Source organism: Liquorilactobacillus cacaonum DSM 21116, assembly GCF_001436735.1.
Lineage (GTDB): Bacteria > Bacillota > Bacilli > Lactobacillales > Lactobacillaceae > Liquorilactobacillus > Liquorilactobacillus cacaonum.
This window is the reverse complement of sequence record NZ_AYZE01000017.1, coordinates 1-46,864: the sequence shown is the minus strand read 5'-3', so window position 1 is coordinate 46,864 and position 46,864 is coordinate 1. Positions and strand designations below refer to the sequence as shown.

The 46,864-nt window shown below is 33.9% G+C and carries 38 protein-coding genes and 1 other annotated feature; of the genes, 13 read left to right on the top strand and 25 right to left on the bottom strand.

All coding sequences use genetic code 11. The annotated features are described in order from the left end of the window. Positions 1-35 precede the first annotated feature (35 nt). The 8 genes from FC80_RS08875 to mscL form a co-directional block, all read right to left on the bottom strand. Positions 36-497: a hypothetical protein gene (locus FC80_RS08875; protein ID WP_057829786.1), complete on the bottom strand. Its 462-nt coding sequence runs from the start codon at positions 495-497 to the stop codon at positions 36-38. A 104-nt stretch (positions 498-601) separates the two neighbouring features. Continuing rightward, positions 602-1,240, bottom strand: coding sequence for an NAD(P)H-binding protein (locus FC80_RS08870; RefSeq protein ID WP_057829785.1), 639 nt, complete (start codon positions 1,238-1,240; stop codon positions 602-604). An 84-nt stretch (positions 1,241-1,324) separates the two neighbouring features. Beyond that, a complete protein-coding gene (locus FC80_RS08865) occupies positions 1,325-3,061 on the bottom strand; it encodes a pyruvate oxidase (RefSeq protein WP_057829784.1) in 1,737 nt (578 codons plus the stop codon). 198 nt (positions 3,062-3,259) lie between these two features. Further along, the gene (locus FC80_RS08860) at positions 3,260-3,898 is read right to left on the bottom strand and encodes a L,D-transpeptidase (protein ID WP_057829783.1); all 639 of its coding nucleotides are present in this window, start codon (positions 3,896-3,898) and stop codon (positions 3,260-3,262) included. Between the two features lie 12 nt (positions 3,899-3,910). After that, positions 3,911-5,458 (bottom strand): ribosomal protection-like ABC-F family protein, encoded by a 1,548-nt coding sequence (abc-f, locus tag FC80_RS08855; RefSeq protein ID WP_057829782.1) that lies wholly within the window; start codon positions 5,456-5,458, stop codon positions 3,911-3,913. 144 nt (positions 5,459-5,602) lie between these two features. Beyond that, a complete protein-coding gene (locus FC80_RS09605; protein WP_169790548.1) occupies positions 5,603-5,743 on the bottom strand; it encodes a hypothetical protein in 141 nt (46 codons plus the stop codon). A gap of 75 nt (positions 5,744-5,818) precedes the next feature. Continuing rightward, on the bottom strand, positions 5,819-6,721 hold the full coding sequence (locus FC80_RS08850) for a helix-turn-helix domain-containing protein (protein ID WP_057829781.1): 903 nt from the start codon (positions 6,719-6,721) through the stop codon (positions 5,819-5,821). Between the two features lie 536 nt (positions 6,722-7,257). Continuing rightward, on the bottom strand, positions 7,258-7,629 hold the full coding sequence (gene mscL / locus FC80_RS08845; RefSeq protein WP_057829780.1) for a large-conductance mechanosensitive channel protein MscL: 372 nt from the start codon (positions 7,627-7,629) through the stop codon (positions 7,258-7,260). A gap of 171 nt (positions 7,630-7,800) precedes the next feature. Between mscL and FC80_RS08840 the strand changes: the two genes are divergently transcribed. Continuing rightward, entirely contained in the window at positions 7,801-10,440 is a 2,640-nt protein-coding gene (locus FC80_RS08840; RefSeq protein ID WP_057829779.1) for a cation-translocating P-type ATPase, read from the top strand. Between the two features lie 105 nt (positions 10,441-10,545). Here the strand turns inward: FC80_RS08840 and FC80_RS08835 are convergent, their stop codons facing one another. Next, entirely contained in the window at positions 10,546-11,466 is a 921-nt protein-coding gene (locus tag FC80_RS08835; RefSeq protein WP_057829778.1) for an aldo/keto reductase, read from the bottom strand. A gap of 80 nt (positions 11,467-11,546) precedes the next feature. Beyond that, positions 11,547-12,422 (bottom strand): diacylglycerol/lipid kinase family protein, encoded by an 876-nt coding sequence (locus tag FC80_RS08830; RefSeq protein WP_057829777.1) that lies wholly within the window; start codon positions 12,420-12,422, stop codon positions 11,547-11,549. Between the two features lie 334 nt (positions 12,423-12,756). Between FC80_RS08830 and FC80_RS08825 the strand changes: the two genes are divergently transcribed. Continuing rightward, positions 12,757-14,748, top strand: a complete 1,992-nt coding sequence (locus FC80_RS08825; RefSeq protein ID WP_057829776.1) for an ABC transporter ATP-binding protein/permease — start codon at positions 12,757-12,759, stop codon at positions 14,746-14,748. A gap of 208 nt (positions 14,749-14,956) precedes the next feature. Here the strand turns inward: FC80_RS08825 and FC80_RS08820 are convergent, their stop codons facing one another. From FC80_RS08820 to FC80_RS08805, 4 genes are all read right to left on the bottom strand, one after another. After that, positions 14,957-15,892, bottom strand: coding sequence for an NADP-dependent oxidoreductase (locus FC80_RS08820; protein ID WP_057829775.1), 936 nt, complete (start codon positions 15,890-15,892; stop codon positions 14,957-14,959). A gap of 262 nt (positions 15,893-16,154) precedes the next feature. After that, the gene (locus FC80_RS08815; protein ID WP_057829774.1) at positions 16,155-16,397 is read right to left on the bottom strand and encodes a GlsB/YeaQ/YmgE family stress response membrane protein; all 243 of its coding nucleotides are present in this window, start codon (positions 16,395-16,397) and stop codon (positions 16,155-16,157) included. Positions 16,398-16,444: 47 nt separating this feature from the next. Further along, complete coding sequence (locus tag FC80_RS08810; RefSeq protein ID WP_057829773.1) at positions 16,445-16,651, bottom strand: CsbD family protein; 207 nt, start codon at positions 16,649-16,651, stop codon at positions 16,445-16,447. A gap of 281 nt (positions 16,652-16,932) precedes the next feature. Continuing rightward, on the bottom strand, positions 16,933-19,680 hold the full coding sequence (locus FC80_RS08805; protein WP_057829772.1) for an HAD-IC family P-type ATPase: 2,748 nt from the start codon (positions 19,678-19,680) through the stop codon (positions 16,933-16,935). Between the two features lie 206 nt (positions 19,681-19,886). On the opposite strand from FC80_RS08805, the gene FC80_RS08800 reads away from it, so the two are divergent. The 3 genes from FC80_RS08800 to scrK all read left to right on the top strand — a co-directional run bounded on the left by FC80_RS08800 (position 19,887) and on the right by scrK (position 23,592). Continuing rightward, a complete protein-coding gene (locus FC80_RS08800; RefSeq protein WP_057829771.1) occupies positions 19,887-21,326 on the top strand; it encodes an MFS transporter in 1,440 nt (479 codons plus the stop codon). Between the two features lie 110 nt (positions 21,327-21,436). Continuing rightward, complete coding sequence (locus FC80_RS08795) at positions 21,437-22,138, top strand: glycerophosphodiester phosphodiesterase (RefSeq protein ID WP_057829770.1); 702 nt, start codon at positions 21,437-21,439, stop codon at positions 22,136-22,138. Between the two features lie 575 nt (positions 22,139-22,713). After that, entirely contained in the window at positions 22,714-23,592 is an 879-nt protein-coding gene (gene scrK / locus FC80_RS08790) for a fructokinase ScrK (RefSeq protein WP_057829769.1), read from the top strand. A gap of 120 nt (positions 23,593-23,712) precedes the next feature. Here scrK and FC80_RS08785 read toward each other — a convergent pair whose 3' ends face one another. After that, the gene (locus tag FC80_RS08785; protein WP_057829768.1) at positions 23,713-25,140 is read right to left on the bottom strand and encodes an MFS transporter; all 1,428 of its coding nucleotides are present in this window, start codon (positions 25,138-25,140) and stop codon (positions 23,713-23,715) included. A 129-nt stretch (positions 25,141-25,269) separates the two neighbouring features. Further along, entirely contained in the window at positions 25,270-26,097 is an 828-nt protein-coding gene (yidA, locus tag FC80_RS08780) for a sugar-phosphatase (RefSeq protein ID WP_057829767.1), read from the bottom strand. Positions 26,098-26,336: 239 nt separating this feature from the next. Between yidA and FC80_RS08775 the strand changes: the two genes are divergently transcribed. The 4 genes from FC80_RS08775 to FC80_RS08760 all read left to right on the top strand — a co-directional run bounded on the left by FC80_RS08775 (position 26,337) and on the right by FC80_RS08760 (position 29,781). Beyond that, entirely contained in the window at positions 26,337-26,798 is a 462-nt protein-coding gene (locus FC80_RS08775; protein ID WP_057829766.1) for an Rrf2 family transcriptional regulator, read from the top strand. 307 nt (positions 26,799-27,105) lie between these two features. Continuing rightward, complete coding sequence (gene trpX / locus FC80_RS08770; RefSeq protein ID WP_057829765.1) at positions 27,106-28,113, top strand: tryptophan ABC transporter substrate-binding protein; 1,008 nt, start codon at positions 27,106-27,108, stop codon at positions 28,111-28,113. Next, positions 28,110-29,012 carry an ABC transporter permease gene (locus tag FC80_RS08765; RefSeq protein WP_057829764.1) on the top strand — a complete coding sequence of 301 codons (903 nt, stop codon included), beginning with the start codon at positions 28,110-28,112 and terminating at the stop codon, positions 29,010-29,012. The genes trpX and FC80_RS08765 overlap by 4 nt, the downstream gene beginning before the upstream one ends. Further along, positions 29,002-29,781: an ABC transporter ATP-binding protein gene (locus FC80_RS08760; protein ID WP_057829763.1), complete on the top strand. Its 780-nt coding sequence runs from the start codon at positions 29,002-29,004 to the stop codon at positions 29,779-29,781. Before FC80_RS08765 ends, FC80_RS08760 begins: the two co-directional genes overlap by 11 nt. A gap of 318 nt (positions 29,782-30,099) precedes the next feature. Here the strand turns inward: FC80_RS08760 and menC are convergent, their stop codons facing one another. The 3 genes from menC to FC80_RS08745 are packed head-to-tail and all read right to left on the bottom strand — an operon-like array spanning position 30,100 to position 33,826. After that, on the bottom strand, positions 30,100-31,206 hold the full coding sequence (menC, locus tag FC80_RS08755; protein ID WP_057829762.1) for an o-succinylbenzoate synthase: 1,107 nt from the start codon (positions 31,204-31,206) through the stop codon (positions 30,100-30,102). A 20-nt stretch (positions 31,207-31,226) separates the two neighbouring features. Then, positions 31,227-32,465, bottom strand: coding sequence for an MFS transporter (locus FC80_RS08750; protein WP_083486966.1), 1,239 nt, complete (start codon positions 32,463-32,465; stop codon positions 31,227-31,229). 17 nt (positions 32,466-32,482) lie between these two features. Beyond that, positions 32,483-33,826 carry a M20/M25/M40 family metallo-hydrolase gene (locus FC80_RS08745; RefSeq protein WP_057829761.1) on the bottom strand — a complete coding sequence of 448 codons (1,344 nt, stop codon included), beginning with the start codon at positions 33,824-33,826 and terminating at the stop codon, positions 32,483-32,485. Between the two features lie 125 nt (positions 33,827-33,951). Between FC80_RS08745 and FC80_RS08740 the strand changes: the two genes are divergently transcribed. Beyond that, a complete protein-coding gene (locus tag FC80_RS08740) occupies positions 33,952-34,821 on the top strand; it encodes a LysR family transcriptional regulator (protein WP_057829760.1) in 870 nt (289 codons plus the stop codon). Positions 34,822-34,892: 71 nt separating this feature from the next. On the opposite strand, the gene FC80_RS08735 is transcribed toward FC80_RS08740, so the two are convergent. Further along, on the bottom strand, positions 34,893-35,156 hold the full coding sequence (locus FC80_RS08735; protein ID WP_057829759.1) for a hypothetical protein: 264 nt from the start codon (positions 35,154-35,156) through the stop codon (positions 34,893-34,895). A gap of 102 nt (positions 35,157-35,258) precedes the next feature. Then, positions 35,259-36,215: a ketopantoate reductase family protein gene (locus FC80_RS08730; RefSeq protein WP_057829758.1), complete on the bottom strand. Its 957-nt coding sequence runs from the start codon at positions 36,213-36,215 to the stop codon at positions 35,259-35,261. Between the two features lie 454 nt (positions 36,216-36,669). Next, positions 36,670-36,904 (top strand) — a binding site (T-box leader). 71 nt (positions 36,905-36,975) lie between these two features. Here FC80_RS08730 and FC80_RS08725 point away from each other — a divergent pair. Beyond that, positions 36,976-37,920 carry a ketopantoate reductase family protein gene (locus tag FC80_RS08725; protein ID WP_057829757.1) on the top strand — a complete coding sequence of 315 codons (945 nt, stop codon included), beginning with the start codon at positions 36,976-36,978 and terminating at the stop codon, positions 37,918-37,920. A gap of 82 nt (positions 37,921-38,002) precedes the next feature. Here the strand turns inward: FC80_RS08725 and FC80_RS08720 are convergent, their stop codons facing one another. From FC80_RS08720 to FC80_RS08710, 3 genes are all read right to left on the bottom strand, one after another. Then, complete coding sequence (locus tag FC80_RS08720) at positions 38,003-40,537, bottom strand: M1 family metallopeptidase (protein ID WP_057829756.1); 2,535 nt, start codon at positions 40,535-40,537, stop codon at positions 38,003-38,005. 146 nt (positions 40,538-40,683) lie between these two features. Next, on the bottom strand, positions 40,684-42,078 hold the full coding sequence (locus FC80_RS08715; protein ID WP_057829755.1) for a flavocytochrome c: 1,395 nt from the start codon (positions 42,076-42,078) through the stop codon (positions 40,684-40,686). Positions 42,079-42,133: 55 nt separating this feature from the next. After that, the gene (locus tag FC80_RS08710; protein WP_057829754.1) at positions 42,134-43,516 is read right to left on the bottom strand and encodes a class II fumarate hydratase; all 1,383 of its coding nucleotides are present in this window, start codon (positions 43,514-43,516) and stop codon (positions 42,134-42,136) included. Positions 43,517-43,751: 235 nt separating this feature from the next. Between FC80_RS08710 and FC80_RS08705 the strand changes: the two genes are divergently transcribed. After that, positions 43,752-44,669, top strand: coding sequence for a cation diffusion facilitator family transporter (locus tag FC80_RS08705; protein ID WP_057829753.1), 918 nt, complete (start codon positions 43,752-43,754; stop codon positions 44,667-44,669). Positions 44,670-44,729: 60 nt separating this feature from the next. Here FC80_RS08705 and FC80_RS08700 read toward each other — a convergent pair whose 3' ends face one another. Next, entirely contained in the window at positions 44,730-45,224 is a 495-nt protein-coding gene (locus FC80_RS08700; RefSeq protein WP_057829752.1) for a thiol peroxidase, read from the bottom strand. 283 nt (positions 45,225-45,507) lie between these two features. On the opposite strand from FC80_RS08700, the gene FC80_RS09740 reads away from it, so the two are divergent. Continuing rightward, on the top strand, positions 45,508-46,864 hold a 1,357-nt coding region (locus tag FC80_RS09740), incomplete at its 3' end, for a LysM peptidoglycan-binding domain-containing protein (protein WP_162260509.1).

Sequence of the window (46,864 nt, the reverse complement as noted above, 5' to 3'; positions counted from 1 at the left end):
CCCAGCCACTGATTATTTTAAAATTTCATTCTAAATTAAGAAGGTGTTTTTCCCACATTCTCCTGAATTTTCATGATATCTGTAAAAGCATCTTCGGAAATTTTTTTAATATCATCTTGCAAATTATCTACACTCGAATATGATCTAATAAATAATCCAGAGATATTCAAGTTAGGTGAAATAGTAATCAAGTTGCTCACCATTGGAACAGTCTCTTCAATATTAAGAAAATTGTCCACGCGATTTATATTAGAAAAAGGTAAATTAATTACTCCCGTTTCTAAAACCATTTCAACTTTTTCTTTTTCAATCATAATTGGCTGCGTTACTTGTACAACTTGTCGTTTCAAGGAAGTTTTTTCATATTCAAGAAGGGCCGCTTCCATAAAATCCTTCTTCAAGTCTTTAAACTCCTTGATTTTAATTTCACCTAAAACCACTTTAGTAATATCACTTGATTCTACACGACTAATAAAATCCTTAACTTTGATATCCATTTCATCTCACATCCAAATCATTAAATAATTGCCATCTTGTTAAAGATTCTAATTCATATTAAAAGTTAGTTATCATAATGTCAAACTTTGTATTAACTCTATTATTAGGAGCCAATATTTCTTTTTGTTAGATAACTATCCTTTCCAACTATTACGTTCTCAATTTCACTGGCAAATTTTCCCCGTGAAATTGGCCTTAAAGGTGTTATAAACCTATTAAAAATTTTTAGTCTAGTCAAAATTTTTAATGATTTACCAATAATATAAACACTAGGCCGTTCTTTATGATAGATTAAGCCAGGATATACAATTACTGTCTTTATCCCAAGCCTTTCTTTTAGTTCTCTTTCAAGTACAAGTTTTGCCTTTAAATAATTTTTCATACCAATTGGAGCATAGTTTGCAGAAACAAATAGAAACTTAGCTGCAAGCTTTTCTTTTTCTATGAATTTGATAATATTCATCACTGGTGCCACCGTCTTTTGATAATATTCGTTATAATTTTTTGCAAATAATACACCAATCAAATCTACAATCCAGTCTGCATCAATAATTTCCTTACGCCAAGTTTCAGAATTATATAAATCCACACTTACCCAATTAACATTAGGCCATTCTTCTTTTTGGGCTGCTGTTCCACCATGGCGGGACATACTAACTAAGTGTATGTCGGGATGCGTATTTAATGTTTGAATGATTCCTTTACCTACATATCCTGAACCACCTAATAATACAATTTTCATGTACGTCATCTCCTAATAAAAAAGGAATACGACAAAACTAGCTTGTCTTATTCCTTAATCTTAATTACAAATTATCTTACTATTTTAAAAGAATTGACGCAAGAGGTCTTTTAATGGTGGTAATTCTGGAATCTTCCAGTAATTTTCAAGATACTCCTGTCCAAATTTCATATATCCCTTTGCTTCGTCCATAACTATCTTACCAGGAAGTGGAGCGTTATCTTTAACATATGCATTTATCAAAATTGGTTTATCTTTGATTGTATATGCCTTATCAAGAGCTGCTTTAAACTCCTCATTTGACTTAACTGAAATTCCAACTCCACCGCAAGCCTCAGCGAATTTTGCATAGTCCATATCAGCTAAATCAATTTGATAATTCAATTGACCTGCCGATTGCTGTTCATACTCAATAAATGCAAGTTTTTGATTATTAATCACGACACAAATTACTGGCAACTTATATTTAACAGCTGTTACAAAATCTTGCATAACCATGGCAAATGCACCATCACCATTCAACGCTAATACGCGTTTATCTGGATAAGCAACTTGAGCTGCGATTGCACCTGGCAAGGCACAACCCATCGTCCCTAACCATGCTGAAATTGCAAACTTTTGATTATCCCTAACATGCAAATATCGTGCACTCCATGACGTAGAAGTCCCAACATCAATAGAATATACTAAATCTGAAGGAGCAGTTTCATCAATGTACGCTGTCATACTTTCCGGAGAAACTGGACTAGTACTTAAATTACGTTTATCCTCCATCCACTTATTCCAGTTACTCATATTTTTCTGACACGCAGCTAGGAATTTTTCATCACTTCTAATTGTTCCTAATCCATTGAGTGCCTTTACGAACTTACCGACATCTCCTTGGACTGCAACATCCACGCTATATCTTTTTCCTAAATTTTCAGCTTTTAAATCAACTTGAATACTCTTAGCCTGTCCCTTTTCAGGTAAATATGGACGATATGGATAATTCGTTCCAAACATAACTAGTAAGTCCGCACTCTTCATTGCTTCATATGCAGCTTTTGTTCCCAACTTTCCAACATTTCCCAGAGAATTTGGATGGTTATCTGCAATTATTCCCTTAGCAGGCAAGGTTTCAATAAAAGGTATTTTATTATTTTCAATAAACTCTTTAATTTCTTTTCCCGCATGTTTTGCCCCAACACCTAATAAGACAACAGGTTTACTTGCATTTTTTATTAAATCCGTAGCATCTTTTAATTGACTTTCATTAACCTCTGGAGTGCTCAAAGTGAATGCCCGTGCCGAGGATTTATACTCTCCTTTTAATGATTGGTTAGGAATATCATCTGGAATTGTTAAAACCGCAACACCTTTATTTTCATAAGCACTTCGAATTGCTTGATCAATAACCTCTGGTAAATTATCTACTGCAGAAATAGTCTTGTTAAATACAGCGACATCATCAAAAAGCTTTGCTGTATTTACTTCTTGAAAATATCCTTCATTTAATGATGTAGATGTTATTTGACCCAACAAAGCCAACACGGGCACATGGTCCATTTTAGCATCATACAAGCCATTTAAAAGGTGAATCGCACCTGGTCCACCTATTGATAAACATACACCTATTTTATCAGTATATTTTGCCTCTGCTGCTGCTGCTAACGCGGCAACTTCCTCATGACGCACTTGAATAAATTTAACTTTGTCTTGCTGACGACGCAAGGCATCAATAGTAGTATCAATTGAATCACCAGGTAATCCATAAACATTTTGAATTCCCCAGTCTACCAAAACATCAACTAATAAATCGGCTCCTTTTGTACTTGCCATAAAAAAACACTCCCTACATTAAAAATAGCTCGAATATGCGGGCTCTACACCCATTTTACCGCAAAAAAAGTTTTGCACAACATTATTTGCTCACTAAAAGTACAAATTAAATTCTTTTCATTTAAAAAATATTCCTATGATTGGTTATAAAAAAAAAATGAACGAAATGCAACTAATTTGCTTTTCGTTCACGCATATTTATTCAATTACAAGTTTGGTATTTCCCTTAATGTTTTTATAAAACCACTTTGCATCTTTAGTAGACAACCATATGCTGTCATTCGTATTAACTTGACTTCCCAAATTTTGTGCATCAGAAACAAGATATTTACCATGTTCATTTGTTGGCACTGTCTGTATCAAATATTTGCCATTACCCTTCCAGGAAATCCAATATTTTCCTCCATTACCTGTTATTTGGTTAAAATAAAATTCCCCACGTTTATCGCTAATTTCAAACTTTCCTGTTGGAAATTTTCTTTTACTTTCATTTGGATAACCAGCCGTATGTGTTCCTAGTGATACGTACATTCGATAAATCACTTTTTTCCCCGACATTATCGATAATCGTTGCTTTTCTTTTGAGACTTTAACCCATAAATTCTCGCTGGCAGCAACATTAGGATACTTTTGCGTCTCAGATGATTTGTGCCAGCTAATCTTTCGGCGCATGTTCGCAACCTTATCCTCTTTTTTTTGCAACTGTTCTTTTTTTTCTTCTTTAGCAATTTTGATACTATTTATCTTTTCTGCATGTTTTACATATACTGCACTCCAACCAGCAAGAAAAACAAGCACGATTGCAATAATCCAAGATATTACTTTTCGTTTGTTCATTCATATACTCCCTTAGTCCTTATTGAGTCTAATACTTTCAACATCAAAAATCTTATCAATCCAGTCCTCATAAAATGAGCTTTCATGAGAAACAAGTAAAACATTTCCATCAAATGATTTCAAAGCTTTTTTTAAAGCATTTTTCGTTTCATCATCCAAGTGATTAGTAGGTTCGTCCATAATTAAAAAATTACTTGGCTTAAGTTCTAATATACATAATTTTACTTTTGTTTGTTCCCCACCACTCAACAATTCCATCGGCTTCATTGCATTTGCTGGGCTTAACCCAGCTCTCGCTAGTCTTTGCCTTATTGTCTTAGGTTCGAGTTTTGGATAAATATTTTGGACTATCTGTAATGGCTTTAATTTTGGATCATCCCACTCTAAATCTTGCGTAAAATAATTAACTTTTGCAGCTTCAACAAAATTTGCAGTACCTCCAAAATTAGGTATTATTCCTAATATTGACTTGATTAAAGTCGACTTTCCTACTCCATTAAATCCCTTTAACACGACTTTTTCTCCATGACTCATTGAGAATGTAACAGGTTCAAGCAAAGGTGTTTCATAACCAACAGAAAGATTTTCAACAACCAGTGTAGATGCAGACATCAACTCCTCATAAGGAAAAGAAAAACTAGATTGAAGTGCTTCACTTGGAGGATCGACTCTTTCCATCTTATCAAGTCTTTTTTGTCTTGACTTAGCCATCGTAGATCTTGTACCTGCCTTATTTTTACGAATGTAGGCCTCATCTTTTTCAATTTGCCGGCGTTGTTTCTCATATGCCTTTAGCTGAACCTCTTTTTTTACCTCTTTTTGCTTTATTGCCGAGCTAAAACTTCCAGTGTATTTAGTAATTTTGCCAAAAGCAACATCAATAATGGTATTTGTAATTCTTTCCAAAAAATCAAAGTCATGCGAAATTACCATGAAACAACCGCCAAAACCATTTAAGTAACTAATTAGCCACTCAATGTGTTCAACATCAAGGTAATTAGTTGGTTCATCTAGTAACAGCACATCTGGATTTTCCAGAAGCAACTTAGCCAAAATTATTTTAGAACGTTGCCCACCACTACACTGATCTACACGTCTATCCTTACCAATTGCATCTATCCCAAGCCCAGACATTACCTGTTCAATTTTCGTTTCTAACTCATAAAAATCACCAGCCTCAAGCTGTTCTTGATATTTTCCTGCTTTTTCTAACAATGTATCATCCATACTAATTGCATAGTCTTCATAACACTTTGTTTGCAGATTACTAATATTATACAGATTTGCAAACGCTGATTTCAAAAATTCAAACACTGTCAAATCATGTGCTGTCTGAGCGTATTGGTCTAAATACCCAATTTTTACGTTATTTTGCCAACTAATTTTCCCTTCATCAGGGAGTTCTTGCCCCGTTATAATTTTAATTAAGGTACTTTTCCCTGCACCATTTTGACCAATAATTCCCATATGATCTTCTTTATTCAGTCTAAAATTAGCATCTTGGTATAATTGTTTATCCGCAAATGCATGTGAAAGTCCTTCTACTTCTAAAATGCTCATATATTTTCATCCATCCTCTTATTTGAAAATTATATCATATCCTTATAGTAAATAATTCTTAACTTTATCAAAAAAAGCCACCATAAAACGTCACTGACGCCCCATGCTGGCAAATGCTATCCATTTTATGAAAAAACTACAAAACTACTTTGCTGTTTTTTCCAATTCTTCGCGACCTTTTAAGAATGATAATACAGCTTGATGTTGCTCGCGACGCTTCTTTATATTTTTTTGATTAACAGGGCGACGATCATTAGCTACCCCTACATGTGTATTTTGTGACATTTTTTTTCCTCCTTTCATTTTTTTCGTATCTTCTTATTCTATACTGTTTTTAAAATTTTTTCAAGCAATCTAAAACTACGCTTTTCTTCTTTTTTTTAATTTTGAATTTTGCAATTGCACACTTAACAAGTCTTGTAAAATAGCAACATGTTCCCTGTACAAATCATCTAGTCCTAATTTTTGATATAATGAAAAAATTTCAGAAATAATTTTCAACCCTTGTTCATAGTCACCGTCATTAATTGTTTTTAAACCAGCAAAGAACTTTTTATTTCCTAAAGCATATACATTATTTGATTTTATTTCTATTTTATTGAGTAAACTAAAATAATAATTAACAGAATTCGATTTATTAGACTTCATAAATACCAATATTGCCTCACATAATGCCTTAACCTTTAGATTTTCAAGTTTTATATCTTCACCCTCGTACTCATTACTCCAATTATGTTTCTCAAAAATTTTTTCAATCGCATTACTATCAAACATAAACAAAGTATCAATGAAAAGACCATACTCATAATGCCCCCACTTCTCACTTCGAAGTAAACAATGTGCAATTTCCTTTCTTTCAACTACAACACTTTCTACAATTCTTCCGAGTTTTTTTCGCATAGCCGCAGCAATCAATACTAAGTTATAGAAACGCACCAATCCATTTTCTTGGTACTCGCTTATTATTTTTTTTTCTAATACCTTAATTTCGGTGAGACTCGCTGTTTTGAAAGCATTATTCAAGCTATTTCGGTATTCATCATATTCCTTATAACTTTGCTCCACGTTACTAAAAATTCTTAAAAATTCATCAGCCTCGATATTCAGCCTATCCAATATATATAAAAACGTATCAGCAGTTGTCTCAACTAACCCACTTTCATACTTATAGTACATTGACCTTGAGAGTAATCCATCATATATAGTTTTTGCTTTAATTCCCTTTTCATTTCTAATTTGTTTAATAAGTTCTCCTGTTTTCACTTTCTACCTCTTCTCACAATTATTGTACAAGTGTCTAATAATCAAGAAATGCACTCTAGCAGTCAAAATTATATTTTCCTCAACCTAATTTACTAACAAATTAGGGTTCAAACACCTTAATTTAAAGCTTGAAACTTTTTACAAAAATTTTCTTGTAAACTAAGCATCTCGATTTAGTACCATCATGCAAATAATAATAGCAGAAAATTCCACAAAAGTAACCATTAATTTGAATTTATGTTATAGTTCTCGAAAAATTTATTCAATATGTTTTTTTTATTAGAAAAAACATTCAATTAGCAACACTAACTATGCTTCTCTGTAGTTAGTTCCTTGCTTATATATTCAGTGTAAAAAAAGCTCTGATGATAGTTATTTCACAATCTATCACCAGAACCAGTTTTAAATTTTTTCATTTTTTGACAGTTACACTTATATCAATTTACTTTTCTATTCTTTATTAATTATCAGTAGCCAATAATACTGTCCCTATACTTATCATATTTTTATCGATTTTAAGCGTTAATTCTTCAATATTATTTATCTTGTGTCTTCAATAAATCTCTAATTTCTTCTAATAATTTAACCTCAGGTGCCGCAACAGCCACAACTTCTTTTTTGCGAATCAAAAACTTATTAACAAACTTGACCATCAAGAATACAACAAAAGCAATAATCAAGAAATTAATAACTGCATTTAGAAAGCTCCCCACTTTGAAAGTTGCACCATTAACTTTAAACACCAATTCAGAAAAATCTATTCCCCCAACAAACAGTCCAATAAATGGATTAATCAAATAGTCAACAAGTGATTTTACTATTGTGGTAAAAGCTCCACCGATAATAACACCGACTGCTAGGTCAATTACATTTCCTCGCGAAATAAACTCTTTAAATTCTTTAATCAATTCTAACACCCCTAAATATTAAGTTACATTAAATGTATCAATTAACCTATGTAAATTCAACTAATTGAGCACCTTAAAGTTACTTATGTTTTCTGTGATTAGTTATTTCTTTCTTAATACTGTGTACCATGATACATTTGAATTATCATATTAACGAAAGGATTGTCATAGATGAAAAAAGAATATCACCAGCTTTCTGTCGAAGAAACACTCCATTCTTTAAATACAAGTACTTTAGGCTTATACTTAGATGAAATTGAAAAAAGGTTGCAACAGTATGGTCAAAATACGCTAATTGCCCAAAAGAAAACCTCTTTGTTTCAAAAATTTATTGCGCAATTTAAAGATTTAATGATTATTATTTTGCTGGTTGCTGCTTTAATTGCTGCATTTGCTGGTGATATCTCTGATGCATTAATCATATTCTTGGTAATCTTTTTAAATGCAGCTTTTGGAGTGTTTCAAGAAGCAAAAGCTGAAAATGCGATTGACGCTCTAAAAGAAATGACAACTCCATCTTCGAAAGTGAAGCGCAATAAACAAATCAAAACTGTCAAAAGTATCGATTTAGTCCCTGGAGATATTATCTTATTAGAAGCCGGAGATATTATACCTGCTGATGTCAGATTCATTAGTACCTCCTCACTTCAAGTAGAAGAAGCTACATTAACAGGTGAGTCAGTTCCTGTTAATAAAAATACAAATATCATTAAAGGAATAGATATCCCTTTAGGTGATCGAAAAAACATTGGATATATGAATACAAACGTCACTTATGGAACGGCAGAAGCAGTCGTAATTTCTACTGGTATGAATACTGAAGTTGGTCATATTGCAAGTATGATTAATAGTGTCAATCAAACAATCACTCCTCTTCAAAAAAGTATCATTCATCTTAGCAAAATGTTAAGCATTTTAGTGTTAGCAATTGCTTTGCTTGTTTTTATAATCGGAATATTGGCTGACCGTGCCTCAGTTTTAGAAATGCTTTTAACCTCAATTTCACTTGCAGTTGCCGCAATTCCAGAAGGACTTCCTGCAATTGTAACAATTACACTTGCTCTTGGAACACAAACAATGGCTAGACGACACGCTCTTATTAGAAAGCTTCCTGCTGTTGAGACCTTGGGAACAACCGAAATAATTGCCTCAGACAAAACTGGCACACTTACACAAAATAAAATGACTGTGGAAAAAATTTATCAAAATGATGAATTGACTGATGCAATAACTACAAAAATGGGTATAAACAATCTAATGAGGGCTATGATTTTAGCAAATGATAGTAAAAAAAGTCAAGATGGATTAATTGGTGACCCAACAGAAACTGCTTTAATTCAGTACCATCTAACTCAATCTAACTTTGTTTCACAAATTGAACAGGAATTTCCTAGAATCGCATCCCTACCTTTTGATTCAGAACGAAAATTAATGTCAGCAATAGTTCAAAAAGATAAACAGCCCATTTTGTTTATTAAAGGTGCTGTAGATGAATTACTTCAACGAACGACAAGGATTGAAAAAAAAGGTAAAATAATACAACTTTCAGATGAAGACAAAAAACATATTCTTAAAGTCAATCATGAACTCGCTCATAAAGCTCTACGTGTACTTGGTTTTGCTTATCGTCCACTTAGCGCTACTCCCACTAGCCTATCTTCTGACTTGCTTGAACAAGATTTAATCTTCGTTGGAATGGTTGGTATGATTGATCCCGAAAGACCTGAAGTTAGAGATGCAGTGACCCAAGCCCGTTTAGCTGGAATTAGACCGCTAATGATCACCGGTGATCACAAGGATACAGCTACAGCAATAGCTATTCGTTTAGGTATTCTTGATACTTCCCAAAAAGATGCCGTAATTACGGGTAGCGAACTAGATAGGCTTTCATCTGCTGAATTAAATTCTTCTATTGAAAAATATTCAGTTTTTGCCCGAGTAGCACCGGAACATAAGGTCAGAATTGTAAAGGCTTGGCAAAGTAAGGGCAAAATAGTTGCTATGACTGGTGATGGGGTCAATGATGCGCCTGCTTTAAAAACTGCAGATATTGGAGTTGGAATGGGAATAACTGGAACGGAGGTTTCAAAAAATGCCAGTGATATTATTCTTGCAGACGACAACTTTGCAACTATTATTGTCGCAGTTAAAGAAGGCCGTAAAGTTTTTGCGAATATTCAAAAAGCAATCCAATATCTGTTATCTGCAAACCTAGGTGAAGTCTTAACTTTATTCTTCATGACAATGTTCGGTTGGGATATATTCGCACCTGCACAAATTTTATGGATTAATCTTGTAACAGATACATTTCCTGCAATAGCACTTGGAATTGAAAAACCAGAAAAAACAATTATGAAGAAAAAACCTCGTGGAGCAAAGTCCAGTTTCTTTAGTGATGGAGTACTTTCAAGCATCACTTATCAAGGAATCCTCGAAGGAGTTTTGACATTAGGCGTATACTGGATAGCTATTAAGTATCCCTTCCATACCTCAAATTCATTAATTCATGCCGATGCTTTGACAATGGCATTTGCGACACTTGGCTTGATTCAATTGTTTCATGCTTTTAACTCCAAATCCATCCGTCACTCTATCTTCAATAAGGAGTTATTTTCTAACAAAGCATTTAACTGGTCTATTCTTATTTCTGGTGTGTTATTATCTGCGACTATCTTCATCCCATCTTTTAATGATATTTTTAAGGTTACCCCACTGGCTCCAATCCAATGGTTGATCGTATTACTTAGTAGCCTATTGATGTTAGTAGTAGTAGAAATCGTGAAATATTTACAGCGTATGTACTCCAAATAATATATCTTCAAAATATTTGATTTATCTACAAAATCCCCCCTTAAAATCTTAACTTCAAGGGGGGGTTTTGTAATTTAAATTAATTTTTATATAGGACAGTTATATTTAAAAGACTAAAAAAGCATCGTTAATTTCTTTATATTCTTCTGTTGTTAATTCTATTCCAAGAGCTTTAGCATTACTCAAAACCTGCTCTGGTTTACGCGCACCTGGTATTACAACACCCATATTTGGATTAGCTACATACCAAGCAAGAATGATTTGAGCAGCGGTCGCATTATATTTCGCAGCAATTTCTTTTACCAATTTCATATTTGCAATAATTTTTTTTAATTCTTCACTGTTAAACTGAGAAAACTTATCACTGTCACTTACATCATATTTTCCAGTCAAAAGTCCAGATGCTAATGGAAAATATGGTACAAACGAAATCTGATTTTCTTTTAAATATGGCAACAACTCTTTTTCTGCCCCTCGATGAACTAAGCTATAGTTATCTTCAACAATGTCAACATCACCATTTTTATTAGCTTCTTTGACTTGTTCAAGCGAAAAATTCGATACACCAATCGCTCTTATTTTCCCTTCTTTTTTCAATTCAGCTAATGCCGCAACTGCTTCATCTTTTGGAGTTTTGTCATCAGGAAAATGAATATAAAAAATATCAATATAATCTGTTTGTAATCTTTTTAAAGCATCTGCAACAGCTTTCTTCAAAAAAGATGGTGTATTATTATTTTCCTTATGATCTTTAGCTGGATCCTGAGAAGCTTTGGTAGCGATAATTACTTTTGAACGATCATAATCCTTTAACACTTCGCCAATAATTTCTTCAGAACGGCCTAGTCCATACATATACGCTGTATCAAGTAAAGTAATACCTGAATCTAAAGCTGCCCTAACAACTGCATACCCATCTTCATCATTCAGATTTTTAAATAAATTATGTCCTCCTACTTTGTTAGTTCCTAGACCAATTTTTGTAGCCCCAACATCACTTTTACCAATTTTTACTTCTTTAATCATTAATAAATTCCTCCAATCATTTTTAGTTACAACAAAATTATAAAACAAGATATCAAAAAAATCTTTAAAACTATTTTCTCTTATGCTACATAAATTTGAATCAGTTTTGGTAACCATTTAATTTTAACTGGTAATTTAGGCCCTTCATCACCATCTATTCTAGTGGCTATCCGCTCTTCATCAATATTACGCACTACAATTTCTTTAATATCGAATGCAGTTAATGTAGTTGACTTTCTTAAATTCCCAGTTAATGCAAAATAACTTAAATTCAGAATTTTGTTTATTTTCATATTGTTAAGCATTGAAACATGTAATCCATCTTCAGTCTGTTCTAAATACTTTCTTCCTCCAACATAATTTGATGTTGTCATTAAACAAACCCAGACTTTTGCGCTCATTGAAAATGTTTTATTGAAAAAAACAGTCTGATATGAATGATTTCTCCCAATTTGTTTGATTGCATTATACCCATACGCTGCAAACCCATATTTTTGTTTTTCAGTTTGCCGAACTTCATTAGAAATATTTGCAAGGCTTCCAAAAACTAAAGAACTAATTATAGCTTGTCCATTACATTCCCCAATATCAACAGACCTCAATTTACCTCTCAGTATGATTTCCATTGCACTTTTTATATCAGCTGGAATTTTCCATTTTTGAGCAAAATTATTAACCGTTCCAGATGGAATAAGACCAATCGGAACTACTTTCCTTGCACGTAACATAGCAGTAACCAAGACATTAATCGTCCCATCTCCACCAATACAAATAATTCTATCAACATTATTTACTTCGCTTGCAATCTTTTTTAAAGCCTCATCTTTTGTATTCGTTTTCAATTGGAATACTGGTAACCCTCTTTTTCTAAGCATTGACTCAACTTCGTTAGCAATTTTTTGTGATTCGCCCTTCCCAGAATTAGGGTTAAAATAAATCATCATACTTTTTTGCATAAAATCACCTCTTCGTTACATTAGAAGAAACCGCATCACTCGCACGAAAAATAACTACTAAAAAAGAGATACACGGGATAATAAAATATTTTAATTCACGCAACTTGCTCACCTTCCAATTTTTACTCTATAATAACTTTATCATAGCAAAAAAGCATCTCAACTAATATGCTTTTTAAAGCCACACCCCAAACCCAAATTGTGTTACTTTCCACTAATCAATAATTTTTTCATAAAAAAAAAGACTTATCATGTTTTTCCCATCGATAACTATACACTAGAACTAACTTTTCTTTATTTAAAATAATAAGTCTAAAAAAGGAGGTACATTATTATGAGTTTATTAAAGCTTTCAGATATTCACAAATCATATTTTTTAGGAAAACAAGAAAGTAAAATACTTAATGGCATCAACTTGGAATTTAATTCTGGGGAGTTTGTTTCAATTCTAGGGGAATCTGGTGGTGGCAAGTCCACTCTAATGAATATTATCGGGGGGTTAGACCGTAACTTTGAAGGCACAGTCTCATTAAATGGCGAACTTCTTGACCATCGAAAAGAAAAACAACTTGACAATTATCGGCGAGGAACAATCGGCTATATTTATCAATCCTATAACCTAATTACACATTTAACTGTCCTCGAAAATGTTCTTGTTTCCCTTGAAATGACTGAACTTTCTCGTGCCCAAAAAATTAAGCGAGCAAAAGAGTTATTAAATCAGGTTGGGTTAGAAGACCAAGTGAAAAAACATCCCAACCAATTATCTGGTGGCCAAAAACAACGTGTTGCAATTGCACGTGCTTTAGCTAGCGATCCAGATATTATTTTAGCAGATGAGCCAACAGGCGCCTTGGATTCAGTAAATACTCAAGAAGTCCTCGAAATTCTTAATAAAATTGCCAAAGATGGAAAACTTGTAATTGCTGTTACCCATTCACAAGCCGTTGCAGATCACGGGACTAGAATCATTCGCCTTGTTGATGGAAAAGTAAAAGATGACGAGCATCTTAAAGCGCCCTTTGATACACAAGATAACCACAAACGTATACCTTCGCATCCCCTTCCTGCAAGTTCCAGTTATGTCTCAGCATTTAGACATTTAGTATATAATATTAAGCAAAATTCGCTAATTATTCTGGGAACCGCAATTGGGATTTTCGCCGTTCTTCTATTTTCAGGTCTTGGCAATGGTATTAATTCCTATATAAGTAATCAAATTAATTCACTTGTTAATCCTAAGACAATTACAGTTATGGCTAATCCTAGTGGGAAAAAACTAAATAATACTCAAGCACAAAGAGAGATGCAACAATTTAGTCAAAATCCGACTAGTTTTTTCATTTCTCAAAGTCAAATAAACAAAATAAAGAAAATATCAGGAGCATCTTATATCCAACCTGGTTATCAATTAGGCGCATACGCTTTAAGCTATAGTAGCAAAAATACGTCCTCTTCCGGTATTCAAAGTTATACAAAATCATACACCTCAAATTCATTATCTAAAGGTAGTTGGCCATCTGGAAACGAGATTGTTATTTCCAAAAATCAAGCCATTACCTTATCGGGAAGTTCAAAAAAATACGACTCTATGATTGGCAAGTCAATCAACGTAACGATTAATTGGTTATCGCAGAATAACACACCTGTTCAGATAAAGACATCTCTTAGAGTTTCTGGGATATCAGATACTTCGACTAGGGTAGCAAATCAAATAACCGTTCTTTCATATTCCAAAATGCGTTCACTTCTCTTGGCAGCTGGTGCTCGAAGCGAACCTAACTTTATAATTGTCAATTCAAAAGATCTAAACAATGTAGATAATGTAGCAAATCAAATACGAAATCAAAAAATTGATAGTAATTATGCCTTTTCTGTTGTAACAGTTGGTGATATCTTAAAGACCGTCAATAATTACGTTAGTCTAGCCTCAACTGTCCTTTCAGCAATTGCTGGGATTTCCCTTATCGTTTCAGCATTGATGATTATTGTAACTATGTATATGTCAGTAGCAGAACGTACAAAAGAAATTGGGATTTTACGTGCCCTAGGTGAACGACGTAAAGACATTAGGCGCTTGTTTACCGCAGAATCGCTAATGATTGGTCTGTTTTCAGCTTTCTTAGGTCTAATATTAGCATGGCTTTTCAGCATAGTCTTAAACAATTTTGTTTACGACTTAATTAAATTTGACATCGTTCAAATTAATTTAAGCAATGTAATTTTTGCCATTTTGATTTCCCTGTTTATTTCATTATTAGCGGCTTTACTACCTGCTCGTAAAGCTTCTAGACTAAATCCAATCGATGCATTATCTGCAGATTGACAACTATTTTTAGTAACACATGTAATTAAATTTTTAAAATTCAATATTCTTATATAAAAAAGAGGACTAAATCAAAATATACTTTGATCTAGCCTCTTTTTTATTACTTAATCTGAGCCCTTAACTTTCGTAGCGAAAAACTATCTGGCTAATCTCGAATTTCTCAGATATTAACTGATTATGCATATGCCATTTCTACCAATACAAATTATTTTACTTTAATTACAATTTTACCTTTTGCATGCCCCGATTGACTCTTTTCGTGTGCATCTCTAAGCCCTTGCGTCGTCAATGGATACACACTATCAATTATGACCCTTACCTCTTTTGATACAATTAAATCTGTCAACTGTTGCAGTTGCTTACCATTAGGTTGTAACCACCATTCAGAAACATCTTTTGAGCCAATTTTTTGTTCAGCTGTAGGTTTGCCTGCAATTGTTACCAAACGTCCATCTGCTTTCAAAATTGCTAATCCATCATCAATTGCATTAATTGTATCAAAAACAGCATCATACCCACTTAGGACATCTGTAATTTTATTTTCATGATAATCGATGACTTCATCGGCTCCCAAGCTCTTCAAAAAGTCATGATTCTTTTTGCTTGCTGTTGTTGCAACATATGCACCTAAATACTTAGCTATTTGAATGGCAAATATCCCAACACCCCCTGCACCACCTTGAATCAGTACTTTATCGCCTTTTTTTATCTTAAGCCGATCCTCAATGACTTGTAATGCAGTTAATCCAGCTAACGGAACAGCAGCAGCCTCTTCAAAAGAAATATCATTTGGTTTAAGAGCTAATTTGTCCTCCTTAACTGCCACGTACTCAGCATACGCTCCTTTTTTCCCATCATTATAAATATCAGGTCTTGCAAATACCTTATCACCAACTTTAAAATCGATGACATTATCACCAACTTTAGTAATAACCCCAGCAACATCCCAGCCAAGAACAACAGGAAAATTCCAGTCAAACATTCCCTTGAGATAACCTAAACGTGCTTTCCAATCAATAGGATTAATACTTGTCGCATAATTTTCAAGAAGAACCTCATCTGCTGCTAACTTTGGAACTTCTAATTCAATTTCATGCAAGTTCTTCACATCGCCATATTCTTCAATTGCAATTGCCTTCATAAATTCACTCCTAAAATTTGAATATTATTTATTATACAGTATCTTATTGAGGTTACAAAAAATAAGTAAGTTTTGCAATAAAAAAGAACTAGAAGTAAGTTAACTCCCAGCTCTAAATAAAAAGCTTAACTATTATTAAAATTTAACTTTTAGCCAATCCCCAAATCTTGACATGCAGAGCGTATAAACAATTTCCAACACTTATACATATCTTGCCGCCCTTTCAACTCACTTCGAGTTTTAGAAAGTAAACGTAATTTGATTAATGCCTAAATAAAACAAATGATACTAACCATACTAAAACAACGGCTCCGATAATTGATGGGATAATTGCCATCCCTGCTAATTGTGGTCCCCAAGCACCAAGAACAGCTTCACCAATTGATGATCCTACTAAACCCGCAACGATATTACTGATCCACCCCATTGATTTACCCTTGCTTGTAATCGCTCCCGCAATTGCGCCAATAATTGCACCTACAATTAGAACCCATAACCAATGCATAATTCAACTTCCTCCTCATCAAAATAACTTTTTTTTAAATCTATAAATCATTTATCAAATTTATTTTTTAAATCATCAGCCGCATCCTTAACAGCATCCTTGGCTTCGCCAAATTTTTCCTTAGCTTTACCTAAAAGTCCTTCAGCCTTACCTTGAGCTTCGCGAGTTTTATCACCTGTAACTTTACCCTCTACTTCTTTAGCTTTTCCTGTAACTTTATCCTTTGTACCATCAATCTTGTCATCTAAACTCATAAAATTCCAGCTCCTCCCTGAATAACTGTTCCATAGACTATTACAACAACTGTTACAAGATTAATTGTAGCAAAGGCTAATATTATAATCAATTTTTTTGATTTCATACATTAAGTAGCAATATTTTTTATATAGTAGTTAAATATTACACAAAAAAAGAGCCCAGTCTAAAAATTATGAAATAATTCATAATCTCGTATTTGACTTGACTCCTTTATTATCTTAGACCAACAGCTATCAATCTTGAATTTATTAATTTTTGTTACATTTACCAATTAAACCTAGCTAGCTATTTTTTTATTTACTTGCTTTTTTGTATATATCAATCTGATAACCTTTATCACTTCCGTAACCATCAGCACAAGTAGTCCAGCTATACTTGGAAGTATCCAACCATAAAACAAATCGATTGATCCAGTATGGAATATCTCCTGCATAAACGGTAAGTATATGATACCAACCTGAAGTAGAACCAAAATGCCAACAATATAAAAAACTTTTTTATTTTGGAAAAAGTACTTTGATAAAACAAGATGATTGTTTCGTATGTTGAACAAATAGAATATTTTACCAAAAACAATAATATTAAGAGTCATTGTACTACCCATTGTATGAGACATTCCAAGTCCAGTCATAATATTATAGGCAACCATTCCTAGACTGGCTATCAAGATAGCAACATACGTAATCTCAATGATATTCATCTTGGTTAAAATTCCCTTGCTTATATTTCTGGGACCCCTATACATTATTCCACTTTCCGCAGGTTCAAAAATAAATGCGAATTGGATGGTTAACGCAGATACCATATTAATCCATAATAACTGAGTTGGATAAAGTGGCATCGTTTGATCAAGTAAAATACTAAAAACAACAATAAGCCCTTCCGCAAAACTTGTAGGCAACAAAAAACGAATTGTTTTTCTAATATTATCGAATACAAGTCTTCCTTCCTTCACAGCAGACAAAATAGTTGTAAAATTATCGTCCGCTAATACCATATCCGCGGATCCTTTTGCCACATCTGTTCCTTTGATTCCCATTGCTACGCCAATGTCAGCTTGCTTCAGTGCAGGAGCATCGTTAACACCATCACCGGTCATCGAGACAACATGATTTCGTCGTTGTTGAGCCTTAACAATTTTTAATTTATCGCTAGGCGTTGTACGTGCAAAAACAGTATATTTATCAATATTATCAATCAACTCTTTATCTGACATCTTATCAAGTTCAGGACCCGTTATAGCTTTTAGGTTATCACCCATATCAAGTTGATTTGCAATTGCCAATGCTGTATTAGGGTCATCACCCGTAATCATTTTAACTTTAACTCCAGCATATCTTAATTGCTTAATTGCTTCTTTAACTTCTTCTCTTGGCGGATCAATTATTCCAACTATTCCAGCAAAAATAAAATCATCACCAATTTTTGACGAATTTACACATACTTCATTTATATCAACTTGTTGCAATCCTAATCCTACGACGCGTTTGCCTTGTTTAGAAAGTTTTGTCACCTTATTTAACCAAATTTGTTCTTCCTTAAATTTAGGATTAAACTTCTTAATTTTTTTTAATAAGGTCTGTGGAGCTCCTTTTACCATCAAATAGCGTTTTCCATCGTTTTCTACCAAACGTGCAGAATAGCGAAATTCGGAATCAAAAGGCAATGAGTCTATTTCTGATACTACAGGATCCTCACCTGTAACTTTGTGATAAAGGCTAGCCAGGGCACCGTCAGTTGGTTCACCTGTCAAAAGCCAAGCATCATTCTCAAAATGAAAGGAAGCATCTGTGGTCTGCCCAGCAATATTAATCAATTGTTGTAACATATTGTTTGAATCCCACTCAACTATCTTTCCTGAATCAGAAACAATTTCTCCTCTTGTATCATAACCCACACCCAAAACTTTATATTTTTCTTCCGCAGTAATGATATCAGTAACTATCATCTCATTTTTGGTCAGTGTTCCAGTTTTGTCTGTATTCACTATATCAACAGCACCTAGAGTTTCAACTGCAGGTAATGTCTTCACAATTGCATTTTTCTTGGTTAATTTCCTTGTCCCCATAGCAAGTACAACAGAAACACTTGCGGGCATTCCTTCAGGCATTGAACCTACAATCAAGGTAATAATAGCAACCGTGAGTGTTGGCAAACTATAAATTTCAAGATGCATTCCCAAGAAAAATAGTGCTACTGCAATTGCTACAATTGTTAAAGATAAAGTAATACCCAATTTATTTAAATTTTGCATCAAGGGTGTTACCTTGTCTTTAGTCTTAATCACGTCCGTTTGAATTTTGCCGATTTGTGATTTCATTCCTGTCGCTATAACTATTCCTGTCCCAGAACCACTTGTCACAGTTGTGGCTGCAAATGCCATGTTAGCTCTTTCAGCTAAAGGGACACTTTCTTTGTCAATTTTCTCTTCAATCTTGCTCACAGAATTAGTTTCACCCGTTAAAGTTGATTCTTGTATTTTTAAATTATCTGCTGTTAATAATCGAATATCCGCTGGAACAGAATCACCTGCTTCAAGGCTGATAATGTCACCTACAACAATGTCTTTTGCATCTATTGTTCTACGCTTTCCATCACGGATTACCACGCTTTTTGCCACTAACAGTTCTTGTATTTTGTTAAGTGCATTATCTGCTGAAACTTCTTGGAAAAAGCCAACAAAAGCATTCGCGATAATAACCGCACCTATGACAATTGAGTCTGGGTAATGTTTCATCAATAAAGTGACAATAGCGGTAATTGCTAAAATATAAACAATGCTATTATTAAACTGTCTAAGAAAAAGAATCCAGTTAGATTTTTTCTTAACTTCTAATTCATTTTTTCCATAAGCACTCAACCTTAATTGGGCTTCATCCGTATTTAATCCATTAACAGCATTTGTTTGATAATGATTTTCCAACTGTTTTGCACTTAACTGCCAATTTTGTTTATGACTGGGGGCCCCTTCGTCTCCTGAATCTTCACCTTGTTCAACTACCTGTGCTTGTCTCTCATCTTGCATTAACTATCTCACCTTCCATTTTCATTTTATTTATTAGTTTGGTGTAAGTAACTCTAATTCCCTTCTGATAGTAACCACCTCCGTTTGTAATTAACTCTAATTATAATTGATATAGCATTGAAAACAAAATTTAAAATTTTGCTAATTGCAAAAAATCTATTTCTATACAATAATTAATTGATGCTAAAGAAAAGGATGTTTATATATTGAAAAAAAGTAACCGTATTTTGATTTTATGCGCTATCTTCATAGCAACATTTATGACCTCAGTAGAAGTAACAATTGTAACTACCGCTCTTCCTTCAATAATTAGTCAGCTTCGCGGATTATCATTTCAAAGTTGGATAATGAGTTCCTATTTGCTTACCACTGCAATCACAACACCAATTTATGGAAAATTGGCTGATGCTTGGGGAAGGAAACCAGTATTTGAATTTGGTCTACTTCTATTTACTGTTGGATCTTTTTTAAGTGGCTTTGCACCCAACATTTTCTTTTTAATAATTGCTCGATGCATTCAAGGAATTGGTGCAGGGGCAGTTATCCCTTTAACCTTTACAATTATTGCCGATTTATATTCTTTTAAAGAACGTGCACGAATTATGGCATTCATGAATACCGCTTGGGGACTTTCGGCACTTATTGGTCCTCTTTTAGGTGGGTTTCTTGTTGACAATTTAAGTTGGCATTGGGTCTTTTTTGTTAATGTTCCGTTAGGTATACTTGTACTTTTGGTTATTATTGTCGGTTACCATGAAGAACACTCTATAAAAACCATCACAGATATTGACAAGCTTGGTATTGTCTTTTTATCATTGAGTTTGTTACTTCTTCTTGGAGGAATTCAATTACTAAGTACACATCTCATTAATGGAGTTATTATTGTAATTATTGCTATAATATGTGCTGCTCTTTTTCTAATTTTTGAAAAAAAAGCAAAGGATCCCATAATTCCAATTACAATGTTTAGCAATCGGACATTTTCAATCCAAGTACTTACAGCAACCCTATTAAGCAGTATTTTAATTGGTTACCAAACTTACTTTCCAATTTGGCTGCAATCCCTTTATCACGTACCCGCAACAGCTTCTGGTTTGGTCGTAACTTCTAGCTCATTAATGTGGCTTTTTTCATCATTTTTTGTTGGACCCTTACTTGGAAAGTTTTCACCCAAAAAAATTATATTAGTTATCGTTTTAATACAGTTTTTAAGTTATTTACCACTTCTTTTTTTAAAAACTACATCACCTGACTGGATTTTTTATATAATTGCTGCAATTAGCGGTGCCGGTATGGGTATCATAATCAGCATGAATATCATTCTTTGCCAACATTTAGTAAATGCAAAACAAGTTGGTTCTGCAACAGCAATTATTACCCTTGGTCGTTCTCTTGGTCCCACTGTCATGACTGGTGTTTATGGTGCTACTCTTAATATTCTTATTCAAACCAACCTAAATAATGTTTCCTACAGCCAAGTAAACAAAATCATCAGCTCAACAAACACAACTTTTGGTAAAAACAACTTCGAAATTGAACAAATTATTTTGCATGCCTTACATGGCGTTTTTGGAATTGCGATATTCCTTTATGTCATCATTTTAATTGCAAATTTGTTTGATCCAAATAAAAAAACCATTAATTAATTCATTTACAGATTAATTACAAATTTCATAACGGATTATTACATTTATTGTTTATAATAATCTTTGATAATTTTGTTTTTTTATTGATATTTAAAAAGGTGGTATTAACTATGTCAGGACAAACGTTAATTTTTGGTCATCGTGGTTTTCCAGCAAAATATGCTGAAAATTCAATAGAAGGCTTCCGCTATGCAATCGCAAATCAAATAGATGGTTTAGAATTTGATGTCCATTTGACTAAAGACAATGTACCTGTTGTAATCCACGATGAAACAATTGATAGAACAACAAATGATAAAGGAATCATTCATGATTTCACACTCTCTGAATTGAAAGAATTTAGACTGGCAAATAATGAAACAATTCCCACTTTAGAAGAAGTTCTTGAATTAGTCGGAAACTCATCGGTTCAACTCAATATTGAACTAAAAACAGATAAAACAAATTACGTAGGAATTGAAGAAATTGTTCTTACTATGGTTAAAAGTTATAACTTGGCTAAACCAGTTATATATTCATCTTTTAATCTAGAAACTTTGAAAAAATGCAATACAATTGATAATTCTCAACTATATTGTTGGTTAACCATGCACACAGTTCCAGATGCTGATCTCTTTGTAAAAAAACTAGGTTTATCTGGTCTCCATCTTCATCACTATCAAAAAATTGATACTCTTCAAAGAATATGGACCGTTAACGACACCTTCAAATTAAAAAAGTTATTTAACTTAAATGTTGCGGGTATTATTACTGATAATTTTGAAAAAGCTGTTAAAGTCAGGGAAAATATTGCAAAAAAAGAAGATTATTAATGGAGTATTCTACACAATTAAGCAAAAAATTACAGTGTTCAATTTTATAATATTAAATACACTATTCATGCTCTCAGATACTTTTTTTATATGAAAATAAGAGCCAAGATGAAAATTAATTTTTCTCTTTGGCTCTTATTTTTTTGTGCTTCTAATAACAACGATATACAAATCGAATAAGCTATTTCATTAAATTTAGATAGTCTAAGTGTCAAACATATTCAAAGACAAAAATTAAAATAATTATCACTAGTAAGTGAAAGCGTAATCATTTATAATACTAGCTGAACCTTATTGCATTGCTTTTACTATATTTCACTAAAGATGAATTTTAGTTGCTGTCGCAAAAATAGCTCAGCTACTCTTGCTCTAAAAAAATGAATGAACTTGAAATTAACATTAATAATTAGCTAATGTCTTCGTTTTTTATGAACTACCATTCATCAAAAAATATCATCTTAAATAATAGCTTCACACTAGTTTTCCTTTATCCAAGGTCAACAACTAGATTACTTTTCGCGTCAACTTATTATGCTAACATTCAAAATTAATTTACTAATACGGAGGTTATTTCTATGCTTTTAGGAAGTATCGAAGCTGGTGGTACAAAATTTGTATGCGCTATCGGTGATGAAAATTACAACATTATAGAAAGTATCAATTTTCCAACAACAAATCCCAAAGAAACGCTAGTAAAAACCATTAATTTTTTTAAGAAGTTCCCAGACTTATTATCTATTGGTATTGCCTCATTTGGACCAATTGAAGTCCGAAAAACTGAGCCTAATTATGGATATATAACATCAACACCCAAGCCTGGTTGGAGAAACACAGATTTCATTGGTACCATTAAAGAAGCGCTAGATCTTCCACTTTTTTGGACTACTGATGTTAATGGCTCTGCATATGGTGAATATTCTGCATACAAAGAGAAAAAAAACAACATTAATTCATTGGTATATTATACCATCGGTACAGGAATTGGGGCCGGAGTTATTATTGATAATAACTTCATTGGTAGCGAGGGACATCCAGAAATGGGCCATATTTTTGTGAAACATCATCCACTAGACTTAAATTTTAAGGGAATCTGCCCTTATCATGGAGATTGTCTTGAAGGCCTCGCATCTGGCCCAACTTTCAAAGCTCGGTTAGGTGTTCTCGGACAAAATATCCCACTATCTAATTCAATTTGGGAAATTATTGCTTATTATATTGCTCAAGCTGCCATTCAAGCCACACTTACTTTTAGGCCACAAAAAATTGTAATTGGCGGTGGTGTATCAAGCGAGAAGTTTCTTGTTAAAGTTAGAGCACAATTTAAAAAATTATTAAATGAATATATTGCGATTAAAGACCTAGATAATTACATTGTCATGCCACTTGTATCAAACAATGGTTCTGCAACACGTGGTAATTTTGCGCTCGCTCTTGAAGCTCTTAATTCTAGATAAAAGAAAAATATAGCATTATAGAGTTGATTAATTTAGTCTTTACAAATCCACCTATAATTTAAAAAAAGCTTATGGCCTACCCAACTTTTACTAGTAGGGCACTACATAAGCTTTTTATTATCAATGTCTTCTTGTTCTCATCCATACTCTGTACAAGGTTAATAGCCATGTGAATGAAATAATATACGTTGCACTTGTGAAAGCAACATGCATTCCATAAACAAAGATATCGGCATCTTGGGTAGGATAACTAGTTATTGTATGACCAATCTTTTGGCTCATAGCAAAATACAAAATCGTAGTTACTAAACTTGTTCCAGAAATCATACCCAAATTACGAGCAAGTGCATTCATTGCACCCGCAACACCCAGTTTTTCCTTAGGTGCGTTCGTCATAATTAGCGCATTATTAGGTGTTTGAAAAAACGACATCCCTACCCCACCTAATATCAACAATCCGCTAACAAAAAACGTTGATGTCGTTCCATTAACAATTCTCCACCCAAAAAAAGAAGCGGCTAAGATTGTTAATCCAAATAGTGTAACATACTCCTGATCAAAATGATCTGCGATATATCCTGATATTGGTGTACCTATTAACATCGTTACTGGCCAAATCATCATATAAAGTCCTGCAGTTCCAGACGAAATTCCTCTTAAATTTTCAAAATAAAAAGGAAGTAAAACGTTAATAAAAAAATTACTTGTAAATATCAAAAAAGCTGCAACTAAACTAATTGTGAATAAAGATGATTTAAAGATTGTTAAATCTAACAGCGGATTATCTACATGTAATTCATGTACTACAAAATATATTAACAAAAACAAAGAAATTATAAATGCTGACATTGGAACAACATGATTAAACCCTTGTTCTTGTCCTATGTTGACACCTAAAAAAAATATACTGATTGTTAAAAATAGACTAATTATTCCCGCATAATCAAAAGAAAGTTTCTTTGAATGGGATAATTCATGTGGTAATACTTTCATTCCAATAATAATGGCAATAATTCCAACTGGAACGTTTACCCAGAAGATATATGACCATTTAAAATGCTCAAGTATCAACCCACCCAATCCAGGTCCAGTAATAGTTCCCAGTGATACAAACATTGCGTTTAATGCCATCGCCCGTGCTCGCCTCTTTAAAGGAGCAGCACTCGTAATAATTCCAAAACTTGTGCTCATTGTCATCGCAGCTCCAAGTGCTTGAACAATTCGTGCAAAAAGTAAAAACCATAGTCCAAGATTAATTCCAGAAAGTAATGAACCAATTGTAAAAACATATGTTCCGATTTTAAAAACTTTGATTTTTCCTATTTGATCGCCTAAACGACCAAAAAAAGTCAACAATCCAGAAATTACTATTAAATAAATTGAAACTGTCCATGTTGCTTTGTTCATCGGTATCTGTAAATCTTTCGAAATTACAGGTAAAGCAATGTTAATAATTGATGAATCTAAAGTAGACATAAATGTAAATATACCAACCGCAGCTATCATAAGCCAAATATTATGATTTGACTCGTTTGTTTTATCTTTCATCTCAATTCTCCCTTTTTAAAAATTGCCTTATCTTAGTAATTCCCCCTAAACTTACTATCTTTTGCCAAACAAAAAGAGCTGTTTAGAATTTCTACAACTCTAATACCCATCAAAATTATTTTGGAAATTTTAAAGAACATATTTCTTAAGTGCTTCTGCTACACCATCATGATCATTATCTGTAGTAATTTCATCAGCCACATTTTTAACGCTTGGAATCGCATTACCCATCGCTACACCAAGGCCAGCAAATTTTATCATACTCAAATCATTTTGTTCATCACCTATCGCCATAATTTCTTCAGAAGATATTCCCAAAACATCTTTTAGTTTTGCTAACGCACTACCCTTGTTTACACCCTTAGCATTCGCTTCCAAATAAAATGGTGCACTCTTGGTAAACACTAGACTATCTTCTAATTTTGCAAATGGCGTCCAATCACTAATAGCTCTATCCAAGGTAACAGGCTCATCAATAAACATCGCTTTTATCAATTCAATATTTTCCATTTCAAGTGGTGTTCGATATGATACCCCTAGAGACACTAATGTACTTTCATAAATTGTATAGTATCCAATATCCTTATTAGCAGTGTAAATCCTATTTTTACTAATTGCATGAAAATGTAAATTAAGTTCTCGAGCTAAGTTCTCAAGTTTTAGGTAACTTTCATAATCTATTGGTTGCGTGTTAATTACAGTCCCAGTTGTTGTTTGAATCATCGCTCCACCAAAACTAACCACATATTGATCCTCTTGTCCATCAAGTTCAAGTTCTTTTAATAAATCCTTAACTCCTGAGATTGGTCTACCAGTACATATAACAATCTTAATGCCCTTTTGTTTTGCCTGGATAATCACCTGTCTAGTTCTTTTTGTCAATTCTTTTTGTGAATTAACTAAAGTACCATCAATATCAATCGCCACTAATTTTATAGAAATTGTAATCTCCTCCATTTCCTATATATCATAAAGCCATCTAATTTTAGCATAACTTTAATTTAAACAGCTGTAAAGTTTCTATCCATTTTTGCACACTTACTAAGTCATCCTTTTAGATAATTCCCTGTTACTTTTTATATCCCACCTATTATAGACATAACTTAATCTTATTCTATCATACATCATAATTTATTTTTTTTTTATTTTATGTTATATTACTTTTATTGTAACAACTAAAAGAAAGGAGAATTCTAATGGCTAATAATAGACTAAGTGATTTAATTCATATTTTAGTATACATTGAGATGCATGATCATAAAAAGCTCACTAGCGAACTTATTGCCAGTAGCTTGAATACAAATCCAAGTTTGACACGGAGAATGATGGGACAACTAAAAAGAGCAGGATTATTAGAAACTACTCAAGGTACTGCTTGCCCAAGATTAACTAGAAGCCCCAAGGAAATTACTATTTCCGATGTATACATGGCAACTTGTCCTGATTCACCACTTCTAAAAGTGGATAAAAACACTTCGAAAGAGTGTCAAGTTGGGCAAGTCATTCCAACTATTTTGAACAAATACTACCTAGAGATTCAGAGTACTACCGAATCAAAAATGCGTAAAATTACAATTGCCGATATTATAGATGACGTTCAGATGGATATTGAACACCATCAAGGGCGCAACAAACTTTTTGCAGAAATCGACAATTAAGCTTGACACATTATGTTATTTACGATTATACTAAGTCCAACAATTATTGAAGGGATGATTTGATTATGAGAAAGTCTAGTTTATTCATGTTAAATATTTCATGGCAAAGCCGGCATAGCGGATTGTAATTCGTAATTACACGGATACAATCTGGCAAACAGTTTGTATCTGTGCCGACTAACTTTCTTGTACTCAAAAAGAAGTCTGCATGGGTCTACACAGCAGGCTTCGGTTCAGGGCAACCAGGCATGCTGGTTTGCCCTTTTTATTTGCCCTAATTTATAAAAAATAGGGAGATTCAATAATTATGAAAAGACTTTATACTTTTATCGCAGCTTTATTTATTTTTCTAGGATTTGCATTTTTTTTAACAAAAAACGCTTCTTCAACTGCAACAACTTCAAAAAATAAAATTCCTACAATTGGTATTTTACAATTAATGACCCACCCTGCACTAAATGAAATACATCAGGGTTTTGTCGCTGGTTTAAAAGAATATGGGTATACTCCTGGAAAAAATATCAAGATTGATTTTCAAAATGCTCAAGGTGATCAAAGTAATTTGAAAACAATGAGTACAAAATTTGTTAACGAGAATGTTTCTCTAATGGCCGGAATTGCAACTCCTGCAGCACAGGCACTTGCAAATGTTGCAGGCAAAAAAACTCCTGTAATCTTGGCTGGTATTACCAATCCATCTGGCTCAGGTCTAGTTAAAACTGATAAACATCCTGGTGCTAATATTACTGGGACATCCGGAGAATCACCTCTACAGAAACAATTAGCCTTGCTTAAAAAAGTATTGCCTAATGTTAAAAAAATTGGAATTATTTATACTTCATCTGATCATGGTGGTACTTACAATGCCGAAAAATTTGCTGCACTTTGCAAGCAAGAAGGTATTGCTTACAAATTATATACAATATCTGGAACCAATGACATGCAACAAGTCGCACAACAAATGGTCTCACAAGTTGATGCAGTCTACGCTCCTCAGGATAATGAAGTTGCAGCAGCTATGAAAACATTAGTGGAAGTTGCTAACAAATCAAAGGTCCCCGTTTTCGCAGCAGCTGACACAATGGTCAAAGATGGTGGCCTTGCATCCTATGCAATCAGCCAATATAAATTGGGAAAAGTTGCCGGTGAAATGGCTGCACAAGTTCTTAGAGGAAGAAAAACCTCTAACTTCCCAATTGAATATATTACAAAGGGTGAGTATGTAATAAACACTAAAGAGGCAAAATTATTAGGTATTACATTGCCTAGTGATGTTGTAAAAAAAGCTGAAAGTAAAGGAGAAGTTTTCAAATGAGTATGATTGTTTCGAGTATCGGTCAAGGGTTACTATGGGGTATTTTAGGAGTTGCATTATTTTTAACATTTAGGATATTAAATTTTCCTGATATGACAGTTGAAGGAACTTTCCCGTTGGGAGCTGCCGTAACAACTACTGCCATTACAAAAGGAGTACCACCAATTCTTGCTTGTCTTTTAGGATTTGTTGCTGGTGCAATTGCAGGATTATTAACTGGTCTATTGTATACTAAGGGGAAAATTCCAATTTTACTCGCTGGTATTCTTGTGATGACAGCTTGCTTATCTATCAACCTTCGAATAATGGGAGGATCCAATGTCTCACTTTTGGGGAAACAGACCATTTTCTCAGCTCACTTTCTTGAAGCACTTCCAAAATATTTTGATAGTGTTTTTGTTGGCTTACTTACGATTTTTATCATCACAATTCTGTTGGTACTTTTTCTCCAGACTAAATTGGGACAAGCATTCATTGCAACAGGAGATAATCCTGTAATGGCTCGCTCTTTAGGAATCAACACAGACTCTATGACAATCATGGGACTAATGCTTTCCAACGGAATTATCGGACTTGGTGGTGCATTAATTTCCCAAAGCAATGGATACGCAGATGTCAATATGGGTATTGGCATAATTGTAATTGCTCTTGCATCAATTATTATTGGCGAAGTTGTCTTTGGGGAGCTCACACTCAATCAACGTTTAATCGCTGTCACACTTGGCAGTATTATTTACCGCTTTGTTATTTTACTCGTATTACAACTTGGGTTTAGCACGAATGACCTAAACTTATTATCAGCAATTATTCTTGCCCTTTGCCTAATGTCTCCAATCTTAAGCAAAAAGCTTAAATTAACCAAGATTATTACTCAAGGAGGCTTTAAAAATGCAAAGTAAACCTACACTTTCTTTGAAAAATGTCGTTACAACTGTTAATACTGGAACACCTTCTGAAAGTATCATTTTAAATAAACTTAATCTTGACATTTACCCCGGAGATTTTATTACTGTTCTTGGTTCAAATGGTGCTGGTAAGTCCACTCTCTTTAACACCATCACGGGTAATCTACAAATATCTAGTGGACAAATTCTATTAAATAATATTGATATTGCAAAAGAATCTGTTGAGAAAAGAGCACACTATTTGGGCAGAGTTTTCCAAGATCCAAAGATGGGCACAGCCCCACGAATGACTGTTGCAGAAAACTTAAATCTTGCATTACAACGAGGTGAAACACGTGGATTAACCCCTCGCCATTTGAATAAACATCAACCGTTGTTTAAAAAATTAACAGGTATCATGAGTAACAGCCTAAACACCAAATTAGATGTTGCTACACAGAATCTCTCTGGTGGACAAAGACAAGCACTCAGTTTTTTAATGGCTATTATAAAAAAACCGGAGTTATTATTGCTAGATGAACATACTGCCGCATTAGATCCCAAAACAAGTTTTCAATTGATGTCTGAAACGAACAAAGTAATTTCGGAACAGAATTTAACTTGTTTAATGATTACACATCATCTGGATGATGCTCTAAAATACGGAAACCGTTTAATCGTCATAGATAAAGGCAAAGTCGTTTTTGACGTTGCTGGAGCACAAAAAGACAATTTGACTAAAGAACAACTGCTGAACTTCTTTAATGATTTAGTTGAAGTCTGATTCCGTAATTTTAGCTATAGACTAGCCGCTAAAATTAGTGTCACAAAAAATTACAATACACTCCCATAAATTAAATTACTTATCGAATTTCTTACAAAAAGATAGGCCAAAATTACTTTTGGCCTATCTTTTTTCTTATTCTTGCATCTTTGAATCTATCTCTAAAAATTATCGAGAATAATATCTCATTCCCATTTCAAAGTCAAAAAAGAGCTAATACTAAATTACTAATACAATATGTTAACTAAAAATAACTAAACTGCTGTAACCAAACCTCTGTCATTTTTGCCAATTTTGTCTAGGTTGTATTTTATCTTCTTAGTTCAATTCTATCTTTTCAATCATAAATTTTTTCAAATTTTCAGAATCAATATCATATCCCAGTCCAGTCTGATTGGATACATTAACAAAAGTTCCATCGAGCTCAACTGTTGGCTTAATAATATCCGCATCATAATACCGGTGAGATGCTGCAATATCGTTTGGCAGTGTATACCCTGGCAAAGTTGCAATTGCCACATTTGCAGCACGCGCTATTCCAGAATCAAGCATTCCCCCACACCAGCATTCAATTCCATTTTTCATAGCTAAATCTTGAATTCTTTTTGCCATTCCTAATCCACCAACACGTGCTACTTTAATATTAATAATCTTACCACTTTTTAGTTGCACCATTTTCTCAACATCATCTAAACTGACAATACTTTCATCTAGACAAATGCTTGTTTTTAATTGAGCTTGCAATGCGGCATGATCAATCAGGTCACCTGGTTCTAAAGGTTGTTCAATCATAATTAAGTTTAAATCATCTAATTTTTTTAGCATTTCTATGTCTTTTAAACGGTATGCCGAGTTGGCATCTGCCATCAACATTGCCTCAGGAAAGTTTTTCCTTACAGCAGCAATATATTCATAGTCCTTCCCCGGTTTGATTTTCATCTTAATTCGACGATAACCATCTTTTATATAGCCTGCTACTGCAACAACTAAGTCTTCTGGTGAATTTTGAACACCAATACTTACACCCGTTTCAACCTTAACTTTATCTCCACCAAGTGCTTGTGCAAGAGTTTGATTCTTCTGTTGTGCATAAATATCCCATAATGCGCAATTAATTGCCGCTTTAGACATATTATTCATTCGAATATATGAAAAGATATCATAAATTTCATCAGGATGATTAATAGTAACATTCATAATCCGTGGAAGCATTTGTGTCCTTAACAATTCAAAACTTCCATCTCTAAATTCTTCATTGTAAAAAGGAACTTCCAATGCAGAAGATTCACCATAACCAATGGTGCCATCCTTATCTTTAAGCTCTAGGATTACACATTTCTTATACTTCATTGCTGCAAAACTAGTTTCAAAAGGCTTATTTAATGGTAAATCAACCTTATACATTTTCACACTCTTAATAAACATTACTTTATTCCTCCATTTATTTATAAATCAATTTCTGCGTTTTCTCTTGAAGCAGCCATTTTTTTTGTATCAAATGTTAGTGAAACAATAAATGATAGTGCCGCTGCAGCTACTAAAAATAAAAATGCTACACTATATGAGCCACCAAATTGTTCTACTAAAATACCAATCAAGATTGGTGCTAAAAACCCTGCTAATTGTCCTCCAAAGTTAACAATTCCAACAGAAGAGCCGTATGACTTTCTTGAAACTAATTGTGCGAACAATGCAAAGCAACCACTAAATGCCATTGATTTAAAAAAATACGTTAATACTTCAAATGAAATTACACCCACTAACCCAGTTGAATGATACATTCCAAACATAAATAAAGTAGTTAAAAGACTAGTCAATGCAATAAACCATTTTTCTTTTCCATTACAGAAATGAACCATCAGGTAACCACTCAAAAGTGCGCCAACCCCAGCTGCAACTGAGGGAAGTGGTACCATCCAAGCTATTCCAGCTAAATTAATATGTCTAACTTGTAACAAATACGTTGGCATCCATGAGTCCAATCCTTTAGTAATTACACTCAAGCCAAAAACTACAATAACAAATTTCCAAATTATTTTATTACAGATAACTTCTTTTAACGGTACTTTTTGAACAATAGGTGCTCCAGTTGCATCTTGTTTCTTAATGGGTCTTAATAAGAAAAAATAAACAATTATAAAAACAAATCCTAAAATCCCCATCAAGTGAAAAGCGTTTCTCCATCCAACTGTTGCAATAATTGGTGCAATCAAAAGCGGTGCAATTGCTGCTCCAGCATAGTTTGATGATACAATAGCTGAAGTTGCTTGAGCACGTGAATCATAGGTAAACTCCTCAGCGATTTGCTTTAGACTTGCTGATGGAAATGCTCCTTCACCTATTCCAAACATAATACGAATGATTAGCAAGGATGCCAATGACCATGCAAAACCAGTCATTATCGTAAAAACTGACCACATTGCGATTGCTACAACTACAGTTAATTTCGAACCAAATTTATCAGTAAGCCATCCTCCAGGAATTTGCATAAATGCATAACTGAAGAAAAAAGCACTAGAAACGACACCAAGTTGTGTTGTTGACAAATGAAATTCTGTTCCTATATAGGACAATGCAATATTTATTGCAGAGCGATCAATAAAACAAATTATAAATGCGATATAGATTAAAATAAAAGTCACTTTGGGCTTTCTTTTTTGTGCCATTAATTGATTCATATCCATTTCTCCTTCACATCTAACTAAACTGCTAGATTCTCAATTATTTTATTAACTAACATAATTCCTGTTCTAAAAGCAATCAATGTAAGATTTTCATTTGGAGCATGATTTGCTTGATCAAAATTAGCAAGTGGTATGGTATAAGTTGGCACTTGTAAAATATCAGTCCAAATATAATTCGGTACTGTACCTGGCATAACAGGTTCGACTAAGGCCACCCCATCAATTTCCTCTAAAGCTTTACAAATCCTATTAATATCAGGAGCTTCGCTTGATGTAAAACTCGCAGGAATCTCAACTAAATACTTAATTTCAAGTTCTTTACTTTTAATTTTCTGAGCAAACATCTTTTCAATTTCAGCTTTTATATTTTTAATATTTTGATTTTTTACTATCCTACAATCAACTTTTAAAGATGCCCGATGCGGGATAATTGTCTTCATACCTTTTTTTGTATAACCAGCTTCAATTCCTGAAATATTAAAAGTTGGTTCATACATTAATTTATGATAATAATCCTGTGAATTAATTGGTAGTTTTTTTACCCCCGTTTGTTTTTCAATTAGCTTGTAATCATATGGTAGTTTGGATAACCAAGTAATTTCTTGCTTATTAGGTTCTCTTATCCCATCATAAAATCCTGGTATTAAAACCTTGGACTGTATTTCATCGTACATTTTATTTACCACACTAAGTAGACTCAATGCAGCATTTTCCATAATATTTCCCATATTTCCTGAATGATTATCACGCAAAGCCGTATGGGTAACCATTTCGAACCCTAATGCTCCCCTATTACCTAGTCGCAAAACATGTTGCGCCTGCTGATTAATTGAACCATCAAATACAAAAGCTGAGTCAACATCTACTAATAAATCATCCAGAAGCTGAGCAATTGTCCCCGGCAAATGTGTACTTCCTTGTTCTTCTTCTCCTTCAATCACCAATTGAATATTAAAGGGGAAAGTCGGATGCGTCTTCTTATACATGTATAACCCAAATATCACTGCCATGAGCTGTCCTTTATTATCTCCTGTCCCCCGTCCCCAGAATCTGCCTTTCCTTTTTTCTAAAGTAAATGGACTACTCTGCCAATCATCAATACTTCCAGCTGGCATTACGTCATAGTGACCGTAAAAAAGCTTTGTAGCTAAACTCTCACCCTTGATTTTTGCAATAATAATTGGTGCCCCTTTAGTATCGATAACTTTTACATCAGCATCTAACATTCCTGTCAGCAAATCAGTCAGAAAAGAAATAATCGCATTTTGTTCCTTTCTTAATCCTTTTTCACTTTTAAAACTGATTATTTTTGCTAAGAGTTTTTCAAATTCTTTCATATGTTCTTCAATAAAATCAGTCACCAGCAAACTCACCTTTTTTAATTTTATTTTAATTTTAATGAAAATTATATTGCCATATCCTAATGTTGTAAAATACAATAAGTGTAATACACTATAACAATATAGTTATAAGGAGAGCTTAAACTATGCGTCTTTTACAATTACGATACTTTATTGCCGTTGCTGAAAATCAGAATATTTCACAAACTGCCAAAAAACTACATATTTCCCAACCTGCTCTCAGTCGCAGTATCAAAGAACTTGAACAAGAATTAGATGTCGAACTTTTCTCACGTAATAAACATTCACTGGAATTAACACCTCAGGGAAAATCATTTCAACATAATGTTGTACAAGCCCTCGATTTATTGGAAAACGCTATCACTAGTGCAAAACGTCTGAATGATTTAACGGCGCAAAGCATCACTCTACGTGTTCAACGAACATCTCCGCTCATTCCTGAAATCATACATCACATTCAGCAAGCAGTTCCCGAAATTGATGTTCAACTAGCACAACATGGGCTTGAAAGTGATTGGCTGGATCGTTACGATTTTGAGTTTTCTACCTACCCAATAAAAGGCAATAAAAACATTTTACTAGTAGATGAGGAAATACTAGTCGCTACAAGTATTAAATCGACGCTATCAAATCTTTCTACTATCGGTCTTGAACAATTAAAAAAAAGTAAGATTATTATGACCAACCCCACACCACTAAGAGACATCATCGAAGATTATTTCAAGAAATATAAATATCGGATCAATCCTGAATTTGTAACTAGCGACCTAAATACTCTATTTGGGCTAATTTCAGAAAATATCGGTGTCGGACTAGTTCCCGAAAAGTCATGGAATACTATAATTAATCAACCGATTCACTTAGCACATTTAGGGCCAGATATTCTAAAACGACAAATCTATCTGAGCTATCTCCCGTCTTTAGAAGGACGAAAATATCACAAAAATGTAAAAGAAGCGATTTTAAACTACTTTGAAAGTCTTGATAAAAAATAATAAAGAGACTAGTCCAAGGTATCTCTTGGACTAGTCTCTTTATTATGGTTTTTTTCAAATTACATTGATAATTATTTCATTTTTTCTTTTGAAAAAACTGGGCGAACCAATACTCCTAACAATACGACACCAATTGCAGCAACTATGACACCTGCTAAAACATTACCTGCCACAAAAATTCCTAATGCAGTTGTAGAAATCAATCCAAAGATAGTTAAAAAGATTCCTAATTTTTGAATCTTATTTAGTCTATTAAATTCTCGATAAAAACCTAATTCTAAGAGTAAAATCCCGATTACTGCAATAGTTCCAAATAGTACGTGTCCAAATAACATAATGATTTCCTCCCCATTTTCTCTTTGAATTCTAACGTTAAATATGAACTTGAGTATATCAACTATTTTAGTATCTCGTCAAGTACCTTGTACAAAATATTTCTAATGGTATTTTCTCATTAACTCAGCCAAGTGCACCTGTTGTGTAACAAATTCGTGAGTACGACAAACATAATCATGTTCACGTCCAATTTTTGCAATATAGCCATTAATATAATCTACTTCTGTAGGTCTTCCCTTAGAAAAATCTTGATACATGGAAGGATAATGATATTTGAGTGCATGACTTGTAGTTGTAACTGAATCAATTTCTTCTTGTCTGGTCTCTATTAGATAAATCCCAGCTCTTTCACATGCATCATATGCTTCATCAAACAACTGACGAGCCATTTGTGGAACACCCTCATACTCAATAAACTGTCCCATTTGAACTTCGAACATTGTACACAAAGTATTAACAACTGCATTGAAAACAACTTTCGACATACACATCCCAAGATAATCTTCTACAACAATAGGTCCTAAATATGCCTTTTTTAAGTCTGATACAAAACTTTCAACTTTTGGGGGAATACTTTTACTTGCGTACATCGCTAAATGCATAACTTCATCGCCTTGTGCACCCATAAAATCAACATTAGCCGGCCCATCTAGCCTAGTTGCTATCATAGCAGTCCCACATATTATTTTCTCGGGTGCAAAATACTTAGCAATTTTTTCAAAATGGCCCATTCCATTCATCGCGGAAAAAACATATTGATCATCATGAAAAAGCCCAGCCTTGGCATCGCGTGCGAGTTCTTCATCAAGTTGCATCTGTTTTTTAAAAATTATCCATACATCAGGATGACCTTGATATTCTTCTGGGTAATAAATATTAATTGGGACAACTCGCCGATTTTCATGATCTCTGGCAACAGAAACGCCACCTAATTCACGAACTTTTTCGACATTTGGTTCCCATGTATCAATGAAATCAACTTCAACTCCTGCGTTTTCTTGCAACATAACCCCGTAGCGATACCCCATTGCACCTGCACCAATAATTCCATACTTCATAATATCAACATCTCCTTTTTATTTTTAATACAAAAAATGCCCTTAGATTGATTTCATCATCAATCTAAGGGCATTTATAAACGCGGTACCACCTTTTTTCGAACTAAAAAGTTCATCTCAAAGGAAATAACAAAACTGTTATTCCAACTTCGTAATGGAAGTATCCATCTCGCCTCTAAAAGCAAGCTCTCAAACATAACTCTCGTAAATTAGTTTTGATATGTTCACACCACCACATATTCTCTAAGCAAAACTAAACTACTAATATCTACATTTGAATAAATTTAGTCTATCAATATTGGTATAAGTTTATCCTTAGTAACTTAGGATGTCAATCTTTTTTTAATAAAAAACTAATTTTAATTTCATTTTATATAACATTAACTTTTCTTCTAAAATCTATTGACTACAATAAAAAAAAGGATTAGACTTCACATATATTAAAGAAATATGAGATAACGTGTTGAGGAGAAGCTTTATTGATCAGTCGGATTTAGCGAGCCTTGTATTGGTGAAAGAAGGTATCCTAGATTAATAAAAATCATCTCTGAGCGTAGTGATTGAAATTACAATACATAGTAAATCACTTTGGGTGCACCCACTATAGTGCTGACGAATTGTTTTTTTAGTTCGAATAGAGACTCACTTGTGAGTGAACAAAGGTGGTACCACGCGAAGGCGTCCTTTAGACATTGTCTATTGGATGTCTTTTTTCATTTTCATTATAAAATCTCATAAAACATTATTAGGAGGAATTCTCATGAAATTTACAGTATTAGGCTCAGGCGCTATGGGTTATCGTTATGGTGTTTTACTTCAAGAAGCGGGCAATGATGTTGACTTTGTTGATACTTGGGAACCGAATGTTGAAGCTGTTAAAAGACAAAAGGGGGTCTATGTATCACGTGATCATGAAAATAAGCATCTCACCCCTATTAAAATGTTCTATCCAGAGGAATATACTGGTACACCTGATGTCTGGGTCGTTTTTGCTAAACAAATGCAACTGGAAAGTCTTCTTCAAAAAACGGCATCCAAATTTGATGAAAAGCAGTATGTCCTAACTTGTATGAACGGCATGGGACACGTCGAAAAACTACTGAAATACTTTAAACCTGAAAAACTAATTGCAGGAACTGCTCTTGTTGCAACTGTTTTGAATGGACCTGGAGACGTTGATTTTATTGGGGCTCGCGGAGCAGGTACAATGAATTTAGCAAATTATACTGAAAAGCCTGACGAAATGACCCAAAAAATCGTAACAGAACTAAAAAAAGCACAATTCAATCCAACTCTAACTACTAATTTTTGGGGAACCTTGATGGCCAAAGTTGTTTTTAATTCTGTCGTCAATACCCTTTGTACTCTCTTTGAAATCACTATGGGTGAATTTGCAAGTTATCCTAATGCAGATGAATTAAGCAGGCAGCTAATTAATGAAGCTTATGACGTTTGTGAACGTGCAAACATCAAAATGATCAATTCGCGTCAAGAAGAACTGGATAGCGTCAACTACGTATCAAAGATTGCAAATCCTCTTCACTACCCTTCAATGTATCAAGATATGTCACACAATCGTCCAACAGAAGTCGACTATATCAATGGGTACATTGTTAATTTAGGAAGGAAATACCGCTATGAAGCCACCACACATGCATTTCTAACACACCTAGTTCACTTGGCGGAGCACACCCGCCATCATTAACATGAATAACTAAAAGGTGCTCGCCAATCAGAGATTATTTTCTCTGCTATGTCGAGCACCTTTTATAATTAATACGTTAACGCTAATCTAATACCTTTTTAATTGCATGATTTACACTGTCTTTTTGTTCGCTAATTAATTTAACACGACTTTCAATTACTTTAACATCCATCTTAATCTCACGTGTCAATCCAGGCACCTCTAATTTTGGTTCAAAAAACGTCTTAAACTCAGTTAGTCTTGTCGTTGTTCTTAGAACTCTTGCAATTACCGTAATAAAAGTAGTAAATTCCATATCCCCACCAACTGTATCTTCCAACCATTGCCAATCATTCCTAATCCAGTCCCAAGCTAATTGCTCTCCAACAGAATTAGATAAAACTCCAGCAAACCAGGCACGTAGATCCTGTGGTTTAATAATATTGGCATCTTCAAATTTATCCACAAGCACTTTTAGAAAGGCAGTTTCTTGAGAACTCGTCAATGCTACACAGATATCCGACTTAAAGCTTCCATCAGATGATTGTCGATGTGCTTGAAGTAATTTATCAAATAATTTTGTATCACCATAATTAACAACTTCATTTTTCAATATCACCGCTCTGACATCTGCAGGCAAATTGGCTATTTGATTCTCGCTTGCATTAAATAAATCATGGGCTTGTTTTATAGCCATCTTGTTATCACCATAAATTGCAGCATTGACAACATATGGTCTTGTTAATTGATCATCTACAGATTCTTCTGACTTTTGAACCCATCCAAGTCTTTCAAGTTGAGCGAAACTAAGCTTATTATAAAGCCTTCTCAGATTCTTTTCTTCTTCACTTTTAGGAGTTACAAATTTACGTAAATTGCCAACAATACCATACAAAGCTTTATTAACCAATACATATTTACTATCTGCAAATTTTGTAAGCAAAGGTACAATTGTTTCATATGAAACAATATTTCCTTCGGCCAATAATTTTAAATCTTGGAGAATCTGCAATTGTGTAATTGCATCATATTCATTCGCATTTTCCAAAATATCCGATAACAAAGTTTGATCATATTTAACAATAAAATGGGCATTATTGCCAACGTTAATTTGGAGAGGAGCTTTATTACGTGATTTCAAACTAGCAAAGTTTGAAATCTTAATTTCTTTTTCGGACATAATAGCAGGAATCTCAGGATAATTGCTACTTAAAGGTATTTGCCATATTCTTCCTATGTCATTTCCCTCACCAATAAAGAATTGTTGCTGCGAAAGAATCAATTCATCATTTACAAGTTTTGCAGAAACAACAGGATATCCTGGTTGTTCTAGCCAAGAATTAACAATTGCTAAAATATCCATTCCTGATGCTTCACCAAGTGCCTGCCATAAATCCGAACCTGTCGCATTTGCATATTGGTGTTCCTTGAAATAATTTTTCAATCCTGCTCGTAACGCATTGTCACCAATCAAAGATCTGACCATAACAAGCATTCTTGCGCCCTTAGCATACACAATTGCCCCATCAAATAATGCATCAATTTCAGCAGGATTTTTGACTTGCACATGCACCGATTGAACACCATCAGTTGCATCTCTTTGGAGTGCCGCAGGATTTTCTGTAGCTTGGAATGTCTCCCAAATACCCCACTCTGGTTCTAATGCATCTATTGCAACATATTCCATCATATTGGCGAAACTTTCATTTAACCATAAATCATCCCACCATTTCATTGTCACTAAATCACCAAACCATTGGTGAGCTAATTCATGAGCAATTACAGTAGCTACTAATTGTTTCATATCAAGAGACGTATTATCTGGATCGAGTGTCAAATAAACTTCACGATAAGTTACCAACCCCCAGTTTTCCATCGCCCCTGCAGAAAAATCAGGTAAAGCAAGTTGCCATGAATGTGGTAACGGATATGGTGTCTCATAAAAATCTTCATAAAATTCAATAGATCTTTTAGCAATATCCAAACCAAAGTCCAATTCTTTAGCCTTATGAGCCTTTGTGGCAAAAACTCCAATTTTTACTCCACTTTTAGTTTCTGTGTATTTTGCCTGTAAATCGCCAAATGCAAAAGCAACTAAATAAGTCGACATACGAACTGTAGTGTCAAAATAATGTACCCCATTTTCCACATGGTTCTCTGGCATATTTGCAAGTGTAGTCTCACCTTGCTTTTCATCATACTTGAGTGCCAAAGAAAAAGTTGCCTTAGCCTCAGGCTCATCAACACACGGAAAAGCTTGACGTGCAAAATTTGTTTCAAATTGTGTACCGATAATTTGTTTCTGAACACCATCGATTTCATAATAAGACGGGTATATTCCCATCATTGAATCAGTCAACTTTGTCTCATAACCAATCTTAACTTCAACTTCACCCGGTTTTTCAACAGTCAGACGAAGCGCATCACTAGCTGTATCTAGTACAAACTCTCTAGGTTTCCCACTTACTTCAACTAAATTAATATTCAAATCTTTTTGATGAATTGCAATATCCGTACTTTTTGCAACTCCGGTTATTTTTGTTGTTCCTTTTATCTTTTTTGTTTCCCGATTTACATCAATATAAATATCGTAATGTGTTGGTTGGAAATCATTGTAGAATCGTGCTATTTCAGTCATATTTTCTCCCCACTTTATTAGAATAATATCATTATACATCCTATTCAGAGTAAGTTAAAACTTGAAAATTGATAGCATTTCAAAATTAATGACAAAATCCATGAAAACATCATTTTAAACAATCACTCTTTTATTATACTTTTAGCTTAAATTCCTTGTAGATAAACAAAAGCCTGCTGTGCAGCTTGTCTTCCAAAAACAACCGTTTCTGCAATTGAGTTGCCACCAATTCGATTATTACCATGTAATCCACCTGCAACTTCTCCAGCTGCAAATGCACCGGAAATTACATATCCATTTCCATCTAAGATTCTGGTTTTCTCATCAACATGTACCCCACCCATCGTATAATGAACAGCTGGTGCAACGTGAATTGCATAGTATGGCCCAGCATCTAATTTGTTGTTCATTCCGGTTTTTCTTCCAAATTCAGTATCCGCTTCTAGCGCAACTGCTTCATTCCATTTTGTTAGAGTTGTGGTTAGATTTTGCTTATTGATTTTTAAAATCCTGGCTAACTCAGCAATAGTAGTTGCACTTTCTACTAACCCAATATGGTTGTAGAATTCAATAGCTTTAACACGTTTTCTGACTTTTTCATCAAAAATTAAGTAGGCACTCTTTGATGTTAGCGCGGTAATCGCTTGTGAAACAATTTTTCTTGTGTCCAGTTCATCTACAAATCGTTTTCCCTCATCAGAAACAAGAATAGCTCCCTCACCACGAACTGTTTCACCTATCAAATATGCATGCGCCGTATCTTGTTGAACTGTTGGATGAATTTGTATCATCTCCATTTGAATTAATTCAGCACCTATTTCTTGTGCTAACAATAATCCATCACCAGTCGCTCCGCTATGATTTGTTGTCTGATATTTTAATAACTCTGGGCGATATTTCTTTATCCATTCATTTCCGGCTCCAAACCCGCCTGTTGCAATAACAACTGACTTTCCAATAATAGTTTTTTGTAAATTCTCACCTACGCTAATAACTACTTCCATTTCAGTAACATTCTTTTTCAAGTGTTCGACTTTAATCTGTGTAAACAAAGGAATTTTGTCTTTTTGAATGATACGCAACAATCCACTTATTAGGTACGCTCCAACTGGTGCAGTTGAAGCTGGTCGATGTGCTCTTTTTTTACTCATTCCACCTGTTGTTGTTAAATCTGTCAGTTCTATTCCATGTGAAGAAAGCCATTCAATTGCCAATGACGCATGAGTAGAAAAATATTCCAACATTTCTTGATTATTTAACCTTCCTCCACCTTGATAAGTCTCATTGTAGAATTCCCTAAAACTATCGACCACTCCATTAGACAGCTGTACCTGTGTTTCAGCCGCATTCATTCCTGAGGATGCACGATTAGTATTTCCACCAACCCTATTCATTTTTTCCAAAACAACCGGTTTAAGACCAAGCTCGTACGCCTGAATTGCACAAGTTAGTCCTGTACTCCCAGACCCAATTATTATTACATCATAGACATCTTTTAGTTCTTTCAAATCATTAGGTTCAAAAATAAACTTTTCACTCAATCAAATTTCTCCTTTCAATATCTTTAAGTCTTAATTTACTAGCACCTGTAGCCTTTTAATTTTGTTCTATCATTGTCATTTTTTTAGGATCAACCCACTTGTCAAAATCAGCCTCTGAAATTTCCCCAGACTCTAACGCTGCCTCTTTCAAAGAAATCCCCTTTCTTTGTGCTAATTGTGCAATTTCTGCACTTTCATGATACCCAATATGTGGTGATAAGGCTGTTACCATCATCAATGAATTATTTACCAAATCTGTCATTTTCTTCTCATTAACAGTCATTTTAGAAATCATTTTTTCGTTAAAGCCCTTAATTGTTTGCGTTAATAACTCAACTGATTCCAAAAAAGCATCAATGATTAATGGTTTATACACGTTCATTTCAAAATTCCCTTGAGAAGCTGCAACTGTAATAACAGTATCATTTCCCATAACTCGAATTGCTGCCATAGTTATTGCTTCTGCTTGTGTAGGGTTCACCTTTCCAGGCATAATAGAAGATCCCGGCTCATTAGCAGGTATATTTAACTCCCCATATCCTGCACGAGGCCCACTTGCTAAAAATCTTACGTCATTTGCAATTTTAAGCAAATCGGATGCAAGTGTTTTTAACGTTCCGTGAACCGCATTAATCGCTGAATGTGCTGCTAGGCCATAAAACTTATTATTTTCTACATTGAATTCATAGTGATAGTAATCGTTAATGTTATCGTTCACGATTTTTGTAAATTCTTTTGTAGTGTTTAATCCCGTTCCAACTGCTGTGCCACCAAGAGGTAATTCAGTTAAGCTCCCTTTTATATTAATAATAAAGGTCAAATCATGTTCCAACATGCTCACCCAGCCACTAATCTCCTGACCAAAAGTTAAAGGAGTTGCATCTTGTAAATGAGTTCTCCCTATCTTTACAGTTTCCCAATATAAATCTTGCTTTTTTTTCAATTCACTGATTAAGCTCTTAATCTCCACAATTAAATTTTGTAAAGACTGTATGGCTGCAATATTCATTGCAGTAGGAAAGACATCATTGGAACTTTGTCCCATATTGACATCATCATTTGGTAAAATTTCAATTTTACTGTTTAAAGTCTTTGCCATATGTGCAATTACTTCATTCACATTCATGTTAGTCTGCGTGCCTGACCCTGTCTGGTACACTTTGAGTGGAAAATCTTTTCTTAATTTGGAATCTTTAAGTGCTAAAAGCATATCTACTGCCTTAACAATTAGTGTTTCTTTACTACCATCTAATTTTCCAAGCCTATGATTTGCAGTTGCCGCTGCACTCTTAATTACTAATAATGCTCTAATTAACGTAAGCGGCATCTCATTTCCAGCTTTAAAATTTTGTCGACTTCGTTCTGTTTGTGCACCCCATAGTGCAGTTGCTGGAATACTAACTTCGCCAAGCGTATCACTTTCGATTCGAAAATCCATCTTAAACACTCCTTTTAAAAAGTTTGTTAATCATTACACAAGAAATTTTACAACAAAACTTAATTTAAATCATCCTTATTCCATGTATATACATTCTAAAAATTTATATTGTGGTTGCCTTCAAAAATAATTCCCTCTGGTTTTATAAAATTCACATTGTATTTTATAAAACTTAGTGCTATATTATTAGATAATATGAGCATATATTCATATTAATATGGGAGGGGGCTTAGTTATGGAGGAATCAAAAACTACAAGTTTACGTTTTTTATCAGTTACAATCTTAAATATTTTGATTACCTTTTTTGAATTACTTGGTGGCATCGTTTCGGGGAGCCTTTCGCTAATATCTGATGCATTTCATAACTTCGGTGATACTTTTTCAATAGTTTTGAGTTATCTTGCTAACAGACTTGGAAACAAAAAGGCAACACCAAAAAATTCCTATGGCTATCGTCGTGCTGAAATTATTTCAGCCTTATTCAATTCTATTTTATTAATCTTAATTTCACTCTTTTTGCTAATAGAAGGTATAAGTCGTATTCAACATCCTGAAAATGTGAAAAGTGGTCTAATGTTTTGGGTCGCTGTCATTAGTTTTTTTGCAAATTTAATCGCTGCTCTTTTACTTCATACGGGTGCACACAATAACCTCAACATCAAAGCAACATATTTACATCTTTTGAGTGATTCACTTGCTTCAATTGGTGTTATTATTGGCTCTATCCTTATTTACTTTTTTAATTTAACTTGGATTGATCCCTCCATTACCATCCTAGTATCTCTATATATTGCCTATGAATCTCTTCCAATCATCAAACAGACTTTTTCAATTTTGATGGAAGGCTCACCAGACATCAATATCGAAAAAGTAAGGGAGGATTTACTATGCATTCCTGAAATTAAAGATGTTCATCATTTTCACTCTTGGTCAATCAACGAAAACGAGCTAATAGCATCTGTTCATGTCAACCTACCTAATCTATCTCTTAGTGAAATTGAAAAAGTGTATAGCAAAATTGAACAGATTTTAAAGAAAAAGTATAATATTAGCCATATCACAATTCAAGCCGAGTGTACAAGAGGGCTAAAGAAAGCAATGTGTCTTTCAGCTGAAGATGAAAATGACATTGATTTAAAATTAAATAAATAAAAAACTAGTTCAAAGTTAGGTGGAAACCCTAAATTAAATTGAACTAGTTTTTTGAATATATTAACTATTTTGACTCAAGAAATCCAATGCAGCTTGATAATTGGGTTCATTTGTTTGCTCAACAATAAGTTCACAATATGCCACTTTCCCTTTAGAGTCCAAAATCCATATACTTCGTGCATCAACAGCACCATCATCCACAAAAATCCCCATACTCTTACCTAAATTTCCATTCTCGTCAGAGAGTAATTTCATTTTCTTGACACCCTCCGCAGCACACCAGTCCATTTGTTGTTCTGTTGAGTTAGTTGAAATGGTCAAGAAATTAATTTCTGGAAATTTATCAACATCCTGATTGAATTTCTTTGTAGAAATGCTGCATACACGTGTATTAATATCAGGAACAAAACTAATTAATGTATAGTTGCCAAAAATATCCCCATTTTGTACAAAACTTTCTTGCGTATTTTTCAGTTTAAAGTCAGGAAAAATTGTTCCAATTTTTATTGGTTCTCCGTTAGTCGTTGTTGGCTCTTCATGTCTTGTTATCTTCATCATAAACATTCCTTTCTTGCTAGTTAATATTGTATGATAGAAATTAAAATAAGCGCAAGCATTTAAGCTGATACTTCATAGTTTTTAAAATAATTTTTAGGTTCTATGAGTTAATATGTAATTCTACAGTTTTGCAACCCACTTTAATCTGTAACAGTATTGTAACAAGGATCTTTATTGCTTACAGTACATATTACTATATTTATTTGCTATACTGTAATTATTCTTATATGTCAATAATAAAATAAACTTTAAAAAAAACTTTAATAAGGAAGTGACCTTTTTGAAAAAACGTAAAGATCGAATTGCTCATCAAAAATATTTAGAGCAAATTAAACACATAAGAAGTATAAGTAGAACTGCCTCGTATGTTGGGACCGGCTTTTTACTTGGGTCTGCATCGCTCCCTATCTTTAAAGCAAAAGCAGATACTACTGTTTCCCAAAATATTGCTAGCTCTACTAATTCTGCAGTTTCATCTGACTCTGTTTCTTCTAACAAAATAACAACAAATACCGACACTACTTCTGCAAATAACAGTGTCACAAGTTCAAGTGCTGCAAGTTCAAGTGCTGCAAGTTCAAGTGTCGCAAGTTCAAGTGCTGCAAGTTCAAGTGCTGCAAGTTCAAGTGCCGCAAGTTCAAGTGCCGCAAGTTCAAGTGCCGCAAGTTCAAGTTCTACTTCCTTAGACACTTCTTCTTTAACATCAGTTCCTGTCAAAGTTGCTACATTTCTCAACAACATTACAAGTTCTGCTCAGCAAATTGCTCAACAATACAATATTTACGCTTCTTTGATGATTGCTCAAGCTGCTATTGAAAGTAGTTGGGGTAGTAGCACTTTATCTACAGGAGCTCACAATCTCTTTGGAATCAAATATTCCGGCTCTGGTAGTTATGTTACTATGAATACTTCAGAATATTATAGTGGAGCATACCATACAGTCGCTGCTAAGTTTCAATCATACAGTAGCTATAGTGATTCTTTGGTTGCTTACGCCAAATTAATAGCTAATAATTTCAGTAACTCTACAAAAGCTAATTCTTCCACAGTTTCAATTGCTGCAACAAATCTTACTAATGGGAAATATGGTACATATGCTACTGATCCTAGTTACGCAGCAAAACTCATGACTATCATTAACACTTACAATTTAACTAAATATGATACTACTAATTCTACTAACAATAGTTCTAGTTCAACTAGCAACACTTCTTCTAGCTATACTGTTAAATCCGGCGATTCTTTGTGGGCGATTGCTAATAAGTACGGTATCTCTGTTGCAAACTTGAAGAGCTGGAATAGTCTTTCGTCTGATACTATTTACGTTGGACAATCTCTTAAGGTCTCTGATTCTTCTAGTTCTAATAACAGTAGTTCTAGTTCTAATAACTCTTCTTCAACTAGTTCTAGTTCAACTAGCAACACTTCTTCTAGCTATACTGTTAAATCCGGCGATTCTTTGTGGGCGATTGCTAATAAGTACGGTATCTCTGTTGCAAACTTGAAGAGCTGGAATAGTCTTTCGTCTGATACTATTTACGTTGGACAATCTCTTAAGGTCTCTGATTCTTCTAGTTCTACTAACAGTAGTTCTAGTTCTAATAACTCTTCTTCAACTAGTTCTAGTTCAACTAGCA

What these genes read in the sequence shown, in the direction of transcription:
- FC80_RS08805 (WP_057829772.1), bottom strand. Translation starts at nt 19,680, where the DNA reads ATGCAAGATGAGAGACAAGCACAGGTAGTTGAACAAGGTGAAGATTCA.
- FC80_RS08740 (WP_057829760.1), top strand. Translation starts at nt 33,952, where the DNA reads ATGCGTCTTTTACAATTACGATACTTTATTGCCGTTGCTGAAAATCAG.
- FC80_RS08830 (WP_057829777.1), bottom strand. Translation starts at nt 12,422, where the DNA reads ATGCAAAAAAGTATGATGATTTATTTTAACCCTAATTCTGGGAAGGGC.
- FC80_RS08760 (WP_057829763.1), top strand. Translation starts at nt 29,002, where the DNA reads ATGCAAAGTAAACCTACACTTTCTTTGAAAAATGTCGTTACAACTGTT.
- FC80_RS08785 (WP_057829768.1), bottom strand. Translation starts at nt 25,140, where the DNA reads ATGAAAGATAAAACAAACGAGTCAAATCATAATATTTGGCTTATGATA.
- scrK (WP_057829769.1), top strand. Translation starts at nt 22,714, where the DNA reads ATGCTTTTAGGAAGTATCGAAGCTGGTGGTACAAAATTTGTATGCGCT.
- trpX (WP_057829765.1), top strand. Translation starts at nt 27,106, where the DNA reads ATGAAAAGACTTTATACTTTTATCGCAGCTTTATTTATTTTTCTAGGA.
- FC80_RS08710 (WP_057829754.1), bottom strand. Translation starts at nt 43,516, where the DNA reads ATGGATTTTCGAATCGAAAGTGATACGCTTGGCGAAGTTAGTATTCCA.
- FC80_RS08820 (WP_057829775.1), bottom strand. Translation starts at nt 15,892, where the DNA reads ATGAAGGCAATTGCAATTGAAGAATATGGCGATGTGAAGAACTTGCAT.
- FC80_RS08825 (WP_057829776.1), top strand. Translation starts at nt 12,757, where the DNA reads ATGAGTTTATTAAAGCTTTCAGATATTCACAAATCATATTTTTTAGGA.
- FC80_RS08765 (WP_057829764.1), top strand. Translation starts at nt 28,110, where the DNA reads ATGAGTATGATTGTTTCGAGTATCGGTCAAGGGTTACTATGGGGTATT.
- FC80_RS08730 (WP_057829758.1), bottom strand. Translation starts at nt 36,215, where the DNA reads ATGAAGTATGGAATTATTGGTGCAGGTGCAATGGGGTATCGCTACGGG.
- FC80_RS08875 (WP_057829786.1), bottom strand. Translation starts at nt 497, where the DNA reads ATGGATATCAAAGTTAAGGATTTTATTAGTCGTGTAGAATCAAGTGAT.
- FC80_RS08725 (WP_057829757.1), top strand. Translation starts at nt 36,976, where the DNA reads ATGAAATTTACAGTATTAGGCTCAGGCGCTATGGGTTATCGTTATGGT.
- FC80_RS08720 (WP_057829756.1), bottom strand. Translation starts at nt 40,537, where the DNA reads ATGACTGAAATAGCACGATTCTACAATGATTTCCAACCAACACATTAC.
- FC80_RS08815 (WP_057829774.1), bottom strand. Translation starts at nt 16,397, where the DNA reads ATGCATTGGTTATGGGTTCTAATTGTAGGTGCAATTATTGGCGCAATT.
- FC80_RS09605 (WP_169790548.1), bottom strand. Translation starts at nt 5,743, where the DNA reads ATGTCACAAAATACACATGTAGGGGTAGCTAATGATCGTCGCCCTGTT.
- FC80_RS08865 (WP_057829784.1), bottom strand. Translation starts at nt 3,061, where the DNA reads ATGGCAAGTACAAAAGGAGCCGATTTATTAGTTGATGTTTTGGTAGAC.
- FC80_RS08860 (WP_057829783.1), bottom strand. Translation starts at nt 3,898, where the DNA reads ATGAACAAACGAAAAGTAATATCTTGGATTATTGCAATCGTGCTTGTT.
- menC (WP_057829762.1), bottom strand. Translation starts at nt 31,206, where the DNA reads ATGTTTATTAAGAGTGTGAAAATGTATAAGGTTGATTTACCATTAAAT.
- FC80_RS08810 (WP_057829773.1), bottom strand. Translation starts at nt 16,651, where the DNA reads ATGAGTTTAGATGACAAGATTGATGGTACAAAGGATAAAGTTACAGGA.
- FC80_RS08835 (WP_057829778.1), bottom strand. Translation starts at nt 11,466, where the DNA reads ATGATTAAAGAAGTAAAAATTGGTAAAAGTGATGTTGGGGCTACAAAA.
- FC80_RS08705 (WP_057829753.1), top strand. Translation starts at nt 43,752, where the DNA reads ATGGAGGAATCAAAAACTACAAGTTTACGTTTTTTATCAGTTACAATC.
- FC80_RS08750 (WP_083486966.1), bottom strand. Translation starts at nt 32,465, where the DNA reads ATGGATATGAATCAATTAATGGCACAAAAAAGAAAGCCCAAAGTGACT.
- FC80_RS08775 (WP_057829766.1), top strand. Translation starts at nt 26,337, where the DNA reads ATGGCTAATAATAGACTAAGTGATTTAATTCATATTTTAGTATACATT.
- yidA (WP_057829767.1), bottom strand. Translation starts at nt 26,097, where the DNA reads ATGGAGGAGATTACAATTTCTATAAAATTAGTGGCGATTGATATTGAT.
- abc-f (WP_057829782.1), bottom strand. Translation starts at nt 5,458, where the DNA reads ATGAGCATTTTAGAAGTAGAAGGACTTTCACATGCATTTGCGGATAAA.
- FC80_RS08840 (WP_057829779.1), top strand. Translation starts at nt 7,801, where the DNA reads ATGAAAAAAGAATATCACCAGCTTTCTGTCGAAGAAACACTCCATTCT.
- FC80_RS08700 (WP_057829752.1), bottom strand. Translation starts at nt 45,224, where the DNA reads ATGAAGATAACAAGACATGAAGAGCCAACAACGACTAACGGAGAACCA.
- FC80_RS08735 (WP_057829759.1), bottom strand. Translation starts at nt 35,156, where the DNA reads ATGTTATTTGGACACGTACTATTTGGAACTATTGCAGTAATCGGGATT.
- FC80_RS08795 (WP_057829770.1), top strand. Translation starts at nt 21,437, where the DNA reads ATGTCAGGACAAACGTTAATTTTTGGTCATCGTGGTTTTCCAGCAAAA.
- FC80_RS08870 (WP_057829785.1), bottom strand. Translation starts at nt 1,240, where the DNA reads ATGAAAATTGTATTATTAGGTGGTTCAGGATATGTAGGTAAAGGAATC.